This window comes from Pseudomonas azotoformans (assembly GCF_900103345.1).
In the GTDB taxonomy this organism is placed as follows: domain Bacteria; phylum Pseudomonadota; class Gammaproteobacteria; order Pseudomonadales; family Pseudomonadaceae; genus Aquipseudomonas; species Aquipseudomonas azotoformans.
Genome location: NZ_LT629702.1, coordinates 2,282,770 through 2,339,678, shown reverse-complemented (window position 1 = coordinate 2,339,678; position 56,909 = coordinate 2,282,770). Strand labels below are relative to the sequence as shown.

The following is a 56,909-nucleotide window of genomic DNA, read 5'->3' as shown; positions in this document are numbered from 1 at the left end:
TCAGCCTGCTGTCGTTGATCGGCGTGGCCGGCGCGTTGCATGCCGGTGTGCGCATCGAGCCGGTGGGCTGGGTGTTTATCGGCGCGAGCATCGTCGGCATGCTCGCCGGTCGGCGCCTGTGTTCGGTGATCCCCGCGCGTGCCCTGCAGGTCGGTTTTGCCAGTCTGTGTGTCGTGGTGGCGGCTGGAATGCTATTCAACGCCTTGCGTTGAGACGTGTGGCGTGGGAGCTAGCAGGCCACGTCGCCACGTGTGGTCGCCGGCAGCCCGGCTCTTCAGCGGTCGCGACCCTTCATCCCATCGAATCCCCCCACCCAGTACCCAAGTAGCATAGGTCCACGCGCAGGCCCTTCGTACACTGATGCTTCAGAGGGGGAGGCAACGATGCACAACAGTGAAGGCGTAGTCAGTGCCATGTCCCAGGCCACCGATGCTGGGCAGGCCGCCGAGGAATTGGCCCAGCAACTGCTGCACCCGTACCTGGGGTTTGTGCTGTTTTTCTGTTCCGCGTCCTACGACCTCCAGGCCCTTGGCCAGGCCCTGCAACAGTGCTTCGGCAAGGTGCGGGTGGTCGGCTGTACCAGCGCCGGCGAGATCACGCCCCAAGGCTACGGTCGCAACTGCATCACGGCGGTGGGCTTCAACCATGCGCACTTTTCCATCGCCACGGAGCTGATCGATCAGGTCGAGCACTTCAGCCTGATCGGTGCCCAGGACATGGTCGAGCGTCTGGTCGGCGGCTGTCGCAGCAACACCCTGGCGCCGATCAAGGGCAACACGTTTGCGCTGACCCTGCTTGACGGCCTGTCCAGCCGCGAAGAAATGGTCCTCGCCGCCCTTAGCGCGGCCCTTGGGGATATCCCGCACTTCGGCGGCTCGGCCGGTGACGACAACTTCCTCACCCACACCCACGTGTACTTCAACGGCGTGTTCCACAGCGGCGCGGCGGTGGTAGTGCTGGTCAACACCTGGCTGGATTTCGAGGTGTTCACCACCCACCACATCCTGCCGCGCACGGAAAAACTGGTGGTGACCGGCGCCGACAGCCCGTCACGCCGCGTGTTCGAGCTCAACGCCGAGCCTGCCGCCGAAGAGTACGCGCGGCATATCGGCGTGGCGGTGGCCGACCTCGACCACCGCACGTTCGCCGCCCATCCGCTGGCGGTGCGTATCCACGACCAGTACTACGTGCGCGCTATCCAGCAGGTGCATGAGGACCTCAGCCTGAGTTTCTACTGCGCGGTGGAAAACGGCATCGTGCTGACGGTCATGACGCCCGGCCCGCTCCTGCCGAACCTGCAAACCCTGTTCGACGGCCTGCATGCGCGCCTTGGCGACCTGCTGCTGACCATCGGCTGCGACTGCTTTTTGCGCCGCCTGGAGCTGGAAGACAACGGCACCCTCGAACAGCTCGGTGGTTACTTGCGGGACCAGCGGGTGATGGGTTTCAACACCTACGGAGAACAGTTCAATGGCATGCACATCAACCAGACGTTCACCGGGGTCGCCATTGCCCGAGGCCGGCGCTGACCTGCCCGCTCAACTGGCCCGGCTGCAACAGGACAACCACAAGCTGGCGCGGATCAATGCGGCGCTGATCGAGCGCATCGAGTCCGGCATGCCCCAGGGCAACAACCCCTACACCACCTTCCAGCATTCGGTGGTGCTCGCCGAGCAGGTGCGCGAGCGCACCGACGCGCTGAACCAGGCGATGGCCGAACTCAAGGCCAGCAACCACCTGCTGATCAACGCCCGGCTGCGCGCCGAAACACTGCGTGGCGAACAGGCGGCGGCGCAGAAAGCCCAGGAGAGCGAGCGCTGGATCCGCCTGATCACCGACAACGTGCCGGCGCTGATCGGCTACCTGAATGCCGACCTGGTCTACGAGTTCACCAACAAGGTCTATGAAGAATGGTACTGCTGGCCGCGCGGCATGATGCTTGGGCAGAGTCTGCGCGAAGTACACAGCGAGCAGCATTGCCAGCGCCTGGATGCCTACGTCGCCCGTGCCTTGGCGGGGGAGAGCGTGACCTTCGAGTTCGCCGAAACCAACATCAACCACCAGGAACGCTACATGCTGCGCTCCTATGTGCCGAACATGCTGGCCAGTGGCGAGGTGGTGGGAATCTTCGTGTTGATCCGCGATATCACCGAACGCCGCCGCACGGCCGAAGCCTTGCACCAGGCCTACCAGCATCTGGAACAGCGCGTGGCCCAGCGCACCTCGGAGCTTACGTCGCTCAATGACCAACTGCTCAAGGAAATTGACGAGCGCCGTCGCATGGAAACCCGCCTGCGCGAAGCCAAGCTCGAAGCCGAGCAGGCCAACCTGTCGAAAACCAAGTTTCTCGCCGCCGTCAGCCATGACCTGTTGCAACCGTTGAATGCGGCGCGGCTTTTCACCAGTGCCTTGCTGGAGCGCCCCAGCGAAGCCCTGGTGCGCAATGTGAGCAACTCACTGGAGGACGTGGAAAACCTGCTGGGGACCCTGGTGGATATTTCCAAGCTGGATGCCGGGGTGATCAAGGCCGATATCGCGCCGTTCGCCTTGAGTGAATTGCTCGACAACCTCGCCGCCGAGTACACCCAGCTGGCCCGCGCCGAAGGCTTGGCGCTGCACTTTGTCGGCTGCTCTGCGTTGGTGCGCAGCGACATCCAGTTGCTGGCGCGGATCCTGCGCAACCTGCTCAGCAATGCCATTCGCTACACCTACCAGGGGCGGGTGGTGCTGGGTTGCCGGCGTCAGCAGCAGCGCCTGTTGATCCAGGTGTGGGACAGCGGCATGGGGATTGCGCAAGAGCGCTTGGAGGAGATTTTCCAGGAGTTCAAGCGCGGCGACGTGCAGCGACCGGACCAGGACCGCGGCTTGGGCCTGGGCCTGGCCATCGTGGAAAAGATCGCCGGGATACTCGGCCATCGCATCAGCGTCAGATCCTGGCCGGGCAAAGGCTCGATGTTCTCGGTGGAGGTACCGTTAAGCGCCACGGCACCCAAGTCGCTGCCTGCGCCTTCCATGAGCGAGCCGTTGCTCGAACGCCTGCAAGGTGCGCGGGTGTGGGTGCTGGACAACGACGCGGCGATCTGCGCGGGTATGCGTACCTTGCTCGAAGGCTGGGGCTGCCGGGTGATCACGGCGCTGTCGGAACAGGACCTGGCGCGGCAGGTGGACAACTACCATGCCGAGGCGGACCTGTTGATTGCCGATTACCACCTGGACGACGACCAGAATGGCGTGGACGCCGTGGCCCGCATCAATGGACGACGCGGTCGCGCAATACCGGCGCTGATGATCACCGCCAACTACAGCAATGAATTGAAGCAGCAGATCCGTGAGTTGGGGCATACGTTGATGCACAAGCCGGTAAGGCCGATGAAGCTCAAGACCGCCATGAGCCACCTGCTCAGCCGACCCTGACAAAAATGCAGATCAAAATGTGGGAGGGGCGGTGCGACGACTCGACTTGCCCCCGATAGCGGTGGATCAGTCAATGCATGTGCTGACTGACACTCTGCCATCGGGGGCAAGCCCCCTCCCACAGTTGACTGGTGGTGTGTCAAAGGGGTCAGCGGCGCAAGTACGAGCCTAGAATTGAAGCTGCAGATACGTGAGCTAGGCATACGTTGATGCACAAGCCGGTGCGGCCGATGAAGCTCAAGACCGCCATGAGCCACCTGCTCAGCCGACCCTGACAAAATGCAGATCAAAATGTGGGAGGGGCGGTGCGACGACTCGACTTGCCCCCGATAGCGGTGGATCAGTCAATGCATGTGCTGACTGACACTCTGCCATCGGGGGCAAGCCCCCTCCCACAGTTGACTGGTGGTGTGTCAAAGGGGTCAGCGGCGCAAGTACGAGCCTAGAATTGAAGCTGCAGATACGTGAGCTAGGCATACGTTGATGCACAAGCCGGTAAGGCCGATGAAGCTCAAGACCGCCATGAGCCACCTGCTCAGCCGGCCCTGACAAAATGCAGATCAAAATGTGGGAGGGGCGGTGCGACGACTCGACTTGCCCCCGATAGCGGTGGATCAGTCAATGCATGTGCCGACTGACACTCTGCCATCGGGGGCAAGCCCCCTCCCACAGTTGACTGGTGGTGTGTCAGCGGCGCAGGTACGAGCCGAAATCGATATCCCCGGCACTGAGTATCGCCTGCACCCGGTTATGCACATTCAACTTGCGCAAAATCGCCGACACATGCGCCTTAACCGTGGTCTCGGCAATCTCCAGCGTATAGGCGATCTGCTTGTTCGACTCACCCTTGGTCATCCGCTCCAACACCAGCAGCTGCTTGCGTGTGAGCGCCTGCAACAGCTCGGGGGCAAAGCCTGGGCTGTCGTTCATGCGCCGCTGCCCGGTGTTTTTCTGGGTACGGATGATGTCCGGCGGCAGGTAGACGTTGCCGTTGAGGATCTGCTGGATCGCCTCGGTCATTTGCAGGCGCGGCGACGACTTGGTGATAAAGCCCACCGCGCCGTAGGTGATGGCTTGTAGCACGATCTGCTTGTCCTGTTCGGCCGAGACGATCACCACCGGAATGGTCGGCGACTCGTTGCGCAGGTTGATCAGGCCGTTGAGGCCGTGCATGCCGGGCATGTTCAGGTCCAGCAGGATCAGGTCGAGGTCGTCATGTTCCTGGGTCAGGGCGAGGGCGCTGTCCAGGTCGGCGGTTTCCATCACGTCGCTGCCGGGGAAACCGTCGCTGATGACGTTATGGATCGCCTCGCGAAACAGCGGGTGATCGTCGGCAATCAGAATTTTGTACATGGCCGTTCACCTTCTTGTTGTGGTTTTTTATTCAAAGGGTTCGGGTGTCGCAGCCATCACTGGCAGGTTTGCCGCTTCCCATGCGTCCAAGCCATCGCGGTACCAATACACAGTGGTATAGCCCAGGTTGGCGGCCCGTTTTACCGCGTTCCAACTCAGCCAGCAATCGGCGCGGCAGTAGAACACCAGCGGGCGGGCCAGGTTGCCGCCCGTGTACTTGTACAGGTGGCGCACAAAGTAACCTTGCCACTCGGGTGTGAGGTCGCCGTCGCCGGTATTGGCCAGCCAGTGACTGCCGGGCAGGTTGGCGTGGGGCTGGTCTTCGATGAAGCGGCCCTGTAGCCACGGGCGGCGGTACACGTCGATCAGCACCGGTGCGGGCGTCTGGGTCAACAGGGTTTGCAGGGCTGGGGTGTCGACGATGATCGCCCCGGGCAGGTGTTCGGGCGTGGGGCTGCGGTACAGGCTGATGCGGTAGCCATCGGCGGAAAACAGTGGAGTGTCGGCCTGTATGTGCGTGATGAACAGGCACAACAGTGCCGCAAGTGGCAGTCGAGCGGGCAGCATGGCGGGTCCGGTCCTTATCGTTATGCACCCATTACACGCCAGTCCCGCTGCCTTGGGAATGCGACGATAGACAGCAAAACCAGTACCAAAGTAGTAGGTCCCATTGGTCCCCGGGGTTCTAGCATGGCCAGAGGCACTGCCATTGGAGGCACTATGAATATCCTGCTGGTCGATGATCACGCCGTGGTTCGCCTGGGTTACGCCGGACTATTGCGCAGCGGGCTGCCCGGTGTGGTGGTGCGCGAAGCGGCGAGTGGCGAGGATGCCTTGGCGCGGGTGCACGAAGCGGTGCCTAACCTGGTGATCATCGGCTTCGGCCTGCCGGGTATCAGCGGCCTGGAAACCACCCGCCGCCTGCGCCAGCGCCTGCCGCAATTGCGCGTGCTGTTTTTCAGCCAGCACGCCGAGTTGCCCCTGGTGCGCCAGGCGTTGGAGGCCGGTGCGTCCGGCTACCTGACCAAAAGCGCGTTGCCGTCGGTGATGCTGGATGCGGTCGAGCGCATTCTTGACGGCCACACCTATATTGAACAGGACCTGGCCACCCAGCTGGCTTACCACCCCACCGACCGGCGCCTACAAAGCATGACCCAGCGTGAGCTGGAGATTTTCCTGATGCTCGCCAAGGGCACCCCGGCGCGGGCGATTGCCGCCCAGCTGAGTATCAGCAGCAAGACCGTGTCCAATCACCTGACCCTGCTCAAGAGTAAATTGCAGGTGAGTTCCCATGCCGAGTTGGTGCACTTGGGTATCGACATGGGGGTGGTGCGGGTGTCGGGCTAACGGTCCCAGGTGGTCGGGCAATCCTTGCAGCCTTCCATGTTCGCATCCTGGAAATTCGCATAGTGCTGACGGCTGCCGGTGAGGGTGGCTTTTTCCAGGTTGCTTTCGCCGAACTTGGCTTCTTGCAGGTTGGCGTCGCTGAGGTCGGCGCCTTGCAGGTCGGCCTTGCTCAGCCAGGTCATCTCCAGGTCGGCCGCCCGCAGGTTGGCCTGGTGCAGCTTCGCCCCCGACAACCGGGCAAATTGCAGGTAGGCGGCGCTCAGGTTGGCGTTTTCAAATTGTGCGCCCTGGGCAAACAGTCCCCAGCCTTGCACGGCCATCAGCGTGGCGCCGGTGAAGTCGGCCAGGCGCAGGTTGGCTTGTTGCAGGCTGGCGCGGGTCAGGTTGGCACCTTGCAGTTGGGCTTTTTCCAGGTTGGCCAGGTCGAGGTTGGCGTGGCGTAGATCCGCATCGCGCAGGTCGGCGCCGGCCAGGTTCATTTTGCTCAAGTCCTGATTGCTCAGGTTGGCGCCCTTGAGGTTGGCGCCGGGGCATTGGCTGTGTGCAGCCAGGGTGCAGCCGTTGATGACCAGCGGGGCGTCGTCGCCCTCGTCGGCGTAGGCCAGGGGCAGGGATAGCAGGATTAAAAACGGCAGATATTTCATCGCGAGACCTCTGTGGATCCTGGGGTGAGCGGGCTTGTTGTGGCGAGCGGGCTTGCTGTGGTGAGCGGCCTTGCTGTGGTGAGCGGGCTTGCCCCGCGCTGGGCTGCGCAGCAGCCCCCAAACCTGACGGCTCGTTGGTGCTGGAGAAAAGCCGGGAGCCGCTTCGCAGCCCAACGCGGGACAAGCCCGCTCACCACAAAGGATGACCCCGGCATATAGGGTGAAGTTACTTCTGCGCGGTTTTCAGGTCCCAGCTCGGGATCTTGAACACCCAGAACGATCCGCCCTGCGCCACCGGCTTGGTCAGCTCGGCCATGTCGCCGCCCCACAGCGGCACCGCGCCGCCATAACCGACGGTAACGCCGATGTACTGCTCGCCATCCTGTTCCCAGGTGATCGGCGGCGAGACGATGCCGCTGCCAGTCTGGAATTTCCACAGCTCCTTGCCGGTCTTCGCGTCGAAGGCCTTGAAGAAGCCATCGCCGGTGCCGGTGAACACCAGGTTGCCCTTGGTCGCCAGCACGCCGGCCCACAACGGCAGGTGTTCCTTGTGTTCCCACACCACCTTGCCGGTGGTCGGGTTCATCGCGCGCAGGGTGCCGACGTGGTCGTCATACATGCGCTTGATGCGAAAGCCCATGCCCAGGTACGCCGAGCCCTTCTTGTAGTTGACCTCTTCAGTCCAGTACTCCTCTTTCCACTGGTTGCCCGGGATGTAGAACAGCCCGGTGTCCTGGCTGTAGGCCATGGGGTTCCAGTTCTTGCCACCCAGGAACGGCGGCGAGACTTCCACCGGCTTGCCCTTGGTTTCGCCCGGCAATGGCTTGGCCGGACGCTGGCCTGCGTTTTCCACGGGGCGGCCGGTCTTCAGGTCGATGTGGCTGGCCCAGGTGATGTTGTCGACGAACGGGAAGGCGTTCTGCAGCTTGCCGTTGGTGCGGTCGACCACATAGAAGAAGCCGTTGCGGTCGGCGTGGCCGGTGGCCTTGATGACCTTGCCGTCCTTGTCCTTGTAGTCGAACAGCACCAGTTCGTTGTTGCCGGAGAAGTCCCAGGCATCGTTCGGCGTGTGCTGGTAGAACCACTTCACTTCGCCGGTGCTCGGGTCGACGCCGACCTGACCGGAGGTGTAGAGGCTGTCGAAGTCGTGGGGGTTGCCGTCCTTGGAGGTGCGCGCCCAGGTGTTCCACGGGCCGGGGTTGCCGGCGCCGACGATGATGGTGTTGGTCTCGGCATCGAAGCTCGCACTCTGCCAAGGCGCGCCGCCGCCGTGGCTCCAGGCCTCGACCTTGCCGGTTTCGGTGGTCGGGTCATCCGGCCAGGAAGGCGCCTTGACGTCGCCGGTCGGGGTGCTGTCCTTGCCGTTCAGGCGGCCCATGTGGCCTTCCACGAACGGGCGCATCCACACCTCTTCGCCGGTGTCCGGGTCGCGCGCATACAGCTGGCCGACCACGCCAAATTCATCGCCGGAACTGCCGTGGATCAGCAGTACCTTGCCGGTCACCTTGTCTTTGATCAGCACCGGCGCGCCGGTCATGGTGTAGCCAGCGGCGTGGTCGCCGAATTTCTTGTTCCACACCACTTTGCCGGTGTTCTTGTCGAGGGCGATCAGGCGCGCGTCGAGGGTGCCGAAATAGATCTTGTCGCCGAAGATCGCCGCGCCCCGGTTGACCACATCGCAGCACGGGCGAATGTTGTCGGGCAGGCGGTGGTTGTAGGTCCACAGGCGTTTGCCGGTCTTCGCATCAAGGGCGAACACGCGGGAATAGGAGCCGGTGACGTAGACCACGCCGTCGCTGACGATGGCCTGGGACTCCTGGCCGCGCTGCTTCTCATCGCCGAACGAATAGGACCAGGCCGGCGTGAGCTTGAACACGTTCTTGTCGTTGACCTGGGCCAGCGGGCTCCAGCGCTGGGCGTTGGTGCCCATGCCGTATTGCAGCACGTCCTTTGTGGTCAGGTGGTCGTTGGCGATGTCTTCCCAGGTGACGTTGCGGGTCTGTTTGGCAGGCTCGGCGGCGGCGAAGCTGGCCGCACTCAAGGACAGGCTGCCGACCAGCAGGAAGGCCTGCACGGCAAGGCTCAGCGGCGAGAGGGCGGGTAGCGATCTTATTGTCATGGTTGCAGTTCCCAGTGGAGGTTTTGGCCTGCACAGGGTGCGATGTGAACGCCGTGGCGAATACGGAAAAAGTCCCGGTGTTGCCGGGACAATTTCCCGAACCGCCTCTGATTTAGCAGTGCCCCACAAGGCCTGCTACCAACGGATGAGAGCCCGCCCACCAAAGCAGCATACGGGTCCTGCCGGGTGCTTCCTAAGATGGTTGCCATAGCCTCTGCCAAGAGGTTTTGCGTGCACTCCCGAGGGAAAAAATAATGACAACAAAACGCAACGCCTTGATCACCGCCTGCCTGCTCGCCAGTGCAATCAGTACCGGTGCCGCCTGGGCCCACGGCAACGTGACGCCCACCGCCGTGGAAACCAAAGGCCTTACCCCGATCAAGGATGCCGGCGTGCCGCTGGACGCCGATGGCTGGGCCGCCACCAACCCCTATCGCACCACGCCCGAGCATGACAAGGCGGTGGAGGTCGGCGCATCGGCCTACAACCAGAACTGCGCGGCGTGCCACGGCCTGGAAGCCAAGTCCGGTGGCATCGCCCCCGACCTGCGCATGCTCGATGCCGGCGACGCCGGAGATGAATGGTTCGTGGAGCGCGTGCGCCACGGCGCCGTGCGCGATGGCCGGGTGTACATGCCAAAAATGGCCGACTACCTCAGCCAGGAAGCCCTGTGGGCGGTGCGCACCTACCTCGACAGCGTGCACGTCGAGGAGTAAGCCATGGGCCTGCGTGGGTGGTGGCTGTGCTGTGTGCCGATGCTGGCCTGGGGCGCGCCCGTGGACCCGGTGCCCTCGGTGATGTGGGCCTACTATCACCAGCGCTTTCTCGACAATGCGGCGTTTGTGTTCGACGAGCGGGTGAAGCTCCTGGCGCCGCCGTTCGCCGAGGATGCGCGCCAGGTGCCGCTGGAGATCGACGCCCGCGTCTTCAAGGGTGACGTGGTGAAGATCCTTGCCTGGGCCGAGCTGAACCCGCTGCCGCAGATCGTCGATTTCCAGCCGCAGGGGCCGGTGCTGCCGTGGTTGTCGATGCGGATTCGCATCGAACAGGCCACGCCTTTGCGTGCAGCGGTGCTTACCCGGGATGGCATGTGGCATGTCGGCTCGACCTTGATCGATGCTGCCGGCGGCGGCTGCACCGCGCCCAGCGTGATGCGCACCCAACCCGGTTGGGAAGAGCACCTGGGCGAAGTGCTCGGCGGCCGTTACCCACGCGCCGAGTTCAGCCGCGTGAAACTGCAAGTCGCCCATCCGATGGACAACGGCATGGTCAGCGGCATCCCTGAATTCTTCATCAACCAGGCCGAGCTGCGCGGCGCAGATAACCAGCTGCTGGCCCGCCTGGAACTGTTCCCGGCGGTCAGCGAAAACCCCAGCCTGGCTTTCGACATCGAAGGCGGCGGGCCCACGCGCCTGATCCTGCGCGACACCAGCGGCAGCCAGTTCGAGGCAGCTATCCCATGAACCGGTGCTGGATTCTGCTGTGGCTGCTGCTGTTCAGCCTGCCGGTGCTGGCGGACCTGGATTACGCCCTCAAGCCCCGTTTGATCGCCGACAACACCTGGCTGCTGGAGGGCAGCACCGACAATTTCGCCAAGGACAACGGCGGCAATATCGTCAATGTCGGGTTCATCGTCACCGAGCCCGGCGTGGTGGTGATCGACACCGGACCGTCCAGGCGCTACGGCGAAGCCCTGCGCCAGGCCATCGCCCGTGTCACCGACAAACCGGTGATCCAGGTACTGCTGACGCACCACCATCCCGACCATGCGCTGGGTAACCAAGCCTTCAAGGATGTGCCGATTGGCGCCCTGGCCGGTACCCAGGATTTGCTGCATGAGCAGGGCGACAGCATGGCCGAGAACCTGTACCGCATGGTCGGCGATTGGATGCGCGGCACCGAAGTGGTACTGCCCGGCGAAACGCTGCAGCCCGGTGTGAAAACCTTCGGCAGCCACGACCTGCAACTGCTGCAACTGCGCGGGCACACCGGCGCCGACCTGGCGATCCTCGACCGCAAGACCGGCGTGCTGTTTGCCGGCGACCTGGTGTTCTACCAGCGTGCGCTCACCACGCCCCATTCACCGGGTCTGGCGATCTGGCTGGCGGACATCGCCACCCTGCAAGGTTTGCCCTGGACCCTGATCGTGCCCGGCCACGGCCCCATTGCGACCGATGCCAAACCGTTCGAGCAGATGCGCGACTACCTCACCTGGCTTGATCAACTGCTGCGCGACGCCGCAACACAGGGCAGCGACATGCCCGAGCTGATCCGCAGCCCGATCCCCGAGCGTTTCGCGAGCATCAACCTGAGCCGCTATGAACTGACCCGCAGCGTGACCCACCTGTACCCGCACTACGAACGCACCCAGATGCAGCCCATCAACACCCAACAATAAGCAGAGGCCTCACCATGATCTACGCCCAACCTGGCACCCCCGGCGCCATCGTCAGCTTCAAGCCGCGCTACGGCAATTACATCGGCGGTGAGTTCGTCGCGCCGATCAACGGTGAGTACTTCACCAATACCTCGCCGGTCACCGGTGACGTCATCGCCGAGTTCCCGCGTTCCAGCGCCGTCGATATCGACAAGGCCCTTGACGCCGCCCACGCCGCCGCCGATGCCTGGGGCAAGACCTCGGCCCAGGACCGCGCCCTGGTGCTGCTGAAAATCGCCGACCGTATTGAGCAGCACCTGGAAGTGCTGGCCGTGACCGAGACCTGGGACAACGGCAAGGCCGTGCGCGAAACCCTCAACGCCGATGTGCCCCTGGCCGCCGACCATTTCCGCTACTTCGCCGGGTGCATCCGCGCCCAGGAAGGCGGTGCCGCCGAGATCAACGAGCACACAGCGGCTTATCATTTTCACGAACCATTGGGCGTGGTCGGGCAGATCATCCCGTGGAACTTCCCATTGCTGATGGCCGCGTGGAAACTCGCGCCGGCACTGGCCGCCGGTAACTGTGTCGTGCTCAAGCCGGCCGAGCAGACGCCGCTGTCGATCATGGTGTTTGCCGAGCTGATCGGCGACCTGCTGCCGCCCGGCGTACTGAACATCGTGCAGGGTTTTGGCCGCGAAGCGGGGGAGGCCCTGGCCACCAGCAAGCGCATCGCCAAGATCGCCTTTACCGGTTCCACTCCGGTGGGCGCGCACATCATGCATGCGGCGGCCGAGAACATCATTCCGTCCACCGTGGAGCTGGGCGGCAAGTCGCCGAACATCTTCTTCGAAGACATCATGCAGGCCGAACCGCAGTTCATCGAGAAAGCCGCCGAAGGCCTGGTGCTGGCGTTCTTCAACCAGGGTGAAGTGTGCACCTGCCCGTCGCGGGCGCTGGTGCAGGAATCAATCTACGAGCCGTTCATGGCCGAAGTGATGAAGAAGATCGTCAAGATCAAGCGCGGCAACCCGCTGGACACCGAGACCATGGTCGGTGCCCAGGCCTCGGAGCAGCAATACGACAAGATCCTGTCCTACCTCAAGATCGCCCAGGAAGAGGGCGCGGTGCTGCTCACCGGCGGCGCGGCCGAGCGCCTGGAAGGCGACCTGTCCAGCGGCTATTACATCCAGCCGACCCTGCTCAAGGGCCATAACAAGATGCGTGTGTTCCAGGAGGAAATCTTCGGGCCGGTGGTGGGCGTGACCACCTTCAAGGACGAAGCCGAAGCGCTGGCGATTGCCAATGACAGCGAGTTCGGCCTGGGCGCCGGCCTGTGGACCCGCGACATCAACCGCGCCTACCGCATGGGCCGGGCGATCAAGGCCGGTCGTGTGTGGACCAACTGTTATCACCTGTACCCGGCGCATGCGGCGTTTGGCGGGTACAAAAAATCGGGCGTCGGGCGTGAGAACCACAAGATGATGCTGGATCATTACCAACAGACCAAGAACCTGCTGGTGAGCTACGACATCAACCCGCTGGGTTTCTTCTGACCCTCTGATTGCAATGCGGTCCCCTGTGGGAGGGGGCTTGCCCCCGATAGCGGTGTGTCATTGACATAAATGTTGACTGACGCGCTGCCATCGGGCGCAAGCCCCCTCCCACATTTTGATCGGCGTACATTCGCTACCAATGCAGGCGCCGCATCGTTCGAAAGTAGCATTCGCTGCCCCATCCCCCCGTGCATTAATGACCCCACCGGAATCTTCCGGCCCAACCAGAGGACTGCCCCCATGTGGACCAAACCTGCGTTTACCGACCTGCGTATCGGCTTCGAAGTGACCATGTACTTCGCCAGCCGTTGATCGCGGGCGCTGTCGGAAGGATGCCTCTTTGGTCTGATTGCATTCACAGACGGATCGGTTAGTGTGGAGCGCATTCTTCCAAAATAATAAAAACAGGCTTTCCAATGAGCCCAAATCTGAGCCTCCTGCGTAAATTCGTCTCGCCTGAAATCATCTTTGGAGCCGGTTGCCGGCACAACGTCGGTAACTACGCCAAGACCTTCGGCGCGCGCAAGGTGCTGGTGGTCAGCGACCCCGGCGTGATCGCCGCCGGTTGGGTGGCCGACGTGGAAGCCAGCCTGCAAGCCCTCGGCATTGACTATTGCCTGTACAGCGCCGTCTCGCCCAACCCGCGGGTCGAAGAAGTGATGACCGGCGCCGAGGTGTACCGCGAACACCACTGCGACGTGATCGTGGCCATCGGCGGCGGCAGCCCCATGGACTGCGGCAAGGCCATCGGCATCGTGGTGGCCCACGGGCGCAGCATCCTTGAGTTCGAAGGCGTCGACACCATTCGCGTGCCCAGCCCGCCGCTGATCCTGATCCCCACCACCGCCGGCACCTCGGCGGATGTCTCGCAGTTCGTGATCATTTCCAACCAGCAGGAACGCATGAAGTTTTCCATCGTCAGCAAGGCGGTGGTGCCGGATGTGTCGCTGATCGACCCGGAAACCACCGCCAGCATGGACCCGTTCCTGTCCGCCTGCACCGGCATCGACGCATTGGTGCATGCCATCGAGGCGTTCGTTTCCACCGGCCACGGCCCACTCACCGACCCCCATGCGCTGGAGGCAATGCGCCTGATCAACGGCAACCTGGTGCAGATGATCGCCAACCCCACGGACATCGCGCTGCGCGAGAAGATCATGCTTGGCAGCATGCAGGCCGGGCTGGCGTTTTCCAATGCGATCCTCGGCGCAGTGCACGCCATGTCCCATAGCCTCGGCGGCTTCCTCGACTTGCCTCATGGGCTGTGCAACGCGGTGCTGGTGGAGCATGTGGTGGCGTTCAACTACAGCTCGGCGCCGGAGCGTTTCAAGGTGATTGCCGAGACGTTTGGCATCGACTGTCGCGGCCTCAACCACCGGCAGATCTGCGGGCGGCTGGTGGAGCATTTGATAGCGCTCAAGCGGGCGATCGGCTTCCACGAAACCCTCGGCCTGCATGGCGTGCGCGTGGCGGATATTCCGTTCCTGTCCCAGCATGCGATGGGCGATCCATGCATCCTCACCAACCCGAGGGAGTCGAGCCAGCGTGACGTCGAGGTCGTCTATGGCGAAGCTCTCTGACGACCAGCAACGCGCACTCGCCGGGTTGTTGGGGCTGGGCGACCAGTCGGCGCGCAAGAGCCATTACCCGGAACTCACGGCGCGGCTGGATGAGCTGGAGGCTGAGCGCAAGCGCTATATCCGTCTCAATGACGAGTTGGAGCAGCGGGTCGCCGCACGCACCGATGAACTGCTGGAAGCCAACCACAACCTGCAACAGCAGATCGCCCAGCGCGAGCAGATCGAACAGGACCTGCGCGACGCCCGCGACGCCGCCCAGGCCGCCAACCGCAGCAAGGACAAATACCTCGCGGCCGCCAGCCACGACCTGTTGCAACCGTTGAACGCCGCACGCTTGCTGATCGCCACCTTGCGCGAGCGGCAGTTGCCCAGCGTCGAGCAGGTGCTGGTGGAGCGCACGCATCAGGCGCTGGAGGGCGCCGAGGACTTGCTCACCGACTTGCTGGACATCTCGCGGCTCGACCAGGCGGCGGTCAAGCCGGATGTGGCGCTGTACCGCCTCGACGAGCTATTCGCGCCGCTGGTCTCGGAGTTCCAGTCGGTGGCCCACGCGGCGGGGTTGAACCTGCGGGTGCACACCGGCTGCTATGCGATCAGCACCGACTTGCGCTTGCTGACGCGGATTTTGCGTAACTTCCTCAGCAATGCCTGCCGCTATACCGACGAAGGTTGCATCCTGTTGGGCGCGCGCAAGCGCGGCGATTGCCTGCGCCTGGAGGTCTGGGACACCGGGCGCGGGATTGCGCAGGACCGGCTGGAGGCGATCTTCCTCGAGTTCAACCAGCTCGATGTGGGGCGTGCGTCGGATCGCAAGGGCGTGGGGTTGGGCCTGGCGATTGTCGAGCGCATTGCCGAGATCCTCGGCTACCCGGTGGCGGTGCGGTCCTGGCCGGGGCGCGGGTCGATGTTCAGCATCGAAGTGCCCCTGAGTGCCGAGATGCCCCTGGCGATCAGTCAACTGCCGGTGCAACCGACCACGGGCAACCCGTTGCCGGGGCGGCGGTTGTTGGTGATCGACAATGAGGTGAGCATCCTGGAAAGCATGAGTGCGTTGCTTGGGCAGTGGGGGTGCGAGGTGGTCACGGCCACTGACCTGGCGGGGGCATTGGTGGCGTTGCAGGGCAGGGCGCCGGAGTTGATTCTGGCGGACTATCACTTGGACCATGGGGTGGTGGGGTGTGCGGTGGTGCGCGAGTTGCGGGAGCATTTTGGGTGCAAGATTGCGGCGGTGATTATTACGGCTGACCGCACTGATCAGTGCCGTCGGGTTTTGCGGCGGTTGGAGGCGCCGTTGTTGAATAAGCCGGTGAAGCCGGGGAAATTGCGGGCGGTGTTGAGTCAGTTGTTGGGGTAGGTAGGTAGGTAGGTAGGTAGGTAGGTAGGTTGAGTACATATCCGTTTTTTCGGTAACGGCGGCTTATGGTTCCGCTCTTACAGCGGCTCACTTTTGGAAAGGCCCAAAAGTAAGCAAAAGGCCTTCGCCCCAACACTCGGCACCTCGCTTAGGCTCGGTGTGCCCTCACTCCGGCTTGAATCCGTGGGCCGCCGCCACGCGCCATCCATGGCGCGGGGCGGCTAACCCGGCGTCCTGCCGGGTTACCCACGGATTCAAGCCTGCGTTCGGCCAGCGTGTTTGACGGGGCGCCCCAGATCAAAAGCAAGAGCGCGGCGGCCTTAGAGCCGACCGGATTGTATGGCCGGTACTCGGTCAAAGTGTGGGAGGGGGCTTGCCCCCGATGGCAGTGGGTCAGTCACTGATGAGTTGGCTGACACACCGCCATCGGGGGCAAGCCCCCTCCCACAGTTTGATCTTCATGTATCAGTTGAAGGGTGGTTTGCTCTGGCTCTGGCTCTGGCTCTGGCTCTGGCTCTGGCTCTGGCTCTGGCTCTGGCTTTTGATCTGCTTTTGATTTTGATCTTAGGCGCCCCGTCAAACACGCTGGCCGGAATTCGGCAGGGATTTGGGGGGTAAACCGGCAGGGATGCCGGTTTAGCCGCCCCGCGCCATGGATGGCGCGTGGCGGCGGCCCCCCAAATCACTGTCGGATTACGGGCACACCGAGCCTGGGCGAGGTGCCGAGTGTTGGGGCAAGAGCGTTTTGCTTACTTTTGCGCTTTTCAAAAGTGAGCCGCCGTAAGGGCGGAACCAATAGCCGCCGTTACCGCAGCAACGGATATACACCCAATCCAGCCCAATCCAGCGCAATCCAGCCCCAGCCAAACATGGCAAGATGAACTCCACTCAGGTTTACTACTCCCTGAGTAATGGTTTTACCGACCTCCCACGTCGGGTCATCAAGGTCACCGAATGAATAAATACACCCCCCACACCTGGGAGCCCCACGAGCGGCCGAGCCTGCCGGGCTCACCGTCGACGCCGTTGCACCCGACGCACAAGCGTTGGCTCTTCGCGATGGTCGGCGTGCTGGTGGCGATCACCGGCGGTCTGGGCAACGCGCTCGTCATCGCCAACCTGCAATACCTGCAAGGTGCACTGGGCGCGACCACCGCCGAAATGGCCTGGCTGCCCGCTGCCTATGTGATGACCAACGTGTGCATGAACCTGCTGCTGGTGAAGTTTCGCCAGCAGTTCGGACTGCGCGCGTTCACCGAGGTGTTCCTGGTGCTGTACGCGCTGGTGACCTTCGGGCATCTGTTCGTCAACGACCTCAGTTCGGCCATTGCGGTGCGGGCGGCCCATGGCATGGTGGGGGCGGCGCTGAGTTCGCTGGGTTTGTACTACATGATCCAGGCGTTCCCGGCCAAGTGGCGCTTGAAGTCCTTGGTGCTGGGGTTGGGCACGGCGCAGTTGGCCTTGCCACTGGCGCGACTGTTCTCCGAAGACCTGCTGCAAATCGCCGAATGGCGCGGGCTGTATCTGTTCGAGCTGGGCCTGGCGCTGATCTGCCTGGGCTGCGTGTTCCTGCTCAAGTTGCCGCCCGGCGACCGCTTCAAGACCTTTGAAAAACTCGACTTCGTCACCTTCGCCATCCTTGCCACCGGTGTCGCCTTGCTCTGCGCCGTGCTGTCCCTGGGTCGCATCGACTGGTGGCTGGAAGCGCCGTGGATCGGCATCGCGTCGGCCTGTTCACTGGTGCTGATCATGGCTGGGCTGGCCATCGAGCATAACCGCGCCAACCCGATGCTGATGACCCGCTGGCTGGGCAGCGGCGTGATGATCCGCCTGGCGCTGGCAGTGATTCTGATCCGCATGGTGCTGTCCGAGCAGTCCACCGGCGCCGTAGGCTTCATGCAGATGTTGAACATGAGCTACCAGCAGATGCACACGCTGTATGTGGTGATGCTGGCCGGGGCGATTGCCGGGCTGGCGGTGAGTGCGTTGACCATCAACCCGGCCCATTTGCTGATGCCCCTGGTGATTTCCCTGGCCCTGATGGCCACCGGGTCGGTGATGGACAGTTTTTCCAGCAACCTGACCCGGCCGCAGAACCTGTATATCAGCCAGTTCCTGCTAGGCTTCGGCGGTACGTTCTTCCTGGGACCGACCATGGTGTTGGGCACCAAGAACGTGCTGACCAACCCGCGCAACCTGGTGAGTTTCTCGGTGATGTTCGGTATCTGCCAGAACCTCGGCGGCCTGATTGGCGCGGCGTTGCTGGGCACGTTCCAGATCGTGCGCGAGAAATACCACTCCAGCATGATCGTCGAGCACCTGACTTTGCTCGACCCGCGTGTGGCCGCGCGGGTGCAAAGCGGCGGCTCGGCCTACGGTGGCATTGTCGCCGACCCCGAGTTGCGCAACCTCATGGGTATTCGCAGCCTGGCTACGGCGGCGACCCGTGAGGCGAACGTGATGGCCTACAACGATGTCTTCATGCTGATCGCGATCATCGCGATACTGACCATGATCTGGATTTTTATCCGCAGCCTGTGGCTGATGAGCACGACCAAAACAGCAGCCCCTCCCGTTCAACCCAGCGGCGCTTCTTCATGACCGAACCGACTTCCACCACCACGACCACCAACGCCATCGCCGCCACCCCGGAAGGCACCACGCCGCCCGGCGCCTCGGTCACCGAGCCACGTTCCCTGCGGGTGCGCATCGTCTCATCGCTGGGCTTTGCCGCGATTGCCATCGTCGGCGTGCTGATCGTGCTGTATGCCTGGCAATTGCCGCCGTTCAGCAGCGCCGTGGAAACCACCGAGAACGCCCTGGTGCGCGGGCAGGTCACGATCATCGGCCCGCAACTGAGCGGCTATGTGTTCGAAGTGCCGGTGCAGGACTTCCAACACGTCAAGGCCGGCGACCTGCTGGTGCGCCTTGACGACCGCATCTACAAACAGCGCCTGGACCAGGCGCTGGCGCAACTGGCGGTGCAGAAGGCCTCGCTGGCCAATGTGGTGCAGCAGCGCAACAGCGCCGAAGCCACCATCAAGTTGCGCCAGGCAGCCTTGGTGGACAGCCAGGCACAGGCGCGCAAAAGCACGGCCGATTTGCGCCGCAATGAAGAACTGATCAGCGACGGCTCGGTGTCCAGGCGCGAACTGGACGTGACCCGCGCCGCCAATGCGCAGACCATCGCCGCGGTGGCCCAGGCCCAGGCCAGCCTGGAAATCGCGCGGCAGGACCTGCAGACAGTGATCGTCAACCGTGGCTCCCTGGAAGCCGCCGTAGCGAGTGCCGAGGCAGCCGTGGAGCTGGCGCGTATCGACCTGTCCAACACCCGCATCACCGCGCCGCGTGATGGTCAGTTGGGGCAGATTGGCGTGCGCCTGGGGGCCTACGTCAACTCCGGCGCGCAACTGATGGCGCTGGTGCCGCCGCAGCTGTGGGTGATCGCCAACATGAAGGAAACCCAGATGGACAACGTGCAGGTCGGCCAGCCGGTGACCTTCACGGTAGATGCCCTGAACCACCGCAAATTCCACGGCACGGTGCAGCATATTTCCCCGGCCACCGGTTCGGAGTTCAGCCTGTTGCAGGCTGACAATGCCACCGGCAACTTTGTGAAGATCGCCCAGCGCGTTCCGGTGCGGATCACGGTGGACCCGGACCAGGCCGAGAGCGAGCGGTTGCGGCCGGGGTTGTCGGTGGTGGTCAGTATCGACACGGCCGGCCGCCTGAAAAACTCCCCACCCTGACACAACACAGATCAAAACTGTGGGAGGGGGCTTGCCCCCGATAGCGGTGTGTCAGCCACCCAATGGATTACTGATTCAACGCCATCGGGGGCAAGCCCCCTCCCACATGTTGGATGTATTTCAAGTTGAAATGGAGTTGCACCGACTGATTGTGTTCCAGCAGTTTCAGGCCCGGCCGCCCCGCCAGGTGATGGGCATTCACCGGATGGCTCACCGGTTCGATGCAAAAGAACCCCAGCCCCGGCGGGCAGTACAGCAGGAAGTAGTCGGCGCCGGTGGCCTGGCATTCCAGCATGTAGCCCAACTCTGGCTGCTCGATCAGGCAATGCCCGCCCCACTGGCAAAATCCATTGTCCACCAAGCCTTCTGGCAAGGTCTTCAACGTCCGGAAATCCCAGTCAGCGGGCACTGGTGCCAGCCCCGTGGGCAGTTTCGACGCATCACTCATCCACACCTGCGAGGCCTTGGCCTGCAACCGCGTTTGCGCTGTGCGCGGCAGGTAGGGATGCAATCCCACGCCGTGCCACGCGGGTTTATCCGCCAGATGGGTCACCCGCAACGTGATGCCCAGTTCACCGTCACGCAAGCAAAACCGCTGCTCGGCGCGATAGGCGAATGGCGTGTCGCACACCAGTTCCAGCACCACTTCATCCGCCGACTGGCTGACCACTTGCCACGCCTGTTGCCAGGCCGACCCGTGAATGGGCAGTGGGTCGGTCAGGCTGTTCGGCGTGAGGGCCAGCCAGCCGTCGGGGTTATCGAAACCGCCTTTGGCGATCCGGTTGGACCAGGGCGCCAGCGGATAGCAGCCGAGTTTGCCTGGCAGGCCCGTGTCCAGGGCCCGCTGGTCGCTGTGGCGCAACAATGGCTGGCCGCTGGCCCGTACGCGCCAATTGACGATGCTCCCGCCCACGGACGGGGCCAGGGTGAGGTGTGTCAGGTTGTCTTCCAATTCAATCAGCATCACAGCACCACGCTCGGCAGCCACAATGACAGCGCCGGAATGTAGGTCACCGCCATCAGGATCAGGAACAGCACCGCATAGAACGGCAGCAGTGCCTTCACGGTTTTTTCAATGCTCACCTTGCCCACCGCGGCGCCCACGAACAGCACCGCGCCCACGGGTGGGGTGATCAGGCCGATGCCGAGGTTGACCAGCATGATCATGCCGAAGTGCACCGGGTCGACACCCAGCCCGAGCACCACCGGCAGCAGGATCGGCGTGAGGATCAGGATCAGCGGCGCCATGTCCATCACCGTGCCGAGCAACAGCAGCATGACGTTGATGCACATCAGGATCACATAGCGGTTGTCCGACAGGGTCAGGAACGCCGTGGTGATCTTCGCCGGGATCTGCATCAGGGTCATGACGTAGCCGAAGCTGGCGGCGAAGGCGATCAGGATCATCACGATGGAAATGGTGCGCACCGTGCGGTGCATCAGCTTGGGCAGCTCGCGCCATTTGTAGTCGCGGTAGATGAACATGGTCACGAAGAACGCCCACAGCACGGCAATCGCGGCCGATTCGGTGGCGGTGAAGATGCCCGAGAGGATGCCGCCGAGGATGATCACCATGGCCATCAGGCCCCACAGGGCATCGGCGGCGATCTTCAGCGCCTGCTTCAGGGGGATGACTTCGCCCTTGGGGTAGTTGCGCTTTTTCGCGAAGATCAGGCACAGCACCATCAGGCAGGCGCTCATCAACAGGCCCGGCACCACGCCGGCCATGAACAGCGAGGCGATGGACACCGTGCCGCCGGCGGCCAGGGAGTACAGCACTGAGTTATGGCTGGGCGGCGTCAGCAACGCCTGCACTGAACCGCTGACGGTCACGGCAGTGGCAAATTCCCGTGGATACCCACGGCGTTCCATTTCCGGAATCAGCACCGAGCCGACCGAGGCGGTATCGGCCACCGAGGAGCCGGAGATGGCGCCAAAAAACGTCGAGGCCATGATGTTGACGAGGGACAAGCCGCCGCGCACAAAACCCACCAATACCCCGGCAAACGCCACCAGGCGACGTGACATGCCGCCCTCGGCCATGATCGCCCCGGCCAGCACAAAGAACGGAATCGCCATCAGCGAAAACTTGTTCACGCCCCCGGCCACCTGGATCATCAGGGCCTGGAACGGGATGTCGATCCACCACGCGCCGATCAGTGCCGACATCCCCAGGGCATAGGCCACCGGCATGCCCAGCAGGATCAAGGCGATAAAACTGCCCAACAGAATCAATGCATCCATGTCAGGCAGCCCCTTCGTTTTCTTCCACCAGGTCGAACCGCACCACGCGCCGCTGGCTCTGGTCGCCAAGCAGGAGTTTTTCCAGCACGAACACCAGGGTCAGCAGCCCGCCGATAGGAATCGGCATATAGGTGATGCCCACGCGCAGTGTGGGGATGGCGCTCATGAACTGGTTCCAGGTGGACAGGCACAACTTGGTGCCCCACACGGTCATGAACAGGCAGATGGTGGCCATCAGCAGTTGCGCGACGATACCGGCGATGTGGCGTTGGCGTTGCGGCAGGCGGTCGGTTACCACTGCCACCGACATATGCGCGCCGGCGCGGTAGCTGGCGGCGGCACCGATGAACGTGAAGATCAGCATCAGCAGGATGGCGGTGGGCTCCGGCCAACTGGCGCCGGTGCCGAGGACGTAGCGGGCGAAGATGCCCCAGGGGATGATCAGCGCAACCCCCAGTACCGAGAGGCCGGCGACCCAGATGCAGGTCATGTACAGGCGGTCGTTGATGCGCAGCAGTAAATTCTTCATGGCGTTCACCGTAACCGGGCGCGTCGATACCGACCGCGCCGGGCCTTGCTAGAGAAGGAGGGCGTTACTGAACGGCGTCGATACGCTTGATGATATCGGCGTAAGCCGCACCGTATTTGGCGCGAACCGGCGCGGTGGCGTCATAGAAGGGCTTTTTGTCGACGGTGATGAACTCCACGCCGGCGGCCTTGAGCTTGGTTTCGCTGCTGGCGGACTTGGCGTCCCACAGCACACGCTCGTCTGCCTGGGCGGCCTTGGCGGCTTTTTTCACCATGTCCTGCTGGGCGGGGGTGAGCTTGTTCCAGGTGATTTTCGACATCACGATGGGCTCGGGCAAGATCAGGTGTTCGGTGAGGGTGTAGTACTTGGCGTTCTGGAAGTGGTTGTGTTCGAGCAGGGTCGGCGGGTTGTTTTCCGCGCCGTCGATCACCCCGGTCTGCAGGGCGCTGAAGATCTCGCCGGTGTCCATGGCAATGCCGTTGGCCCCCATTTCATTGAAGGCCTCGATGAACAACGGGTTGCCTTGCACGCGGATCTTCATGCCCTTGAGGTCTTCGATCTTGCGCACCGGTTTCTTGGTGTAGAGGTTGCGCGTGCCGCCGTCCATCCAGGCCAGGGCCACCAGGCCGAATTCCGAATCGGTGATCTTGGCGAGGATCTCATCGCCGATCTCGCCGTCGATGACCTTGCGCATGTGCGCCTGGTCACGGAACACGAACGGCAGGTTGAACACATTCACGTCCGGCACCACCGGGCCGACGATGCCGAGGCTGACACGGGTCATCTGCACGGCGCCGACCTGGGCCTGTTCGACCACTTCTTTCTCGGAGCCCAGCACACCGCCGGGGAAGTACTTGAAGGTCAGTTCGCCGTTGCTTTCCTTGGTCAGGGCCTTGCCCATGTTTTCTTCAGCGACGACGGTGGGGTAGCCGGCGGGGTGGATGTCGGCGAACTTGATTTCCAGGGCGTGGGCGGCGCTGGCGAGGGAGAAGCATGCAGCGGCGAGCAAGGTGCGTTTGAAGTCCATGGGGGTTCATTCCTGTCTTGTTATTGTTGTATTCAAGGCACAGCGATGCAGCTAGAGGGTGAACGTGGGCTCCGGCAATCCGACAACGCCGGGGTTGAGGGCGAACACGCCGCCGGACAGCGACTGGGGGCTCTGGTCGTCACGGATCGAGGTGACGAACAGGGTGTCCAGGCGGCTGCCGCCGAAGGCGCACATGGTGGGTTTTTTCACCGGTACGGTGAGGGAACGGTCGAGGCGGCCGTCGGGGGTGAACCGGTGGATCAGCCCGGCGTCGTTGGCGCAGATCCAGTAGCAGCCGTCGGCGTCTACCGCCGCGCCGTCGGGGCGACCGAGGTAGTTGTGCATGTCCACGAAGACGCGGCGGTTGGAGGGCGTGCCGGTGTCGATGTCGTAGTCGAAGGCCCAGATCTGTTGCACCAAGGGGTGTGAGTCCGAGGCGTACATCGTACGGCCATCCGGGCTGAACGCCAGGCCGTTGAGGGTGATGAAGCCGTCCAGTTGTGCATGGGGCGCAGCGCCGGATGCGTAGCGATAGAGGATGCCCTCGGGCGCATTCAAGCCCATGTTCAGCACCATGCTGCCGGCCCAGAAGCGGCCCTGGCGATCACAGCGGCCGTCGTTCAGGCGCATGTCGGCGCGGGGGTGTTCGACTCCAGCCAAGGGCGTGGTGTCGAGGCTGCCGTCGTTGTACGGGGTAAGCTGGAAAAAGCCGCTCTCCATCCCGGCGACCCAGTTGCCTGCATCGGTGCGGGCGATACAGGCGAGCATCTGCGGCGCTTTCCAGGCGGCAAGATGGCCGGTAGTGGCGCTCCAGCGTTGCAGGCCGCCATTGGGGATATCTACCCAGTACAGCGCATTTTCCTCGGGCACCCACACCGGGCATTCACCCACGGCATTGCGCGCGTCGACAATCAGTTCGGCGTTCATGGGTCAATCACCGAAGGGGCCGGCCGCGCAGAACGCGCCGCCCTGGTAGACCTTGGCCGGGTCATCAGCAGCCACGGGCGGCTGGGTCTCGACCTGGGCGCGGAACACTTCGGAGCTGTCCTTGGGCGCAAAACCCAGGTGCGCGGCGTAGCGGTTGTCCCACCAGGTGTCGAGGTTATCCGACATGCCGTACACTACGGTGTGGCCGACGTTGGGCGTGTACAGCGCGCGTTCGAGCAGTTGGGTCAGGTCATCGAAACTCAGCCAGGTGTGCATCATGCGGCGGTTCTGCGGCTCCGGGAACGACGAGCCGATGCGGATGCTCACGGTCTCGATGCCATAGCGGTCGAAATAGAAACTGGCCATATCTTCGCCGTAGGACTTGGACAAGCCGTAGTAGCTGTCCGGGCGGCGTGGCGAGTGGGCGTCGAGTTGTTCGCCTTGCTTGTAGAAGCCGATCACGTGGTTGGAACTGGCGAAGATCACACGCTTTACGCCGTGGCGGCGGGCGGCTTCGTAGATATGGAAAATCCCGCAGATATTGGCGCCGAGCACTTCTTCGAACGAACGCTCAACCGATACGCCGCCGAAATGCAGGATGGCGTCGACGCCTTCCACCAGGTGGTGCACGGCTTGCTTGTCGGAGAGGTCGCAGGCCTGCACTTCTTCGGAAGCGTCGGCGGCCGGGGCCATGTTGGCGATGTCCGACAGGCGCAGCACCTGGGCGTAAGGACGCAGGCGTTCGCGCAGGACTTTGCCGAGGCCGCCGGCGGCACCGGTGAGCAGCAGGCGGTTGAATGGAACGGGCGGGGTGGTGAGGGTGGTCATGTAGGTTCCATTGTTGTTGTAGGTTGTCGTATGACTTTGCCGAAGTATCGTTATTGATTCCCCGGCTTGTCAACGCTAATACAGGCGATGGGGTTTCAAATGTGGGAGCGGGCTTGCTCGCGAATACGTCGTGTCAGGCGACTCATCCATGGCTGATACAGCGCATTCGCGAGCAAGCCCGCTCCCACAGGGGATATGCATTGATTCGACGTTTGCGCCCGGTCGGAAACCTACAGCAGTGAAATCGGGTAGCTGATGAACAGGCGGTTCTCGTCGAACTCGTTATTGCTGAAATCCCGACGCATGGTCGAGTTGCGCCAGCGCACGTTCAAATCCTTCAGCGCGCCACTCTGCACCGTGTAGGCCAACTCCGATTCGCGCCCCCATTCCTTGCCATCGGTGATCGCCCCGGTGTGCACGTTGCTGCCGCTGATGTAGCGGTTCATCAGGGTCAGCCCGGGAATGCCGAGCACCACGAAGTTGAAGTCATGACGCACCTGCCAGGATTTCTCCTTGGCGTTGTCGTAGCTGGCGTTGTAGCTGTCGTTGGCCAGGGTGCCGCCGCTGGTGCCGTTGACCCGCATCCACACGCTGTCGCCGGTGAGTTTCTGCAGGCCCACATAGAAGGTGTTGCCGTTGTACTTGGCCGAGAGCAGGGCGAAGGCGGTCTTGTTGTCGAGGTCGCCAGCCAGCGCGCTGCCGTCTTCCTTGCCGGTGAAAAAGCCAAGGTTGGCGCCCAGGGTCCAGTCGCCCACGGGTTGGCTGTGGGTCAGGTTGAAATACTGTTGCTGGTAGATGTCGGTGAGTTCGGCGTACCACACACCGACCTGGGTGCGTTTGTCGTTGAAGCTGTATTCGCCGCCACCGAAGTTGAAACGGTCGGAGGTGAACGCGGCTTTGCCGTTCATGAACATGTCTTCCATGCTCGCGTCGTTGCGCGGGCTGTTGCCGCGAAATTGCCCGCCGTAGAGGGTCAGGCCGGCGATCTCATTGGACGTGACTTGCCCTCCACGGAAGGTCTGGGGCAGGGAACGGCCATCGTCGGAGCGCAGGATCGGCAGTACCGGCATCCATTCGCCGACCTTCAGTTCCGTCTTCGACAGCTTGGTTTTCAGCGCCACACCCAGGCGGCCGAAATTGTCGGCCGGGCGGCCATCGCTGTGGATCGGCAGCAATTGCGTACCGCCGGTGCCTTTACCGCCATCTAGCTTTTGCGAATACAGGCCCAGCACATCAATGCCGAAGCCTACCGTGCCTGTGGTGTAGCCGGACTTGGCATCGAGAATGAAGTTCTGCGTCCACTCTTCGGCCTTGCCCTGAGGGTTGCTCGGGTTGGTGAAGTTGCGGTTGAAATAGGCGTTACGCAGGTTGAGCGTGGCTTTGGCGTCGTCGACGAAGCCTTCGGCATGGGCGTTGAGGGGAAGGGTGAAGGCCAGGCTGCCGAGACCGATAAAACCCAGGCGGACGGAGGAATTGCGGGCGAGTGAACTCACAGTGAAGCTCCCTTTCTTTTGTTGTTTTTATTATTTGTCATACGTTGTCGTACAACATTGGGTGCGATATTTGCGGGGTTTTAAGGCGTTGTCAAGCACAAGTTATACGATGACCTGCTGGGTGTGGAAGGTCAATGTGGGAGGGGGCTTGCCCCCGATGACGGTGAATCAGCAGCACATTTACCTGCTGGCACACTGCAATCGAGGGCAAGCCCCCTCCCACCTTTAATGGTGTGTTTCAGCCAACCATGAGCATCGGCGGCAAGGTTCCGAGCAGGGAGACGGCGGCGACGGCGGCAATCCCCAGCACCCACTCCAGCTTCACGCTGGCCTTCAGGCTGCCCAGGCGTTCTTCACAACGCTCGATACGCAGGCGGTTCAACAGCGCCAGGGCCAACATGCCCAGCACCAGCAGCACCTTGATCAACAGGATCAGGGCAAAGCCGTTGAACAACGGTGTGGGCCACAGTTGCCCGGTCAGTACGCGCACGTTGATCAAGCCAGTCACCAGCAAGCCGGCGACCAGGCCATAACCCACACCGCTGAAGCGTCGCAGGATCGGCTCCAGCGCAACAGGCGGGGATTGGCTCAGGATCAACACCAACAGCAGCAACCCGCCGAGCCAGGCGCCGACACACACCAGATGCACCACCTGATTGAGGATCAGCAATCTGCCGCTGAGCCCGTCCAGCATGGCGCCATGGCCGACCGGTGCCAGTGTCGCCAGCAGCAGCGCGATCACTGGCAGGCGCACCATCGGCCAGGGTTTGACCAGCACGATCACCAGCAGCAGGTTCAGTAACAGATGCCACACCCACACCTGGCCAAAGAAGGTCTTGCCCAGCACCAGCTGCACCGTGGCCGGCTGCAGCGCCGCGTCCCAACTGCCGGCCATGCTTGCCGTGATCAGTAACAGCCAGGCGACGCCGGACCCCAGCCCCAGCCAGGCCAGCCCACGGGTGATCCGCTCAAGTTGCCGGTCCAGTGCCGGTTGCGGTGCAGCGCCGAGCAGCCAGGGCCTGAATGCGCAGGCCCCGAACATCAACAACACGACGCTGAAATGCAGGAAACGGCACAGCACCAGCAGGGTCGCCATGGGTTACTGGCCGACCTTGAAGCTGTATTCGCCGTTGCTCTTGTGGGTGTCGACCGAGACGGCGTTCCACACCACTTTGTAGGTGCCGGCGGCCAACGGGGCGGCCGGCGTGACCACCAGCACTTTCTTGTCGGCGTCCGGTGTTTCCAGGCCCTTGATCGCGATTTCGGTGCCGTCCTTGCTCAGCGACACCTTGGTGAAGGTGGCTTCGACGCCTTCGCTGAAGGTCAGGCGCAGGTCCTTGGGCGCTGCGACGCTGCTGTCGGCCGCCGGCTCCGCACTCTTGAGGTGGGCATGGGCAAACGCCGCCGAGGCGCCCAGGAGGGAGGCGAGCAGGGCGAGGGTGGTGAGGCTTTTCTTGATCAACATTGTTCAATACCTTCGAAGTCAGGGAGTCGGTAGAGCCATGTGCAGCAAGGGAAAGGGCTTGCCTTCGCCATCCAGCGGCGAGCGCGCGACCTGGATAAAACCATAGTGCAGGTAGAACCCCACGGCTTGTGGGTTTTGTTCGTTTACGTCGACGGTGAGGGTCTCGTGACGGGCACGGGCGTGGTCCAGCAACTGGCGACCGATGCCCTGGCCACGACGCTCTGGGTCGATAAACAGCATCTCCACATTGTGCCCGCCGGTACCGATAAAACCGGCGATGCCTTGTTGATCTTCGTACACCCACACGTCCAGGGCGGGCATCGGCAGGTAGGTGTCGCGTACCAGGGGCAGCAAACGTTGAATGTCATCCTCGGGGAGGAAGTCATGGGTGGCGCGTACCGAGCGCTCCCACAGTGCTCCCAGCACGGTGTCGTCGGTGGCCACGCGAGGTCGAATAGTCATTGCAATGATCCTTCATGGGGACCGCGATCCTAACCAATCCGATTTCCGCGGGAAAGGTTAGCGTCAGAAGTTTCACCATGGCCTGTCGCCCCGATCTAGAGCCGATGGTAGTCTTTAAGCCAAGTTGTTGTCAGGGAGCCCTTATGGGCAATCACAAGATCGGAATTCGCCGGGTCAACGTCGAAAAAATCCTGCTGGCTGCGGAAAAAATCTTCGCCGAAAAAGGCTATGGCAGCACCGCCATGGCCGACATCGCTGAAGAAGTGCAACTGCCGCGCTCCAACCTGCATTACTACTTCACCACCAAGAGCGAGCTGTACAGCGCGGTGCTGTTCGACCTGCTGGAAGTGTGGAAGCAGGACGCCCTGAGCTTCGAGACCTTCGATGATCCCCGGGTGGTGCTGAGTAGCTACATCCGCGCCAAGATGCAGCGCTCGCGCACGCGGCCGTATGGTTCGAAAGTCTGGGCCAACGAAATCATCCACGGCGCGCCGACCCTGGGTGAGGCGCTGGATGAAAGCCTGTACGACTGGGCCAAGATGAAGGAAGCGAAGATTCGCCAGTGGGTGGAGGACAAGCGCATCCTGCCGGTGGAGCCGTCGAGCCTGCTGTACATGATCTGGGCCTCGACCCAGCACTATGCGGACTTTGATCACCAGGTGAAGATTTTGAATGATCACCAGCCGTTGTCGGATATGCAGTTCGAGAAGGCGATTCAGACGGTGACCGGTGTGATCTTGCGGGGGATTGGGTTGGAGCCTTGAGCCTGATCGTTCCCACGCTCTGCGTGGGAACGCCGCCCTGGACGCTCTGCGTCCGCTGTTGGGAGTGTGACGCGGAGCGTCACTGGAGGCATTCCCACGCGGAGCGTGGGAACGATCAGGGTTAGACAGCCTCCCGATAGGGGTTCCGCGGGTCCTGCGTCCAATTCAAAAACGGCTTGCCGGTATCCATCGGCACCATCTCGATGCAATCGGCCACCGGGCAGGTGATCTGGCACAGGTTGCAGCCCACGCACTCGTCATCGATCACCTCATATTTATGTGTGCCATCCGCCTGTTTCAAACTGGCGATGGCCTGGTGCGAGGTGTCTTCGCAAGCGATATGGCAACGCCCGCAGCCAATGCAGGCGGCCTGATCGATCTTGGCGATCACCTGGTAGTTGATATCCAGGTACTTCCAATCCGTCGTGTTGCCCACTGCCCGCCCGGAAAAAGCCTGCAAGTTCTGGTAGCCCTGACTGTCCATCCAGCGCGACAGCCCGTCTTTCATCTCTTCCACAATCCGAAACCCATGCAGCATCGCCGCCGTGCACACCTGCACCGCACCGCAGCCCAGGGCGACGAACTCCGCCGCATCGCGCCAGTTGCCGATGCCGCCAATACCGCAGATCGGCAGGCCCTGGGTCTGCGGGTCGCGGGCGATTTCGGCGACCATGTTCAGCGCAATCGGCTTCACCGCCGAACCGCAGTAGCCGCCGTGGGTGCTCTGGGTGCCGACTACCGGCAGGGCGACCATGCGCTCCAGGTCCACGCTGGTGATGGAGTTGATGGTGTTGATCAGCGACACCGCATCCGCACCGCCCCGATACGCCGCCCGCGCCGCCACGCGGATGTCGGTGATGTTCGGCGTGAGCTTGACGATCACCGGCAGCGAGCAGTAGGTCTTGCACCAGCGCGTCACCTGTTCCACATACTCCGGCACCTGGCCCACCGCCGCGCCCATGCCGCGTTCGGGCATGCCGTGGGGGCAGCCGAAGTTCAGCTCGATACCGTCGCAGCCGGTGGCTTCAACCAGCGGCAGGATGTTTTTCCAGGATTCCTCGACGCACGGCACCATCAGCGACACGATCAGCGCACGGTCGGGCCAGTCCTTTTTCACCTGGGTGATTTCCCGCAGGTTGATTTCCAGGGAGCGATCGGTGATCAACTCGATATTGTTGATGCCCAGTACTTCCCGGTTGGCGCCATAGTGCGCCGAGTAGCGGGATGACACGTTGACCGCCGCCGGGTCTTCGCCGAGGGTTTTCCACACCACGCCGCCCCAGCCGGCTTCGAAGGCGCGGACCACGTTGTAGGCCTTGTCGGTGGGCGGCGCGGAGGCCAGCCAGAACGGGTTGGGGGCTTTGATACCGGCGAACACAATCGAGAGATCGGCCATTACGCAGCCTCCACAGTCAGCATGAGTTGGGCGTGCATGGCTTCAGCGGCCAGCTTGCCGTGTTGCACCGCCTGCACGGTGAGGTCCTGGCCGAGGCTGACGCAATCGCCACCGGCGTACACCCCAGGAATACTGGTGCGCAGCTGTTCGTCGACGAAAATGCGCTCGCCGACCCGATGCAGTTGCTCGGCCAGCGGGTCGTGCAGCGCCTCGTTGTCGAAACCCTGGCCGATGGCCTTGAAGATTGCATCGGCGGCCAGCTCGAAGGTTTCACCGGTGGGGTGCAGGCGGCCATTTTCCATGCGCGTGCGCAGGAAGCGCATGCCGCGTACATGACCCAGGTCATCCAGCAACACGGCTTCGGGCTGGGCCCAGGTCAGCAGGCGCACCTGATTGGCCTTGGCGATAGCCTGTTCGTGGTGGGTGGCGCCCATGTCCGCCAGGCCGCGGCGGTATACGAGGTTCACATCGCGGGCGCCGAGGCGGGCCATTTGCACGGCCATGTCGATGGCGGTATTGCCCGCGCCGAGCACGATGCAGCGATCGGCCAGGGGCAGTTGGGTGAGGTCATCGGCCTGGCGCAGTTCGCGGATATAGTCGGTGGCGGCGAGCAGGCCAGGCGCGTCTTCATTGGCCAAACCGAGTTGTTTGCTGGCGGCAAGGCCGAGGCCGAGGAACACCGCATCGAATTGCTGGTGCAGTTCGCTCAACGTGAGGTTGTCCCCCAGGCGCTGGCCGTGGCGGATCTCGATACCGCCGATCTGCAAGAGGAAATCCAGCTCCTTCTGCGCAAAGTCGTCCACCAGTTTGTATTTGGCGATTCCGTATTCATTCAGGCCGCCGGCTTTTTCCCGGGCTTCGAAGATCACCACGTCATGGCCGTGTAACGCACTGCGATGGGCGCAGGCCAGTCCGGCAGGCCCGGCACCGACCACGGCGATGCGTTTGCCGGTGGGCGCGGCGCGCTGGAAGGGGTGTTCGCTGAAGTGGGCGTTGTCGATGGCGTAGCGTTGCAACAGGCCGATCAGCACCGGGGCGCATTCTTCGGCACTGTTACGCACGCAGGCCTGCTGGCACAGGATCTCGGTGGGGCACACTCGCGCGCAGCTGCCGCCGAGGATGTTGGCCGAGAGAATCTTCTGCGCCGCGCCTTGCACGTTTTCGGTGTGGATATTGCGGATGAACGACGGGATATCGATTTCGCTGGGGCACGCATTCACGCAAGGCGCGTCGTAGCAATACAGGCAGCGCGAGGCTTCCAGTTGGGCCTGGCGAGCGTTGAGCGGCGGCGCCAGGTCGGTGAAATGACTGGCGAGTGTCGGTCCATCCTCAACGGGATGGGGAAGGTGGGTCAGGGTCTGGATCACGGTGTTGGCCTCACGGTTATTGAGGTGCTGCCTCTGATGGGCAGTGGTTTTTTTGTTGCTTGCACTGGCCTCATCGGGAGCAAGCCCCCTCCCACACTTGACCGCGTTGATCCTGTTGGAATGGGGTCAATGTGGGAGGGGGCTTGCCCCCGATAGCGGTCTCAGCGCTTCACAGCTACTGGCCTGGAATGCTCAGCCCGCTTGCTCAACTGCTCGAACACCGGCGGATACGCCGGCCGCTCCACATAACGCCCGGCCCCGCGCTCGGCGCGCAGGTCGCCATCGGCCCAGACCAGCTTGCCCTGGCTGATGGTATGGCTGGGCACGCCGCGTACGGTCTTGCCTTCGAAGATGTTGAAGTCGACCTGCTGGTGATGGGTCTTGGCCGAAATGGTCCGCGTGCCCTGTGGGTCCCACAGCACCAGGTCGGCATCCGCACCCACGCGTATCGCGCCTTTGCGTGGGTAGAGGTTGAAGATTTTCGCGGTGTTGGTGGAGGTCAGCGCCACGAACTCCTGCATCGACAGGCGCCCGGTGTTGACGCCTTCGTCCCACAACAGCGCCATGCGGTCTTCGATACCGGCGGTGCCGTTGGGGATCTTGCTGAAGTCGTCACGCCCGGCAGCTTTTTGCTCGGCGCAGAAGCAGCAGTGGTCGGTGGCGGTGGTGTGCAGGTTGCCTGATTGCAGGCCGTGCCACAGTGCATCCTGGTGCCCGCGTGGGCGGAACGGCGGGCTCATCACGTAGCCGGCGGCGGTCTGCCAGTCGGGGTGCTGGTAGACGCTGTCGTCCAGCAACAGGTGACCGGCGAGGACTTCACCGTAGACCGGTTGGCCTTTGGCACGGGCGTAGGTGATCTCATCCAGCGCTTCTTTGGTGGAGACGTGCACCAGGTACAACGGCGTGCCGAGGGTCTCGGCGATGCGGATCGCGCGGCTGGCCGCTTCGCCTTCCACTTGCGACGGACGCGACAGCGGGTGCGCTTCCGGCCCGGTGATGCCCTGGGCCATCAGCTTGCGTTGCAGGTGATACACCAGCTCGCCGTTTTCCGCGTGCACGGTGGGCACCGCGCCCAATTCCAGGCAGCGCTCGAAGCTGGCGACCAGGGTGTCATCCGCCGCCATGATCGCGTTCTTGTAGGCCATGAAATGCTTGAAGCTGTTGATGCCGTGGTGGCTGACCAGCTCGGCCATTTCCTCGCGCACCTGCTCGCTCCACCAGGTGATCGCCACATGGAAGCCATAGTCAGAGGAGGACTTTTCCGCCCAGCCGCGCCACTGGTGAAACGCCTCCAGCAAGGATTGCTGCGGGTTGGGAATCACGAAATCGATGATCGACGTGGTGCCCCCCGCCAGGCCCGCCGCCGTACCACTGAAAAAGTCTTCACTGGCCACGGTGCCCATGAAGGGCAGTTGCATATGGGTATGGGGGTCGATGCCGCCGGGCATCAAGTATTGGCCGCTGCCATCGAGTAGTTCAGTGCCGGCGGGTATATCCAGGTTCGTACCAATAGCCCGGATTAGACCGTCTGCGCACAACACATCGGCGCGGTAACTTTCATCATGGGTAATAACGGTGGCGCCACGGATCAACAGCGACATGTCGAGTTCCTCACAGGCTTGACCGGCTTGTGCCAGTTCTAAGTGTTGTAGTGCTGCTTGCCGATGGTCGGTTAATTCCTGTCATCGGTGACAGGAATAGAAGCTAGCCCGAGTTTTTCGATTGGGCAAGAAGATTTTTTATAAGCTTATATTGTTTTCAGGCTATTGATTTATAAGGATAAAAATCAATAATCACCAAAATGTAGCGGCTTCTCACCATTTTGACGCACTTGACAGGTTCTTAAATTGAGCAACATTTCTTATTGCAAATCAGACGCTTGAGACATGCCTCTTGACGGGCAGGGGAAATAAAAATAATTGTGTTGCACCAGATTGAGTCCTGATGGTTCGGGCAACTTCCGCACTATTTAGCCTGAGTAAGGCGGCAAGTAACGAAGGCGCAATCGGAAAGCTGATTAACATCAGCCAGTTATATAAGCGGTGTGGGTTCGATGTTGGTTGTCGGCACGGTTATTGAGTGCAGAGGCGGCTGGCCGGACCCGTGATGTCATGTTGTTTACGAGGTACTCCGGCCGCCTGCAGTCAACTGCAGGCGCGCAACAATAATTCGAAAAAACTGTGGAGCGGCCATGCAACAGAACAGATCGCAAGTCATTGAACGCAACGGCCTGTACGAACTCGACGCCGGCCCCGACGTCCTCGACAGCCCTCGCTACAACCACGACATGGCGCCGACCAAGGTGCACGAACGCACCTGGAACAAGTGGCACATCACTGCGCTGTGGGTCGGTATGTCGATCTGCGTGCCGACCTACACGTTGGGCGGGGTGCTCACCGCGTATTTCGGGTTGTCGGTGGGCGAGGCGCTGATGGCGATCCTGCTCGCGAACATCGTGGTGCTGATCCCGCTGACCCTCAATGCGTTCCCTGGCACGAAGTACGGCATACCGTTTCCGGTGCTGTTGCGTTCGTCGTTTGGCATCCTCGGTTCGAACGTGCCGTGCCTGATTCGGGCACTGGTGGCGTGCGGGTGGTTTGGTATCCAGACGATGTTCGGCGGGCTGGCGATCCACCTGTTCTTGGGTTCGATTTTCGAGGGCTGGAAATCCCTCGGCGGCACGGGTGAAGTGATTGGCTTCATGATTTTCTGGTGCCTGAATTTGTGGGTGGTGCTGCGCGGTGCCGAATCGATCAAGCGCCTTGAAACCCTGTCGGCGCCGCTGCTGGTGGCGGTGGGGATCGGCCTGCTGGTGTGGGCGATGCCCAACGTGTCGATCAGCGAATTGATGGCGATCCCGCCCAAGCGTCCGGAGGGGGCGAGCCTGACCGGTTACTTCATGGCCGGGCTTACGGCGATGGTGGGGTTCTGGGCCACCTTGTCGCTGAACATTCCTGACTTCAGCCGCTACGCCAAAAGCCAGAAGGACCAGATCCTCGGGCAGATTTTCGGCCTGCCACTGACCATGTTCCTGTTCGCCGCCCTCGGCGTGATCATGACCGCCGCTTCGGTGAAACTGGTGGGCGTGAGCGTGTCCGACCCGGTGACCCTGATCGGGCACATCCAGAGCCCGGTGTGGGTGGCCGTGGCCATGGCGCTGATCATCGTCGCCACCTTGTCCACCAACACGGCGGCGAACATCGTCTCGCCCACCAATGACTTCCAGAACATCGCGCCCAAGCTAATCAACCGCACCACGGCGGTGATCCTCACTGGCCTGGTGGGGTTGGCGTTGATGGCCCATGAGCTGCTGAAAAAACTCGGCCTGATCGTTTCCGATGTGAGCCTGGAGACCGTCTACTCCAACTGGTTGCTCGGCTATTCCAGCCTGTTGGGGCCGATCGCCGGGATCATGGTGGTGGACTATTTCATCACGCGCAAACAGCAACTCGACCTGGCCGGCTTGTATCGCGATGACGTGTACCCGGCATGGAACTGGAGCGGTTTCATCGCGTTCGGCGTGCCGGTGGTGCTGACCTTGCTGTCGTTGGGCAGCGATGCGTTCAGCTGGTTCTACAGCTATGGCTGGTTTACCGGTTCGGCGCTGGGTGGGTTGTTGTATTACGGCCTGAATGCCAAGCGCGGGGCCAGCCCGGTCGCGGTGAAAACACCACTGTAGATAATTTGAAATGCAATCCACATGTGGGAGCGGGCTTGCTCGCGAATGCGGTCTTTCAGGCGACATTTGCAGCGACTGACACGGCCCCTTCGCGAGCAAGCCCGCTCCCACATGTATGAACGCATTCCATTGATGGAATTGAGTCAATCCATAAGAAATGTAGCCTGAGGAGATCCCCCATGAACGCTGCCCTCGACGTTCTGCAATCGACCCATCAGCACATCAACCGTGACCGCTTGTGGCAATCCTTGATGGACCTGGCCAGGCTTGGCGCCACGCCCAAGGGTGGCGTGTGTCGCCTGGCCCTTACCGACCTCGACCGCAAGGCCCGCGACCTGTTCGTGCAGTGGTGCGAAGACGCCGGCTGCTCCGTGACCATCGACGGTATCGGTAACATCTTCGCCCGCCGCCCCGGGCGCAACCCCAACCTGCCGCCGGTGATGACCGGCAGCCATATCGACACCCAGCCCACCGGCGGCAAATTCGATGGTTGCTTCGGCGTGCTGGCGGGGGTGGAAGTGCTGCGTACGCTCAATGACCTCAGGTTGGAAACCGAAGCACCGCTGGAAGTGGTGGTGTGGACCAACGAAGAAGGCTCGCGCTTTCCGCCATGCATGATGGGCTCAGGGGTGTTCGCCGAGAAGTTCACCTTGGCCGATACTTTGGCCAAGGTCGATGTGGACGGCGTCAGTGTGGGCGATGCGCTGAACGCGATTGGCTATGCGGGCTCGCGACCTGTGAGTGGGCATAAGGTAGGCGCGTATTTCGAAGCGCATATCGAACAAGGGCCGATTCTTGAGGATGAGAAGAAGATTATTGGTGTCGTGCTCGGCGCACTGGGGCAGAAGTGGTTCGACCTGAAACTGCGCGGCGTCGAAGCGCATGCGGGGCCGACGCCGATGCACCTGCGCAAGGATGCCCTGGTAGGCGCGGCAGCGGTGGTGGCGGCGGTGAATGCGGCGGCGTTGGGGCATCAACCGCACGCGTGTGGGACGGTGGGTTGCCTGCAGGCTTATCCGGGGTCGCGCAACGTTATCCCTGGCGAAGTGCGCATGACCCTGGACTTCCGTCACCTGGAGCCGGCACGCCTGGACTCGATGATTGGCGAGGTGCGCACGGTCATTGAAGACACCTGTGCCAAACATGGCCTCAGTTTTGAGATGGAGCCCACCGCTGACTTCCCGCCGCTGTATTTCGACAAAGGCTGCGTAGAAGCGGTGCGCAATGCGGCGAATGGCCTGGGCTTGTCGAACATGGACATTGTCAGTGGGGCAGGGCACGACGCGATCTTCGTCGCCGAACTGGGCCCGGCGGGGATGATCTTCGTGCCGTGTGAAGGTGGCATCAGCCACAACGAAATCGAGAATGCCGCACCGGATGACCTGGCTGCTGGGTGTGCGGTTCTATTACGCGCAATGGTGGCAGCTTCCGCCGCAATCGCCAGCGGCAAGTTAGCCGCCTGAAATACGGTAGAAAAAATGTGGGAGGGGGCTTGCCCCCGATAGCGGTGGGTCAGTCACCCTGTTATCGGGGGCAGCCCCCTCCCACATTTGAACAGTGTGTGATGTTAGATCCAGATGGCATCCCACAATGGGTAGTCGCCGATCTTTTTCACCAGGCCTGCTCTCAATGGATTGGCCACTACATACCTCGCCATCTTCACTAGATCATCCTCATTGCGCAGTGCGCGGTCATGAAAGCTTTCCTGCCAGAGTCTTCCCTTGCGTCCGCTTAGGCCGTTGACGGACCGCGTGCTCTTGGATTTCACCTGCCGCATCAGGTCCGCCAACGAGCCTTTTTTCAACTCAATAAGCCAATGAAAGTGGTCAGGCATGATCACCCACGCCAGGGAGTTTGCGAGCCCTCGGTACTGAGCCAGGCGAAACTGCCAGACCACCAGTCGACCGAGGTGGAAGTCGCTGAATATCGGTAGGCGTTCGTGGGTGTTGGTGGTGATCAGGTAAATGCGGTTGGGTTCGCTGAAGCGTCCGATGCGCAGCCGATGTGAAGCGGGTAAATCTGCCATTCCCTGGCCCTCTCAAGGTGTGTTCAGAGAGGCTAGATCGGGGTGTAAGAGGCTGACGGGCTGGCCTTTGGCAGGATGTGTCTGGAAGAACGCCATCGGGGGCAAGCCCCCTCACACATTGGTTCCGCGGTGTTCATACATTGTGTGTCTGGCACAGGAGCAGGGTGGGGGGCAAGCCCCCTCCCACATTGGTTCTGCGGCGTTCATACATTGTGTGTCTGGCACAGGACAAGTGTGGGAGGGGGCTTGCCCCCGATAGCAGTCGTTCAGTTGACAGTTATGTGACTGACCCACCGTATCAGGCACCCGGCTGCCAGCCACCACCCAGCGCAGTCACCAACCCCACACTCGCCTGCAACTGCCGCGTCTGCACCGCCTGCAACGTGCGCTGCGCCTGTAACGCTGCCGTCTGCGCCGTCACCACATCCAGATAACTCACGGCCCCCGCCTCGTAGCTGTTCATCGCCAGCGCCTGGGTGTGCTGCGCCGCATCCGCTGCTGCCTGCTCATCCAGGGCTTCCTGCTGCAGATCGCGCAATTGCCCCAGATTATCTTCCACCTCGCGCACGGCCTTCAGCACCTGGCTACGGTACTGCGCCGATGCCTCTTCAAACTCGGCCTTGGCCTGGCGCTCGTTGGCGCTCAGGCGGCCGCCGTCGAAGATCGGCAGGTTCACCAGCGGCCCCAGCGCCCAATAGCGATTGCCGGCGGACAGCAGGTTGCCGACGCCTTGCGTCTGCCCGCCAATCAACCCGGTCAGGCTGAAATCCGGGTACCACGCAGCCTTCGCTACACCTATGTTCGCATTGGCGGCAAACACCCGCCGTTCCGCCGCTGCAATGTCCGGTCGACGTTGCAGGAGATGGCTTGGCAGCTGCGATGGGATGCCCGGCAGTGCAATCAATTGCGGGCTCGGCGGCAGGGAGAAATCGCTGGCCGCCACGCCCACCAGTTCACCGATGGCATGCTCGGTCAGGTTGCGTTGCCCGCGGACTTCATCCAGTTGGGCCTTGGCTTCGGCGAGTTGGTTCTGTGCACGCGTCAGGTCCAGCTCCGAAGCAATCTGGCCCTCGTACCGGCTGCGGGTCAGTTGCAGCGCCTGGCTGAAATCATCCAGCGAACTGTTGAGGATCCGCGCCTGTGCATCCAGCCCATTGAGCTGCACATACAGGCTTGCCAACTGGTGCTGCAGGCTCAGGCGCGCCACCGCCAGGTCATCCCCCGACGCTTGCGCCTGGGCGTCACCCGCCGCCACCTGGTTGCGAATTTTGCCCCATAGGTCCAGGTCATAACTCAGCGAGAAACCCGCGGTGTTGCTGTTGTACACCGACGGCTGCGTGGTCCCCCGCAGTGGCCGCGAGTCCGATTGGCGCTGGCGCAACGGCTGCGCGCTGGCGGTTATCTGCGGGAACAGTCCGGCATGCAGTTGGCTGGCGTACGCCTGGGACCCATCGAAGTGCGCCAGCGCCGCCGCCAGGTCCGGGTTGGCGTTAAGCAGTTGTTGTTGCAGATCGCTCAGGCGGGAATCGTGGTAGAGCTTCCACCATTCGGGTGCCAGTTGGTCGGACGGTTGCGCGCTGTGCCAGGGACCGTCGCTGGTCTGCTCGCGGTAGTTCGCAGGCAGGTCAATCGGCGGCACCTTGTAGGTGGGCGCCATCGAGCAACCCTGTAGAGCCAGCAACATCAGGGCGCAGAGGGGCTTAAGCCTTGGGCGCATGCGCACCTCCAGCGGCGTCGGCCAGTTGCACCGGGTCGCCTTCGCGCAGGGCGTCGGGCGGGTTATCGACCACACGGTCGGCGGGTTTCAGGCCTTGGTCGATGACCAGGCGTTCACCGAGGTCGAGGCCGATATGGATGTCCTGCAAGTGCACATGATTCTGCGCATCCAGCACCGCCACTTGGGTGCCCTGGGCGCGGAAGATCAACGCGCTGGCCGGGATGCTCACGCCATGGGTGTCCGCCGGAATCGGTAGGGTCGCTTCGGCGTAGTCACCGGGTAGCAGCTCGCCGTTGGGGTTGTCGGCCACGAACTGCGCGAGCAGGGTGCCGGAACGACGGTCGATGGCGGTGGAGTCGCCGATCAGGCGCGCCTTGAAGTGCTCGCCGGGATGCTCGGGCACGGTCAGTTCGGCTTCCAGGCCGGGGTGGATGACCGCCGCGTAGTTCTGCGGCACCGGCACATACAGGCGCAGTTGGTGGGTGTCGGCGATGTTGAACAGCTCCGGGTCGCTGTCGGTGTCGGCCTTGATCAACTGGCCGATATCGGTGTTACGTGCAGTGATGGTGCCGGCGAACGGCGCGCGGATAGTCTTGTAGCTTTCCAGTGCGGTCAGCCTGGCGTAGTCGGCAGCGGCGGCCTCGGCGTTGGCTTTGGCGGCAGCGGCATTCGAGGTTTTTTCATCGGCCTCCTGGCGCGACACCGAGTGGCTCGCCAGCAGGTTCTGCCAGCGCGTGGCGGTGGTGGCGGCCAGGCGTGCGTTGGCCTGTTCCTGCACCAGGCGTGCGTGGGTCTGCGCCAGTTGTTGGTCGAGGTCGGGGCTGTCGATCTCGGCGAGGACTTGGCCGGCTTTGACCCGGGTGCCGATGTCGGCTTTCCAGTCCTTGAGGTAGCCGCTGACGCGGGCATGGATCGGCGCCTTGCTCCAGGCCTCCAGGTGAGCCGGCAGGCGCAGGGTATCGCCGGTCGCGTTCTGCTGCGGTTGGAACACCATCACCTGCGGGATGGCGGCGGTTTCGGTCCAGGCGGTGACCGATTGTTCGTGCAAGGTGCGGGCATGCAGGCCGTTGGCGACCAACAGGGCGGCCAGGGTCAGGCCGCCGACACCCATGAGCATCAGACGCTTGCGCGAGGGTTTGTGATCAGACGACATGAGGCGTTTCTCCAGCAGTTGCGCGAGTAGGGTGGCGCCCGTGGACCAGGCTGAAGACCACGGGAACAAACAACAGGGTGGCGGTGGTGGCGAGGATCAGGCCACCGATCACCGCACGGCCAAGCGGGGCGTTCTGTTCTTCGGACATCGCCAGGGGCAACATGCCGATGATCATCGCCAGGGCGGTCATGCACACCGGACGGAAGCGCGTGTAGCCGGCTTCCAGGGCGGCCTTGAGTGCGTCGCCATGTTCGGCCAGGCGTTCGCGGCAGAAGCTCACCACCAGGATCGAGTTGGCCGTAGCGACGCCCATGCACAGGATGGCGCCGGTCAGTGCCGGCACCGACAAGGACGTGCCGCTGAGGAACAGCATCCACACGATCCCCGCCAGCGCCGCCGGCAAAGCGGTGATGATCACGAACGGGTCGACCCACGACTGGAAGTTGACCACGATCAGCAGGTAGATCAGCACCACTGCACCGAGCAGGCCAAAGCTCAGGCCGCTGAACGCCTCATGCAACGCATCGATCTGCCCATGCAGGCTGATCACCGCGCCCTTGGGACGCATGGAGGCGGTGTCATCCAGCACTTTCTGCACGTCGCGGGCGACGCCGCCGAGGTCGCGCCCTTGTACGTTGGCGTACAGGTCGAGGGTCGGCTCGATGTTGTAGTGGGTGACCACCGCCGGGCTTTGCACGCGGGAGATGGTGGCTACGCCGCCGAGGATCTGCGACTGGCCGTCGGCACCGGTCACCGGCAGGGCTTCCAGCGAGGGCAGGCTGTCGAGGCGGTATTGCGGGGTAGCCGCGACGATGGAGTAGGACACGCCGTTGGCCGGGTTGAGCCAGAACGTCGGCGCCACCTGGGAACTGCCGGCGAGGGAGGCGACCATGCTGTTGGTCACGTCACGCTCGGTGATGCCCAGGCCATTGGCGCGCAGGCGGTCGACATTCACCTGCAGCGACGGGTAACCGGTGGACTGCTGGATACGCAGGTCGGCGATGCCGGGTACATGCTGCAGGCGGCGCTCCAGTTCTACCGCATAGGCGCGGTTCTCTTCGTCGTTGCGCCCGGAGATTTTCACGTCCAGCGGGGCCGGGGCGCCGAAGTTGAGGATCTGGCTGCTGATGTCCGCCGGCAGGAAGGCGAAGTGGCTGCCGGGAAAGCTTTCCGGCAAGGCTTCACGCAGTTTTTTCACGTAGTCGGCAGTGGGCGCGTGGACTTTTTTCAGGGTGACCTGGATATCGCCATCCTGCGGGCCGATGGTGCCGCTGCTGCTGTAGGCCATGTCGATGCCGCTGAGCGGAATGCCGATGTTGTCGACGATGGTGTCCAGTTCTTCGGCGGGGATGACCTCACGAATCCGCGCTTCGATACGGTCGAAGGCCGCGGCGCTTTCTTCGATACGCGTGCCCAGTGGCAGGCGTACGTGCAGGGCCAGGGCGCCGGCGTCGGTGGCCGGGAAGAAATCCTGGCCCAGGCTCGGCAGCAGCAGGAAGGACGTCAGCACACAGGCCAGGAAGCCGACGATAAAACGCTTGCGGTTGCCCAGCGCCAAGGTCAGCAGGCCGTGATAGGTGTCGCGGATATTCGAGAAATGACGCTCGAATCCCTGTTGGAAATTCAGCACCGATTGCAGCACGCGGTTGCGCGGTTTTTGGTGCTGCTCGCCCTCATGATGGTTGATGAACTCATCTTCCGGGTGATGCCCGGCGCCTGGCTCCGGCGTATGCGGCTTGAGCAGGAACATCGCCAGGGTCGGCACCAGCGTACGCGAGAGGATGAACGAACTGGCCATGGCAAAGATCACCGCCAGGGCCATCGGCCGGAACAGATAACCGGCGATGCCTTGCAGCAAAAACATCGGCACGAACACGATGCAGATACACAGCAGCGAGACGAACGCCGGGTCGACAATTTGCGCGGCGCCGTCGAGGATCGCGGTCTTCACCGCCTTGCCTTGTTCCAGGTGCCAGTTGATGTTCTCAATGGTCACCGTGGCATCGTCCACCAGGATCCCGACCGCCAGCGCCAGCCCACCCAGGGTCATCACGTTGAGGGTTTGCCCGCTGGCCGCCAGCAACGCGATGGCCGAGAGCACGGCCAGGGGAATCGACGCGGCGATGATCAGCGTCGAACGCCAGCTGCCGAGGAACAGCAGGATCATCGCACTGGTCAGCAGTGCGGCAATGATGCCTTCCTGGGCCACGCTGCCCACCGATTGCTTGACGAACACCGATGCGTCGCCCAGCAGCGAGGTCTTCAGTGACGGCGGCAGGGTTTCGTTGATGCGCGGCAGCATCTGGCGGATGCCATCGATGATCGACAGCGTGGAGATGTTGCCGTTTTTCAGCGCCGGCATCAGCACGGCGCGGTGGCCGTCGACGCGCACGATGTTGGTCTGCGGTGGCGAGCCGTCACGTACGTGCGCCACCTGACCGATGGTGATCAGCGCGCCGTCGACGGTCTTGATCGGCAGGTCGTTGAGTTCGTCGATGGCCTTGGGGCTGTTATTGAGCAGGATCGTGTATTCGTTGGGGCCGAGTTTGGCGGTGCCCACCGGGATGATCTGGTTTTGCAGGGCGAGTGCGTTGCCGACGTCCTGCGCCGACAGGCCTTTGGCAGCCAGCGCCTGCGGGTCGAGGTCGAGGGTGATCTGGCGTTGCTTGCCACCCATCGGCGTCGGCATGGCCAGGCCGGGCAGGGCGCTGAGGGGCAGGCGGATGTTGTTCTGCACCAGGTCGCGGATCCTGGCTTCCGAGAGGCTGGGGCTGGAGAACGCCATTTGCAGGATCGGCACCGTGGAGGCGCTGTAGTTGAGGATCAGCGGCGGCGTGATGCCGGGTGGCATTTGCTTGAGCACGGTTTGTGAAACCGCCGTCACCTGTGCGTTGGCGGTGCGGATATCCACGCCGGGCTGGAAGAAGATCTTGACGATGCCCATGCCGGGCAGCGATTGCGATTCGATGTGTTCGATGTCGTTGACGGTGGTGCTCAGGGAGCGTTCGTAGGTGTAGATCACCCGACCGGCCATGGCGTCCGGCGACAGGCCGTTGTACTGCCAGACCACGGCGACCACGGGGATGCCGATATCCGGGAAAACATCCGTGGGGGTACGCAGGGCCGCCATCGGCCCGATGATGCAGATGAAGATGGCCAACACGATAAAGGTGTATGGCTTTTGCAGTGCGGTCTTTACCAGCCCGAGCATGCGTGAACCTCCGAAAGGAGCAGGATTGCAAACCCCGGCAGTCTCACGCGACCCACCTAACACGCACCTTTCAGCCAGGTGAAGGAACATTTAGGTAAGGGCTGAAGATCGTTTCATATGTATTCATTTGTTCTACAAAGGGCAGCTCCTCAAGCTTGCAGCCCATCGGACACCTTGTCCTGTTTTGGAGCCCTGCCATGTCACTCAAACCTTTATTGTTGATTCCTGCCCTTGGTGCTGTGCTGTTGTTGTCAGCATGCGCGGGGCCCATCCCCAAGGCTGACCCGAGCGAAGCGTGGATTGGTCTTAAAGAAGAAGCGCCGAATGACTTGATGGCCGAGCGGGTAGACGGCAAGCGCGTGGATGACGGACGCTTTTTTGAGGTGACACCGGGGGATCATCGCCTGGATGTGACGCTGTTCGAGGAAGAGCCTGGCGACGACAACCAACAGGATTGCCAGGGGCGTGTCGAGTACAAGCACTTCAAGGCGGGTGAGCACTACACCCTGGTGGAATCGAGCCTGGGCACCACCGTGCGCGCCTCCTTGATGGACGGCCACGGCAAGGAAGTCGCTGCGACGCAGGACTTTAATTGCATGCCAGGCTAGGCGTGATGCACCGCGGCCTTGTGAGGCTTGGCGGGTACAGCGGATTTGACGTGGGGGTGATGGTGCCGGCGGGTAATGCGCAACACCCCCCACAACATGGCGCCGGCTACCGCCAGCCAACCGCAGATCAACAGAAAAATCGTCGTTACAAGGCTCATTCGGGCCTCCTTTCGCCCCTACGGGCACACACAGTCTTCTCAATGGACAGTCTAGCTACCGGGCGGTTGCCTGCTATTGACCAATGGTCGAGTCCAACCAACTTCTTTGCTCTATTGGCGCTCGCTGACTGGCCTGGTCGGCTATAGGCCCCGCCTTTCACTGTAGGAGCGAGCTTGCTCGCGAAAAATGTCAACGATGACGCGGACTCCCGGGTTTTAGCGGTGCATTCGGGTTTTTCGCGAGCAAGCTCGCTCCTGCAGGAAACATGAAGCGCGATTCGGCTATGATCAGGGCCCACACCGGCAGTTGAACAAGAGAGTAGAAAATTGCGGTTACGGTCAAACCTTCAAACATCTTTATTGTTCGCCTGTGCCCTGGGCCTCGCGGCCTGCTCCTCCACACCGTCGAGGCTGGCGGGCCTGCCGGAGCGAGTCGAGCTCAATGGCGTGCCGACCTTTCGTAGCGAGGCTTATCAGAGCGGTCCTACATCGTTAGCCAGCATGCTGTCGCAACAAGGCATTGTCATGACACCGGGGTTGCTGGATAAGCCGTTGCATTTGCCGGGTGGCGAAGCGGACCTTGAACGCAACATGCAGGTGCTGGCGCGTGAGTACGGGCTGATGGTGTACCCGCTCGATGCGAAGTTGACGGCGGTGCTGGCGCAGGTCGCGGCGGGTTATCCGGTGATGGCGCGGATTGGTGGCGGGCTGTGGTCCGACGCGCACTACGTGGTAGTGGTGGGGTTCAATCAGCAGAAAAGCACGGTGTTGCTGCGCTCAGGCATGGACCGGCGCCTGTTGATGAGCTTTGGCGACTTCGAGTCAAAATGGAAAAGTGCCGGAAACTGGGCAATCCTCACCCAGCGCCCGAGCCAGTTGCCAGCCAATGTCGACGCGCAGCGCTGGCGGGATGCGGCTAACGCGACGGCCCAGGCCGGTCAGGAACGGGCGGCGGCGCAGGCACTGAAGGTGTTGGCGGAGCGCAAATAAAAAACGGCGCTATCAAGCGCCGTTTTTTTATGGTCGGTTATCGACGCGCTTCTGCAGCGTTCGGCCGATTTTTCAGGTTCTTGTCGGCCTTGTAGCGCAACGCCACATCCGGCACCGACCCGCTCTTGCCAGTTTCAACCCAATTGCGGATACGGCTGGCATCGGCAAAGTGGGTGAATTTGCCGAAAGCGTCCAGGATCACCAATGACACCGGGCGGTTGCCCATGCTGGTCACCAGCACCAGGCAGTGGCCGGCCTGGTTGGTGAAGCCGGTCTTGGTCAGCTTGATGTCCCAGTTGGCGCGGTTGATCAGGTGGTCGGTGTTGGAGAAGCCCAGGGTGTAGTTGGGCTTGCGGAACGACACGGTCTTTTCCTTGGTGGTGCTCAACTGGCTGAGCAACGGGTAGTGACGCGCGGCGGCGAGCAATTTGCTCAGGTCCCGGGCGGTGGACACGTTGTGGATCGACAGGCCGGTGGGTTCCACATAGTGAGTACTGGTCATGCCCAGCGCCTTGGCCTTGGCGTTCATCGCGGCGATAAACGCCGGGTAGCCGCCTGGATAGTGGTGCGCCAGGCTGGCGGCGGCACGGTTTTCCGAGGACATCAGCGCGATCAGCAGCATTTCTTTACGCGGCATCTCGCTGCCGATTTTCACGCGGGAAAACACGCCTTTCATTTCCGGCGTGTCCTTGATGTTGATGTCGATGTACTCATCCATGTTCTGTTTGGCTTCCAGCACCACCAGGCCGGTCATCAGCTTGCTCACCGAGGCGATGGGCACCACCACGTCCGGGTTGCTGGAGTAGATGACTTTGTTGGTCTGCAGGTCTACCAGCATGGCGCTGCCGGAGGCGATTTGCAGTTTGGAGGTGTCACGCGGGGCCTGGGTGGTTTCGGCGGCGTGAGCGAAGGTGCCTGTAAACGCAAAAAATAGGCTGACAATAGAGAGACGAATTTTCACGCGGATGAACTCGCTAAAAAGTAAGGAAATACCGTTCGGAAACGGGTTTTGGATAAATGCCGTTACATTTTAGGAGTATGGATCAGAAACTGTCGAATGTTCTTCTAGAACCTGACGAAAGTGCTTAAAAACTAAGAAAAAACAGGATTTATTGCGGGCAATAAAAAGCCCCGCGATAAGGCAGGGCTTTTTCAGTACACCCGGTTATTAAGCGTGCAGGGTCTCTGCGGCGTACAGGGTGTTTTCCAGCAAGCAGGCGCGCGTCATCGGGCCGACACCGCCGGGCACCGGGGTGATCCAGCCGGCACGGGGCAGGGCGGTATCGTACACCACGTCGCCGACCAGCTTGCCGTCTTCCTGGCGGTTGATGCCCACGTCGATCACGATGGCGCCTTCCTTGATCCACTCACCCTTGACCAGGCCCGGCTTGCCGGCGGCGACCACCACCAGGTCGGCGCGGCCAACGTGACCGGCGAGGTCCTTGGTGAAGCGGTGGGTAACGGTCACGGTGCAGCCGGCCAGCAGCAGTTCCATGGCCATCGGGCGGCCGACGATGTTGGACGCGCCGACGACCACGGCGTCGAGGCCGTACAGGTCGACACCGGTGCTTTCCAGCAGGGTCATGATGCCTTTCGGCGTGCACGGGCGCAGCAGCGGGATACGTTGGGCCAGGCGGCCGACGTTATAAGGGTGGAAGCCGTCGACGTCTTTGTCCGGACGAATGCGCTCCAGCAATTTCGAGGCGTCCAGATGCTCGGGCAATGGCAGTTGCAGCAGGATGCCATCGATCTTAGGGTCGTCGTTGAGACCGTCGATCAGGTCGGTAAGGGCCTGCTGGGTGGTCTCGGAAGGCAAGTCGTAGGCCTTGGAGATAAAGCCGACCTCTTCACAGTCTTTACGCTTGTGCGAGACATAAACCTGAGAGGCAGGATCGCTGCCGACCAGGATCACCGCGAGGCCAGGCGTGCGCAGGCCTTGCTGGCTGCGCTCGGTGACTCGTTTGGCGATCTGCTGGCGCAGGCTGGCGGCGATTGATTTGCCGTCGATAAGTTGTGCAGTCATTACGCGTGATTAACCATCGAGAGGGGGAAGAAAAGTGCGCGCATTCTCGCATGCCAAGGCGTGAGGGCAAAGGCGCTTGGTCTGCAAATTGCCCTAACCCCTTAAATAAAATGAATTTTTTTCAAAAAAGATTTGACGGGTTTGGAGGGCGTCTATACTATTCGTCGCACTTGTCGGGCACAGCCTAGCACTGGTTAAGAAGGTCGAGCAGAATAGCGTGTTGTTCTGCAAGGCTGGAAGCACTTAGTTTGTAATCCTCCAAGAGTACAGATTAATAAGGCGCCCGTAGCTCAGCTGGATAGAGCATCCGCCTTCTAAGCGGATGGTCGCAGGTTCGAGTCCTGCCGGGTGCGCCATTAGGCAGCTTTGGCACAAGTAGCGTCAGATGGTGGGCGTAGCTCAGTTGGTAGAGCACGGGATTGTGACTCCCGTTGTCGAGGGTTCGATCCCCTTCGTCCACCCCATATTTTAAAAGGCGCCAGATTAATCGTCTGGCGCCTTTGCTTTAAGAGCTTCAAGCGCGGATGTGGTGGAATTGGTAGACACACTGGATTTAGGTTCCAGCGCCGCGAGGCGTAAGAGTTCGAGTCTCTTCATCCGCACCAATTAAAGCTTCGTTCATGCCTTCGGGCGGGGTGAGGTCAGGCAGGGAAGCAGTTTGAGTTCCTTGTTGATGCAATATGGTGGGCGTAGCTCAGTTGGTAGAGCACGGGATTGTGACTCCCGTTGTCGAGGGTTCGATCCCCTTCGTCCACCCCATATTCGAAAAAGCGCCAGATCATCGATCTGGCGCTTTTTTTTGCATCCGAAAAATGCCCTGTCTCGTATGTATTGGCGAGGACGGCCTTGGGTAGGTCTGAGGCCTCGCGGTTTTCGGGCGCTAACGTCGAGGGCGGTCTAATGTTGGTACGACAACAGGATGGAAGTCGGGAGGTCGCCATGGATGAGGCGCAATTAGTGGGCCGCCTGCTGCGGGGAGAGCAGTCAGCCTACCGTGATTTGGTCAACACTTACCAGGGGGCGATGCGTGCGGTGGCGTGTGCGATTGCAGGTCATCGGCATGTTGACGATGTGGTGCAGGAGGCGTGGCTCGCCATTGTTCGTGGGGTGGGTGGTTTTCAGGGGCGGTCAAGTCTCAAGACTTGGATGTTGACGGTTACTGCCAACAAGGCGAAATGCCGCTATGGGGTGACGCGGCGTGAGGCCCTGTTGGATGGCGGGTTGGGTGGCGAGCGCTTTTGCGCAGTTGGTGGCCAGTGGGTAGGTGGCCCGGTTGGGTGGCATGAAGATACGCCTGAGGCGTTGATCGGCGAAGATGAGTTGCGGCTTTGTATTGAGCAGGCTTTGCAGGAGCTTTCGGTATTGCAGAGTGGTGCGTTGATACTGCGCGAGCGTGTGGGGCTTGAGCTGGATGAAGTCGCCGAGCTTTTGGGGGTAAGTGTGCCCAATGCGCGCGTACTGTTGCATCGGGCACGCCTGCGGGTGTTTGCGGCCATAGAGCGATACGAGGCGTCCGGTAGTTATTGACGCCAAGAAAAAACAAGCATTCTCAATGCCTTGGCGTTAGAATCGCTGCCGGTTTTGAACGTGTAGAACTGATGCTCGGCTATACAGGGGTCAGTACAGCTATTAAATAGCAAATAACGGCGCAGTACCTGAAAAGGGCTGTGCCGTTTTCGTTCAGGCGTTTCGAGTTTCCAGGGCAGGGCGTTTCGTCGTATTTGTGTTTCTCGATGCTGCGAGCCTGCCTGCCGGCCTTGTTCGCAGGGCTGGCGGTCGGGGTCTGCTCGCCGACCCTTCTATATATAGAAGGGTCGTTGCAGAGCCCTGGCGTGACGAGCTGTATTTGCTAACGGGCTGAGGTGCATGAGTGCGCTTGAGCCCATAAATGGCCTGCTGTTTTTTTACCCATTTCCAGCAGGGTGACTTCTTGAGTTTGACCCTCTAGAATGCATGCCCTTGATTGGGGTCGGAAATGGCCGGCTAACGTCTGTGCAACGAGGAATATCCATGCAAGTTTCTGTTGAAAATACTACTGCTATCGAGCGTCGCCTGAGCATCACCGTGCCGGCTGAGCGTATCGAGACTGCGGTCAACAAGCGTCTGCAGCAGACTGCCCAGAAGGCCAAGATCGCTGGTTTCCGTCCGGGCAAAGTGCCGATGAGCGAAATCAAGCGCCGTTTTGGTGCCGACGCGCGCCAGGAAGCTGTAGGTGACGTGATCCAGGCTTCTTTCTACGAAGCGGTCGTTGAGCACAAGCTTAACCCGGCGGGTTCGCCGTCGATCGAGCCTAAGTCCCTGGAAGCAGGTAAAGACCTGGAATACGTTGCCGTATTCGAAGTGTTCCCTGAGTTCACCGTTGCCGGCTTCGATTCCATCGCCGTAGAGCGCCTGAGCGCAGAAGTGGCCGATGCCGACCTGGACAACATGCTGGAAATCCTGCGCAAGCAGAACACCCGTTTCGAAGTGGCTGATCGTGCTGCCCAGAACGAAGACCAACTGAACATCGATTTCGTTGGCAAGGTTGACGGCGAAGTCTTCGCTGGCGGCTCCGCCAAGGGTACTCAGCTGGTGCTGGGTTCCAACCGCATGATCCCAGGTTTTGAAGACGGCCTGGTTGGCGCCAAAGCCGGCGAAGAGCGCGTTCTGAACCTGACCTTCCCTGCTGACTACCAGAACCTGGACCTGGCTGGCAAAGCTGCCGAGTTCACCGTGACCGTCAACAGCGTTTCCGAGCCTAAGCTGCCAGAGCTGAACGAAGAGTTCTTCGCTCAATTCGGCATCAAGGAAACCGGTATCGAAGGCTTCCGTACCGAAGTTCGCAAGAACATGGAGCGCGAGCTGCGTCAGGCCATCAAGTCCAAGGTCAAGAATCAGGTCATGGACGGTCTGCTGGCCGCCAACCCGATCGAAGTGCCTAAGGCCCTGCTGTCCAACGAAGTGGATCGCCTGCGCGTTCAAGCTGTTCAGCAGTTTGGTGGCAACATCAAGCCTGACCAACTGCCGGCTGAGCTGTTCGAAGAGCAAGCCAGGCGCCGCGTCGTGCTGGGCCTGATCGTGGCTGAAGTGGTCAAGCAGTTCGACCTCAAGCCAGACGAAGACCGCGTTCGCGAAATGATCCAGGAAATGGCTTCGGCCTACCAGGAGCCTGAGCAGGTCGTGGCTTGGTACTACAAGAACGATCAGCAACTGAACGAAGTGCGTTCGGTTGTGCTGGAAGAACAAGTTGTGGATACTGTTCTGCAGAAGGCTAAGGTGACCGATAAAGCGGTCTCTTACGAAGAAGCAGTCAAACCGGCGGAAGCAGCACAAGCCGACTGATTGTCCAACTCGTTGGAAATTCAACCATAAGCCAGCCTCGCGCTGGCTTATGCGTTTTCAAGACATGACTATTTGGGAGTAACTGCAGAGCATGTTCCGTAATTCCTATATTCAGCAGAACTCTGATATCCAGGCCGCTGGCGGCCTGGTCCCGATGGTTGTCGAGCAGTCCGCTCGTGGCGAACGCGCCTACGACATCTACTCGCGCCTGCTCAAGGAGCGAGTGATCTTTCTGGTGGGCCCCGTAGAGGACTACATGGCCAACCTGATCTGTGCGCAGCTGCTGTTCCTTGAAGCGGAAAACCCGGACAAGGACATCCATCTCTACATCAACTCCCCAGGCGGTTCGGTAACAGCGGGCATGTCGATCTACGACACCATGCAGTTCATCAAGCCGAACGTGTCGACCACCTGCATCGGCCAGGCCTGCAGCATGGGCGCGTTCCTGCTGACTGCCGGTGCCGAGGGCAAGCGTTTCTGCCTGCCTAACTCGCGCGTGATGATTCACCAGCCACTGGGCGGTTTCCAGGGCCAGGCGTCGGATATCGAAATTCACGCCAAGGAAATCCTGTTTATCCGCGAGCGTCTCAACACGCTGATGGCCAAGCACAGTGGGCACACGCTGGAAGAAATCGAGCGTGATACCAACCGCGACAACTTCATGAGTGCAGAGGCCGCACGTGCGTACGGGCTGATCGACGCAGTGATCGAAAAGCGCCCCGCTTAATATAAGCCGCTCAAAATAGGGCTGGTCGGCATGTCCGACCACTGGCGGGCTTGAAAAAGCCCGCATAAGCCTTCATCTTGTGTTGCAAGCCTATCGGATTTGGATCGAACGAATGACTGACACCCGCAACGGCGAGGACAACGGCAAGCTGCTCTATTGCTCCTTCTGTGGCAAAAGCCAGCATGAAGTACGCAAATTGATTGCCGGCCCCTCGGTGTTTATCTGCGACGAATGCGTCGACCTGTGCAATGACATCATCCGTGAGGAGGTGCAGGAAGCCCAGGCCGAGAGCAGCGCGCATAAATTGCCTTCGCCTAAAGAAATCAGCGGCATCCTTGACCAGTATGTGATCGGTCAAGAGCGTGCAAAGAAGGTTCTGGCCGTAGCGGTGTACAACCACTACAAACGCTTGAACCAGCGTGACAAGAAAGGCGACGAAGTTGAACTCGGCAAGAGCAACATCTTGCTGATCGGTCCTACAGGCTCGGGTAAAACCCTGCTTGCAGAAACCCTCGCTCGCCTGCTGAACGTTCCGTTCACCATCGCCGACGCCACCACCCTCACCGAGGCTGGCTACGTGGGTGAGGATGTCGAGAACATCATTCAGAAACTGCTGCAGAAGTGCGACTACGACGTAGAGAAGGCCCAGATGGGTATTGTCTACATCGACGAAATCGACAAGATCTCGCGCAAGTCGGACAACCCGTCGATCACCCGGGACGTTTCCGGTGAAGGCGTGCAGCAGGCGTTGTTGAAACTGATCGAAGGCACGGTCGCTTCCGTACCGCCACAAGGCGGCCGCAAGCACCCGCAGCAGGAATTCCTTCAGGTTGATACACGCAACATTCTGTTCATCTGTGGCGGTGCGTTCTCCGGCCTGGAAAAAGTGATCCAGCAGCGTTCCACCCGTGGTGGCATTGGTTTCAGTGCCGAAGTGCGCAGCAAGGAAGAAGGCAAGAAAGTAGGCGAGTCCCTGCGTGAAGTCGAGCCTGACGATCTGGTCAAGTTCGGTCTGATCCCGGAATTCGTTGGCCGTCTGCCGGTCCTGGCCACGTTGGACGAGCTGGATGAGGCTGCTCTGATTCAGATCCTCACCGAGCCGAAGAACGCGCTGACCAAGCAATACGCCAAGTTGTTCGAGATGGAAGGTGTAGACCTCGAGTTCCGTACCGACGCGCTCAAATCAGTGGCTAAGCGGGCACTGGAGCGCAAGACCGGTGCACGTGGCCTGCGTTCGATTCTTGAAGGTGTGCTGCTTGATACCATGTACGAGATCCCCTCGCAGTCCGAGGTGAGTAAAGTGGTGATCGACGAAAGCGTTATAGAAGGCAAGTCCAAGCCACTGTATATCTATGAAAACAGTGAGCCGACTGCCAAGGCTGCGCCTGACGCGTAAGCGTGTCGCAGTGTCGGTATAAACAAAGGGGCCTCCAGAGGCCCCTTTGTTTTTACGGCGTTTTTTACGCCGGAGCGTTTAGTGCGTTTAACTGCTGGCAATAAGCTTGTTTTTTTTGCATGCAGCCCCCATCTTGGTTTCAAGCTTACTTTTCAACTGTCATAGAGGCGAAATCATGAAGACAACCATCGAATTGCCTCTCCTGCCGTTGCGTGATGTCGTCGTCTATCCGCACATGGTTATCCCGCTGTTCGTGGGGCGCGAGAAGTCTATCGAAGCCCTCGAGGCCGCGATGACGGGCGACAAGCAAATCCTGCTGTTGGCCCAGAGAAATCCTGCCGACGATGATCCGGGCGAAGATGCCCTGTATCGCGTCGGTACCATTGCTACCGTACTGCAACTGCTCAAACTGCCGGATGGCACCGTCAAGGTGCTGGTGGAAGGTGAGCAACGTGGTGCGGTGGAGCGCTTCATGGAGGTGGACGGCCACCTGCGTGCCGAAGTGGCGCTGATCGACGAAGTCGAGGCCCCTGAGCGCGAGTCCGAAGTGTTTGTACGCAGCCTACTCTCGCAATTCGAGCAGTATGTGCAGTTGGGCAAGAAGGTTCCGGCTGAAGTCCTGTCATCCCTCAACAGCATTGATGAGCCGAGCCGCCTGGTCGACACCATGGCCGCGCACATGGCGCTGAAGATCGAGCAGAAGCAGGACATCCTCGAAATCATCGACCTGCCGGCCCGTGTCGAGCATGTACTGGCCTTGCTGGATGCCGAGATCGACCTGTTGCAGGTCGAGAAGCGCATTCGTGGTCGCGTGAAGAAACAAATGGAGCGCAGTCAGCGCGAGTACTACTTGAATGAGCAGATGAAGGCCATTCAGAAAGAGCTCGGCGACAGCGAGGAAGGTCACAACGAAATCGAAGAGCTGAAAAAGCGCATCGATGCCGCCGGCCTGCCGAAAGACGCCCTGACCAAAGCGACCGCCGAGCTGAACAAGCTCAAGCAGATGTCGCCGATGTCGGCCGAAGCCACCGTGGTGCGGTCCTACATCGACTGGCTGGTGCAGGTGCCGTGGAAGGCCCAGACCAAGGTACGCCTGGACCTGGCTCGCGCCGAAGACATTCTCGACGCCGATCACTATGGCCTGGAAGAGGTCAAGGAGCGCATTCTCGAATACCTCGCCGTGCAAAAACGCGTGAAGAAAATTCGCGGCCCGGTGTTGTGCCTGGTCGGTCCACCGGGTGTGGGTAAAACCTCCCTCGCCGAGTCGATTGCCAACGCCACCAACCGTAAGTTCGTGCGCATGGCCCTTGGTGGTGTGCGTGATGAAGCGGAAATCCGTGGTCATCGCCGCACCTACATCGGTTCGATGCCAGGAAGATTGATTCAAAAGATGACAAAGGTGGGGGTGCGCAACCCGCTGTTCCTGCTCGATGAAATCGACAAAATGGGCAGCGACATGCGTGGCGATCCGGCATCGGCCTTGCTGGAAGTGCTCGACCCCGAGCAGAACCACAACTTCAACGACCATTACCTGGAAGTCGACTACGACCTGTCCGACGTAATGTTCCTGTGCACCTCCAACTCCATGAATATCCCCCCAGCGTTGCTGGACCGGATGGAGGTGATTCGTCTGCCGGGTTACACCGAAGACGAGAAGATCAACATTGCCGTCAAGTACCTCGCGCCCAAGCAGACGTCGGCCAATGGCCTGAAGAAAGGCGAGATCGAGTTCGAGGTCGAGGCGATCCGCGACATCGTGCGTTATTACACCCGCGAGGCCGGTGTACGGGGCCTGGAGCGCCAGATTGCGAAGATCTGCCGCAAGGCGGTCAAGGAACATGCACTGGAAAAACGCTTCGCGGTGAAGGTCACGGCCGATTCGCTGGAGCACTTCCTGGGCGTGCGCAAATTCCGCTACGGCCTGGCCGAGCAGCAGGATCAGGTCGGCCAGGTGACTGGCCTGGCATGGACCCAGGTGGGCGGCGAGTTGCTGACCATCGAAGCCGCGGTGATCCCGGGCAAAGGCCAATTGATCAAGACCGGTTCCCTCGGTGACGTGATGGTCGAGTCGATCACTGCCGCGCAGACCGTGGTGCGCAGCCGCGCCAGAAGCCTGGGGATCCCCCTGGACTTCCACGAGAAGCACGACACGCACATCCACATGCCGGAAGGGGCGACCCCCAAAGACGGCCCTAGCGCCGGCGTAGGCATGTGCACGGCCCTGGTGTCGGCATTGACCGGCATTCCAGTACGTGCCGATGTGGCCATGACAGGGGAAATCACCCTGCGTGGTCAGGTATTGGCTATCGGTGGTCTGAAAGAGAAATTGCTTGCTGCACACCGGGGTGGTATCAAGACCGTGATCATTCCTGAAGAGAATGTTCGCGACTTGAAGGAAATTCCGGACAATATCAAGCAGGATCTTCAGATTAAACCGGTTAAATGGATTGACGAGGTCCTGCAAATTGCGCTGCAATACGCGCCGGAGCCCTTGCCGGATGTGGCTCCGGAGATAGTTGCAAAGGACGAAAAACGCGAGTCTGATTCCAAGGAAAGAATTAGCACGCATTAATGTGTTAAAGCCTGGGGGCTTCCTTGACAGCTTTTTAGAGCCCTTGTTATAAAGCGGCTCTTAAGTGTCTGTAGGCCATTCAGCACTGGTTTTTGCTTTCACCAAAAAACTTAGAATCATACTCAACAGATATATAAGGGGACTTAGAGTGAACAAGTCGGAACTGATTGATGCTATCGCTGCATCCGCTGATATCCCGAAAGCTGCTGCTGGCCGTGCGCTGGATGCAGTAATCGAATCCGTCACTGGCGCTCTGAAGGCCGGCGACTCCGTAGTACTGGTAGGCTTCGGTACGTTCTCTGTGACTGACCGTCCAGCTCGCACTGGCCGTAACCCACAGACTGGCAAAGCACTGCAAATCGCTGCTGCCAAGAAACCAGGTTTCAAAGCCGGTAAAGCCCTGAAAGAAGCCGTTAACTAAGCTTCGACCAAGCCTTTACCTACCCGGGTCGGACGCAGGTTCGACCTGGCAGCGGAGCGGCAAGCAGACCCATGTATGCATCGGGTCGCCAAGCCGGGGGGAGAACGAAAACCCCCGTCCGCTCCGCCAGTTGCGAGAAGGCGCATCCTTGGATGCGCCTTTCTTATATCCGTACTCTACCCACGCTCCACGGTTGCCTATTCTTGAAGTTCAACCGTTTCTGGGGGACGCATGCTGCAAAATATCAGGGACAATTCACAAGGCTGGATTGCCAAGACCATTATCGGGATCATCGTCGCGTTGATGGCGTTCACCGGTATCGAGGCCATTTTCCAGGCTTCGGGTAACAACAAGCAGGACGTGGCCAAGGTCAACGGTGAAGAAATCACCCAGACCGAACTGAGCCAGGCCGTCGACATGCAGCGCCGCCAGCTGATGCAACAGCTGGGCAAGGATTTCGATGCTTCGCTGCTGGACGAAAAACTGCTGCGCGAAGCGGCCCTCAAAGGGCTGATCGATCGCAAGCTGCTGCTGCAAGGCGCTGCCGACGCCAAGTTTGGCTTCTCTGAAGCTGCGCTGGACCAGGTGATTCTGCAAACGCCGGAATTCCAGGTCGACGGCAAGTTCAGCCCTGAACGCTTTGACCAGGTGATCCGTCAGCTGGGCTACACCCGTATGCAGTTCCGTCAGATGCTGACCCAGGAAATGCTGATCGGCCAGATTCGCGCAGGTATCGCTGGCAGCGGCTTCGTGACCGACGCCGAAGTCCTGGCATTCGCCCGCCTGGAAAAGCAGACCCGCGATTTCGCCACCGTCAACATCAAGGCCAACCCCGCTGCGGTGAAGCTCACCGACGACGAGGTCAAGGCTTACTACGACCAGCACGCCAAAGAGTTCATGACCCCTGATCAA

The 56,909-nt window shown here is 61.4% G+C and carries 49 protein-coding genes, 4 tRNA genes and 1 pseudogene (2 of these 54 only partly in view); 30 read left to right on the top strand and 24 right to left on the bottom strand.

The window, feature by feature from the left end; translation table 11 throughout:
- The 4 genes and pseudogenes from BLR69_RS10165 to BLR69_RS31500 form a co-directional block, all read left to right on the top strand.
- A protein-coding gene (locus tag BLR69_RS10165; protein ID WP_071495863.1) for a sulfite exporter TauE/SafE family protein crosses the window boundary here: on the top strand, positions 1-212 show its end. 595 nt of this gene lie to the left of the window's left edge; 212 of the gene's 807 nt are visible here — the last part of the coding sequence; its start codon lies beyond the left edge, outside the window; the stop codon is at positions 210-212.
- A 171-nt stretch (positions 213-383) separates the two neighbouring features.
- Entirely contained in the window at positions 384-1,529 is a 1,146-nt protein-coding gene (gene nosP / locus BLR69_RS10160; RefSeq protein WP_071495862.1) for a nitric oxide-sensing protein NosP, read from the top strand.
- Positions 1,471-3,414, top strand: a complete 1,944-nt coding sequence (locus BLR69_RS10155; RefSeq protein ID WP_058426753.1) for a PAS domain-containing hybrid sensor histidine kinase/response regulator — start codon at positions 1,471-1,473, stop codon at positions 3,412-3,414. Before nosP ends, BLR69_RS10155 begins: the two co-directional genes overlap by 59 nt.
- Positions 3,415-3,844: 430 nt before the next feature.
- Positions 3,845-3,963 (top strand): annotated as a pseudogene (locus tag BLR69_RS31500) (hypothetical protein); the annotation flags it as partial.
- Between the two features lie 138 nt (positions 3,964-4,101).
- Here BLR69_RS31500 and BLR69_RS10150 read toward each other — a convergent pair.
- Positions 4,102-4,767 (bottom strand): response regulator transcription factor, encoded by a 666-nt coding sequence (locus BLR69_RS10150; protein WP_058427587.1) that lies wholly within the window; start codon positions 4,765-4,767, stop codon positions 4,102-4,104.
- Positions 4,768-4,794: 27 nt separating this feature from the next.
- Positions 4,795-5,334, bottom strand: coding sequence for a PQQ-dependent catabolism-associated CXXCW motif protein (locus BLR69_RS10145; protein ID WP_071495861.1), 540 nt, complete (start codon positions 5,332-5,334; stop codon positions 4,795-4,797).
- A gap of 153 nt (positions 5,335-5,487) precedes the next feature.
- Between BLR69_RS10145 and BLR69_RS10140 the strand changes: the two genes are divergently transcribed.
- Positions 5,488-6,114, top strand: coding sequence for a response regulator (locus BLR69_RS10140; RefSeq protein WP_071495860.1), 627 nt, complete (start codon positions 5,488-5,490; stop codon positions 6,112-6,114).
- Here BLR69_RS10140 and BLR69_RS10135 read toward each other — a convergent pair.
- Positions 6,111-6,758, bottom strand: a complete 648-nt coding sequence (locus tag BLR69_RS10135; RefSeq protein ID WP_071495859.1) for a pentapeptide repeat-containing protein — start codon at positions 6,756-6,758, stop codon at positions 6,111-6,113. The two genes, BLR69_RS10140 and BLR69_RS10135, sit on opposite strands and share 4 nt — an antisense overlap.
- A 226-nt stretch (positions 6,759-6,984) precedes the next feature.
- Complete coding sequence (exaA, locus tag BLR69_RS10130) at positions 6,985-8,877, bottom strand: quinoprotein ethanol dehydrogenase (protein WP_076955308.1); 1,893 nt, start codon at positions 8,875-8,877, stop codon at positions 6,985-6,987.
- Between the two features lie 254 nt (positions 8,878-9,131).
- On the opposite strand from exaA, the gene pedF reads away from it, so the two are divergent.
- The 9 genes from pedF (at position 9,132) to BLR69_RS10080 (ending at position 19,493) form a co-directional block, all read left to right on the top strand.
- On the top strand, positions 9,132-9,593 hold the full coding sequence (pedF, locus tag BLR69_RS10125; RefSeq protein ID WP_071495857.1) for a cytochrome c-550 PedF: 462 nt from the start codon (positions 9,132-9,134) through the stop codon (positions 9,591-9,593).
- 3 nt (positions 9,594-9,596) lie between these two features.
- A complete protein-coding gene (locus BLR69_RS10120) occupies positions 9,597-10,340 on the top strand; it encodes a quinoprotein dehydrogenase-associated SoxYZ-like carrier (protein ID WP_071495856.1) in 744 nt (247 codons plus the stop codon).
- The gene (locus BLR69_RS10115; protein WP_071495855.1) at positions 10,337-11,275 is read left to right on the top strand and encodes a quinoprotein relay system zinc metallohydrolase 1; all 939 of its coding nucleotides are present in this window, start codon (positions 10,337-10,339) and stop codon (positions 11,273-11,275) included. Before BLR69_RS10120 ends, BLR69_RS10115 begins: the two co-directional genes overlap by 4 nt.
- 14 nt (positions 11,276-11,289) lie before the next feature.
- Complete coding sequence (gene exaC, locus BLR69_RS10110; protein WP_071495854.1) at positions 11,290-12,810, top strand: acetaldehyde dehydrogenase ExaC; 1,521 nt, start codon at positions 11,290-11,292, stop codon at positions 12,808-12,810.
- 240 nt (positions 12,811-13,050) lie between these two features.
- Positions 13,051-13,122 (top strand): pyrroloquinoline quinone precursor peptide PqqA, encoded by a 72-nt coding sequence (gene pqqA / locus BLR69_RS10105; RefSeq protein WP_010209364.1) that lies wholly within the window; start codon positions 13,051-13,053, stop codon positions 13,120-13,122.
- A gap of 104 nt (positions 13,123-13,226) precedes the next feature.
- On the top strand, positions 13,227-14,390 hold the full coding sequence (ercA, locus tag BLR69_RS10100; RefSeq protein ID WP_071495853.1) for an alcohol dehydrogenase-like regulatory protein ErcA: 1,164 nt from the start codon (positions 13,227-13,229) through the stop codon (positions 14,388-14,390).
- Positions 14,374-15,744 (top strand): ATP-binding response regulator, encoded by a 1,371-nt coding sequence (locus BLR69_RS10095; RefSeq protein ID WP_071495852.1) that lies wholly within the window; start codon positions 14,374-14,376, stop codon positions 15,742-15,744. The genes ercA and BLR69_RS10095 overlap by 17 nt, the downstream gene beginning before the upstream one ends.
- 954 nt (positions 15,745-16,698) lie before the next feature.
- Complete coding sequence (locus BLR69_RS10085; protein WP_071493523.1) at positions 16,699-18,345, top strand: MFS transporter; 1,647 nt, start codon at positions 16,699-16,701, stop codon at positions 18,343-18,345.
- The gene (locus BLR69_RS10080) at positions 18,342-19,493 is read left to right on the top strand and encodes an HlyD family secretion protein (RefSeq protein WP_071493522.1); all 1,152 of its coding nucleotides are present in this window, start codon (positions 18,342-18,344) and stop codon (positions 19,491-19,493) included. The genes BLR69_RS10085 and BLR69_RS10080 overlap by 4 nt, the downstream gene beginning before the upstream one ends.
- Positions 19,494-19,560: 67 nt before the next feature.
- Here the strand turns inward: BLR69_RS10080 and BLR69_RS10075 are convergent, their stop codons facing one another.
- The 10 genes from BLR69_RS10075 to BLR69_RS10030 form a co-directional block, all read right to left on the bottom strand.
- A complete protein-coding gene (locus tag BLR69_RS10075) occupies positions 19,561-20,457 on the bottom strand; it encodes an aldose 1-epimerase (protein WP_071493521.1) in 897 nt (298 codons plus the stop codon).
- Positions 20,457-21,737 (bottom strand): TRAP transporter large permease, encoded by a 1,281-nt coding sequence (locus BLR69_RS10070; protein WP_071493520.1) that lies wholly within the window; start codon positions 21,735-21,737, stop codon positions 20,457-20,459. The genes BLR69_RS10075 and BLR69_RS10070 overlap by 1 nt, the downstream gene beginning before the upstream one ends.
- 1 nt (position 21,738) lies before the next feature.
- Positions 21,739-22,266, bottom strand: a complete 528-nt coding sequence (locus BLR69_RS10065) for a TRAP transporter small permease (protein ID WP_071493519.1) — start codon at positions 22,264-22,266, stop codon at positions 21,739-21,741.
- Between the two features lie 64 nt (positions 22,267-22,330).
- Positions 22,331-23,293, bottom strand: a complete 963-nt coding sequence (locus BLR69_RS10060; protein ID WP_071493518.1) for a TRAP transporter substrate-binding protein — start codon at positions 23,291-23,293, stop codon at positions 22,331-22,333.
- A gap of 51 nt (positions 23,294-23,344) precedes the next feature.
- A complete protein-coding gene (locus tag BLR69_RS10055; RefSeq protein WP_071493517.1) occupies positions 23,345-24,220 on the bottom strand; it encodes an SMP-30/gluconolactonase/LRE family protein in 876 nt (291 codons plus the stop codon).
- A gap of 3 nt (positions 24,221-24,223) precedes the next feature.
- Positions 24,224-25,048: an NAD-dependent epimerase/dehydratase family protein gene (locus tag BLR69_RS10050; RefSeq protein ID WP_071493516.1), complete on the bottom strand. Its 825-nt coding sequence runs from the start codon at positions 25,046-25,048 to the stop codon at positions 24,224-24,226.
- 230 nt (positions 25,049-25,278) lie between these two features.
- Positions 25,279-26,541 carry an OprD family porin gene (locus tag BLR69_RS10045; protein WP_071493515.1) on the bottom strand — a complete coding sequence of 421 codons (1,263 nt, stop codon included), beginning with the start codon at positions 26,539-26,541 and terminating at the stop codon, positions 25,279-25,281.
- Between the two features lie 238 nt (positions 26,542-26,779).
- On the bottom strand, positions 26,780-27,637 hold the full coding sequence (gene copD, locus BLR69_RS10040; protein ID WP_071493514.1) for a copper homeostasis membrane protein CopD: 858 nt from the start codon (positions 27,635-27,637) through the stop codon (positions 26,780-26,782).
- Positions 27,638-27,640: 3 nt separating this feature from the next.
- Entirely contained in the window at positions 27,641-28,006 is a 366-nt protein-coding gene (copC, locus tag BLR69_RS10035; RefSeq protein ID WP_071493513.1) for a copper homeostasis periplasmic binding protein CopC, read from the bottom strand.
- An 18-nt stretch (positions 28,007-28,024) separates the two neighbouring features.
- A complete protein-coding gene (locus tag BLR69_RS10030; protein ID WP_071493512.1) occupies positions 28,025-28,468 on the bottom strand; it encodes a GNAT family N-acetyltransferase in 444 nt (147 codons plus the stop codon).
- Positions 28,469-28,611: 143 nt separating this feature from the next.
- Between BLR69_RS10030 and BLR69_RS10025 the strand changes: the two genes are divergently transcribed.
- Positions 28,612-29,232 carry a TetR/AcrR family transcriptional regulator gene (locus tag BLR69_RS10025; RefSeq protein WP_049709047.1) on the top strand — a complete coding sequence of 207 codons (621 nt, stop codon included), beginning with the start codon at positions 28,612-28,614 and terminating at the stop codon, positions 29,230-29,232.
- A gap of 121 nt (positions 29,233-29,353) precedes the next feature.
- Here the strand turns inward: BLR69_RS10025 and preA are convergent, their stop codons facing one another.
- The 3 genes from preA to hydA all read right to left on the bottom strand — a co-directional run bounded on the left by preA (position 29,354) and on the right by hydA (position 33,596).
- Positions 29,354-30,628, bottom strand: a complete 1,275-nt coding sequence (preA, locus tag BLR69_RS10020; protein ID WP_071493511.1) for an NAD-dependent dihydropyrimidine dehydrogenase subunit PreA — start codon at positions 30,626-30,628, stop codon at positions 29,354-29,356.
- Positions 30,628-31,995: an NAD(P)-dependent oxidoreductase gene (locus BLR69_RS10015; RefSeq protein WP_071493510.1), complete on the bottom strand. Its 1,368-nt coding sequence runs from the start codon at positions 31,993-31,995 to the stop codon at positions 30,628-30,630. The genes preA and BLR69_RS10015 overlap by 1 nt, the downstream gene beginning before the upstream one ends.
- A 161-nt stretch (positions 31,996-32,156) precedes the next feature.
- On the bottom strand, positions 32,157-33,596 hold the full coding sequence (gene hydA, locus BLR69_RS10010; protein WP_071493509.1) for a dihydropyrimidinase: 1,440 nt from the start codon (positions 33,594-33,596) through the stop codon (positions 32,157-32,159).
- A gap of 590 nt (positions 33,597-34,186) precedes the next feature.
- Here hydA and BLR69_RS10005 point away from each other — a divergent pair.
- Together BLR69_RS10005 and BLR69_RS10000 are read left to right on the top strand one after the other, a co-directional pair.
- Complete coding sequence (locus BLR69_RS10005; protein ID WP_071493508.1) at positions 34,187-35,674, top strand: NCS1 family nucleobase:cation symporter-1; 1,488 nt, start codon at positions 34,187-34,189, stop codon at positions 35,672-35,674.
- A 179-nt stretch (positions 35,675-35,853) separates the two neighbouring features.
- Positions 35,854-37,137: a Zn-dependent hydrolase gene (locus BLR69_RS10000; protein WP_071493507.1), complete on the top strand. Its 1,284-nt coding sequence runs from the start codon at positions 35,854-35,856 to the stop codon at positions 37,135-37,137.
- Between the two features lie 104 nt (positions 37,138-37,241).
- On the opposite strand, the gene BLR69_RS09995 is transcribed toward BLR69_RS10000, so the two are convergent.
- From BLR69_RS09995 to BLR69_RS09980, 4 genes are all read right to left on the bottom strand, one after another.
- Positions 37,242-37,700, bottom strand: coding sequence for an REP-associated tyrosine transposase (locus BLR69_RS09995; RefSeq protein WP_071493506.1), 459 nt, complete (start codon positions 37,698-37,700; stop codon positions 37,242-37,244).
- Positions 37,701-37,998: 298 nt separating this feature from the next.
- Positions 37,999-39,417, bottom strand: a complete 1,419-nt coding sequence (locus BLR69_RS09990) for an efflux transporter outer membrane subunit (protein ID WP_071493505.1) — start codon at positions 39,415-39,417, stop codon at positions 37,999-38,001.
- Positions 39,401-40,570 carry an efflux RND transporter periplasmic adaptor subunit gene (locus tag BLR69_RS09985; RefSeq protein WP_071493504.1) on the bottom strand — a complete coding sequence of 390 codons (1,170 nt, stop codon included), beginning with the start codon at positions 40,568-40,570 and terminating at the stop codon, positions 39,401-39,403. Before BLR69_RS09985 ends, BLR69_RS09990 begins: the two co-directional genes overlap by 17 nt.
- On the bottom strand, positions 40,560-43,781 hold the full coding sequence (locus tag BLR69_RS09980; RefSeq protein WP_071493503.1) for an efflux RND transporter permease subunit: 3,222 nt from the start codon (positions 43,779-43,781) through the stop codon (positions 40,560-40,562). Before BLR69_RS09980 ends, BLR69_RS09985 begins: the two co-directional genes overlap by 11 nt.
- A 197-nt stretch (positions 43,782-43,978) precedes the next feature.
- Between BLR69_RS09980 and BLR69_RS09975 the strand changes: the two genes are divergently transcribed.
- On the top strand, positions 43,979-44,389 hold the full coding sequence (locus BLR69_RS09975; RefSeq protein WP_071493502.1) for a PA0061/PA0062 family lipoprotein: 411 nt from the start codon (positions 43,979-43,981) through the stop codon (positions 44,387-44,389).
- On the opposite strand, the gene BLR69_RS30935 is transcribed toward BLR69_RS09975, so the two are convergent.
- A complete protein-coding gene (locus BLR69_RS30935) occupies positions 44,386-44,547 on the bottom strand; it encodes a hypothetical protein (protein WP_166794332.1) in 162 nt (53 codons plus the stop codon). The two genes, BLR69_RS09975 and BLR69_RS30935, sit on opposite strands and share 4 nt — an antisense overlap.
- A gap of 327 nt (positions 44,548-44,874) precedes the next feature.
- Between BLR69_RS30935 and BLR69_RS09970 the strand changes: the two genes are divergently transcribed.
- Complete coding sequence (locus BLR69_RS09970; RefSeq protein WP_071493501.1) at positions 44,875-45,537, top strand: C39 family peptidase; 663 nt, start codon at positions 44,875-44,877, stop codon at positions 45,535-45,537.
- Between the two features lie 37 nt (positions 45,538-45,574).
- Here the strand turns inward: BLR69_RS09970 and pbpG are convergent, their stop codons facing one another.
- Positions 45,575-46,498, bottom strand: coding sequence for a D-alanyl-D-alanine endopeptidase (gene pbpG, locus BLR69_RS09965; protein WP_071492048.1), 924 nt, complete (start codon positions 46,496-46,498; stop codon positions 45,575-45,577).
- Between the two features lie 207 nt (positions 46,499-46,705).
- Positions 46,706-47,560, bottom strand: coding sequence for a bifunctional methylenetetrahydrofolate dehydrogenase/methenyltetrahydrofolate cyclohydrolase FolD (gene folD / locus BLR69_RS09960; RefSeq protein ID WP_058426811.1), 855 nt, complete (start codon positions 47,558-47,560; stop codon positions 46,706-46,708).
- 279 nt (positions 47,561-47,839) lie between these two features.
- Between folD and BLR69_RS09955 the strand changes: the two genes are divergently transcribed.
- From BLR69_RS09955 to BLR69_RS09905, 11 genes are all read left to right on the top strand, one after another.
- Positions 47,840-47,916 (top strand) — tRNA-Arg (locus tag BLR69_RS09955).
- A gap of 32 nt (positions 47,917-47,948) precedes the next feature.
- Positions 47,949-48,024, top strand: a tRNA-His gene (locus BLR69_RS09950).
- Positions 48,025-48,080: 56 nt separating this feature from the next.
- Positions 48,081-48,165: transfer RNA gene (locus BLR69_RS09945), tRNA-Leu, on the top strand.
- A gap of 78 nt (positions 48,166-48,243) precedes the next feature.
- Positions 48,244-48,319: transfer RNA gene (locus BLR69_RS09940), tRNA-His, on the top strand.
- Positions 48,320-48,499: 180 nt separating this feature from the next.
- Entirely contained in the window at positions 48,500-49,087 is a 588-nt protein-coding gene (locus tag BLR69_RS09935; protein WP_232000970.1) for an RNA polymerase sigma factor, read from the top strand.
- 483 nt (positions 49,088-49,570) lie between these two features.
- Entirely contained in the window at positions 49,571-50,881 is a 1,311-nt protein-coding gene (gene tig / locus BLR69_RS09930) for a trigger factor (RefSeq protein WP_071493499.1), read from the top strand.
- Between the two features lie 91 nt (positions 50,882-50,972).
- Positions 50,973-51,608, top strand: coding sequence for an ATP-dependent Clp endopeptidase proteolytic subunit ClpP (gene clpP, locus BLR69_RS09925; RefSeq protein ID WP_003238276.1), 636 nt, complete (start codon positions 50,973-50,975; stop codon positions 51,606-51,608).
- 112 nt (positions 51,609-51,720) lie between these two features.
- Positions 51,721-53,004, top strand: coding sequence for an ATP-dependent Clp protease ATP-binding subunit ClpX (clpX, locus tag BLR69_RS09920; protein ID WP_003238279.1), 1,284 nt, complete (start codon positions 51,721-51,723; stop codon positions 53,002-53,004).
- Between the two features lie 175 nt (positions 53,005-53,179).
- The gene (gene lon, locus BLR69_RS09915; protein ID WP_071493498.1) at positions 53,180-55,576 is read left to right on the top strand and encodes an endopeptidase La; all 2,397 of its coding nucleotides are present in this window, start codon (positions 53,180-53,182) and stop codon (positions 55,574-55,576) included.
- A 148-nt stretch (positions 55,577-55,724) separates the two neighbouring features.
- A complete protein-coding gene (locus BLR69_RS09910) occupies positions 55,725-55,997 on the top strand; it encodes an HU family DNA-binding protein (protein WP_003174819.1) in 273 nt (90 codons plus the stop codon).
- Positions 55,998-56,228: 231 nt separating this feature from the next.
- Positions 56,229-56,909, top strand: partial view of a SurA N-terminal domain-containing protein gene (locus BLR69_RS09905; RefSeq protein ID WP_071493497.1) — the start only. 1,194 nt of this gene lie beyond the right edge of the window; only the first 681 of its 1,875 coding nucleotides appear in the window; it begins with the start codon at positions 56,229-56,231; its stop codon lies off the right edge, out of view.

What these genes read in the sequence shown, in the direction of transcription:
- BLR69_RS10030 (WP_071493512.1), bottom strand. Translation starts at nt 28,468, where the DNA reads ATGACTATTCGACCTCGCGTGGCCACCGACGACACCGTGCTGGGAGCA.
- clpP (WP_003238276.1), top strand. Translation starts at nt 50,973, where the DNA reads ATGTTCCGTAATTCCTATATTCAGCAGAACTCTGATATCCAGGCCGCT.
- ercA (WP_071495853.1), top strand. Translation starts at nt 13,227, where the DNA reads ATGAGCCCAAATCTGAGCCTCCTGCGTAAATTCGTCTCGCCTGAAATC.
- BLR69_RS09985 (WP_071493504.1), bottom strand. Translation starts at nt 40,570, where the DNA reads ATGTCGTCTGATCACAAACCCTCGCGCAAGCGTCTGATGCTCATGGGT.
- BLR69_RS10120 (WP_071495856.1), top strand. Translation starts at nt 9,597, where the DNA reads ATGGGCCTGCGTGGGTGGTGGCTGTGCTGTGTGCCGATGCTGGCCTGG.
- exaC (WP_071495854.1), top strand. Translation starts at nt 11,290, where the DNA reads ATGATCTACGCCCAACCTGGCACCCCCGGCGCCATCGTCAGCTTCAAG.
- pedF (WP_071495857.1), top strand. Translation starts at nt 9,132, where the DNA reads ATGACAACAAAACGCAACGCCTTGATCACCGCCTGCCTGCTCGCCAGT.
- BLR69_RS10050 (WP_071493516.1), bottom strand. Translation starts at nt 25,048, where the DNA reads ATGACCACCCTCACCACCCCGCCCGTTCCATTCAACCGCCTGCTGCTC.
- BLR69_RS30935 (WP_166794332.1), bottom strand. Translation starts at nt 44,547, where the DNA reads ATGAGCCTTGTAACGACGATTTTTCTGTTGATCTGCGGTTGGCTGGCG.
- preA (WP_071493511.1), bottom strand. Translation starts at nt 30,628, where the DNA reads ATGGCCGATCTCTCGATTGTGTTCGCCGGTATCAAAGCCCCCAACCCG.
- BLR69_RS10080 (WP_071493522.1), top strand. Translation starts at nt 18,342, where the DNA reads ATGACCGAACCGACTTCCACCACCACGACCACCAACGCCATCGCCGCC.
- BLR69_RS09995 (WP_071493506.1), bottom strand. Translation starts at nt 37,700, where the DNA reads ATGGCAGATTTACCCGCTTCACATCGGCTGCGCATCGGACGCTTCAGC.
- BLR69_RS09975 (WP_071493502.1), top strand. Translation starts at nt 43,979, where the DNA reads ATGTCACTCAAACCTTTATTGTTGATTCCTGCCCTTGGTGCTGTGCTG.
- BLR69_RS10135 (WP_071495859.1), bottom strand. Translation starts at nt 6,758, where the DNA reads ATGAAATATCTGCCGTTTTTAATCCTGCTATCCCTGCCCCTGGCCTAC.
- BLR69_RS10140 (WP_071495860.1), top strand. Translation starts at nt 5,488, where the DNA reads ATGAATATCCTGCTGGTCGATGATCACGCCGTGGTTCGCCTGGGTTAC.
- exaA (WP_076955308.1), bottom strand. Translation starts at nt 8,877, where the DNA reads ATGACAATAAGATCGCTACCCGCCCTCTCGCCGCTGAGCCTTGCCGTG.
- BLR69_RS10155 (WP_058426753.1), top strand. Translation starts at nt 1,471, where the DNA reads ATGGCATGCACATCAACCAGACGTTCACCGGGGTCGCCATTGCCCGAG.
- BLR69_RS09980 (WP_071493503.1), bottom strand. Translation starts at nt 43,781, where the DNA reads ATGCTCGGGCTGGTAAAGACCGCACTGCAAAAGCCATACACCTTTATC.
- BLR69_RS10025 (WP_049709047.1), top strand. Translation starts at nt 28,612, where the DNA reads ATGGGCAATCACAAGATCGGAATTCGCCGGGTCAACGTCGAAAAAATC.
- BLR69_RS10150 (WP_058427587.1), bottom strand. Translation starts at nt 4,767, where the DNA reads ATGTACAAAATTCTGATTGCCGACGATCACCCGCTGTTTCGCGAGGCG.
- hydA (WP_071493509.1), bottom strand. Translation starts at nt 33,596, where the DNA reads ATGTCGCTGTTGATCCGTGGCGCCACCGTTATTACCCATGATGAAAGT.
- BLR69_RS10060 (WP_071493518.1), bottom strand. Translation starts at nt 23,293, where the DNA reads ATGGACTTCAAACGCACCTTGCTCGCCGCTGCATGCTTCTCCCTCGCC.
- BLR69_RS10095 (WP_071495852.1), top strand. Translation starts at nt 14,374, where the DNA reads ATGGCGAAGCTCTCTGACGACCAGCAACGCGCACTCGCCGGGTTGTTG.
- lon (WP_071493498.1), top strand. Translation starts at nt 53,180, where the DNA reads ATGAAGACAACCATCGAATTGCCTCTCCTGCCGTTGCGTGATGTCGTC.
- BLR69_RS09935 (WP_232000970.1), top strand. Translation starts at nt 48,500, where the DNA reads ATGGATGAGGCGCAATTAGTGGGCCGCCTGCTGCGGGGAGAGCAGTCA.
- nosP (WP_071495862.1), top strand. Translation starts at nt 384, where the DNA reads ATGCACAACAGTGAAGGCGTAGTCAGTGCCATGTCCCAGGCCACCGAT.
- tig (WP_071493499.1), top strand. Translation starts at nt 49,571, where the DNA reads ATGCAAGTTTCTGTTGAAAATACTACTGCTATCGAGCGTCGCCTGAGC.
- BLR69_RS10075 (WP_071493521.1), bottom strand. Translation starts at nt 20,457, where the DNA reads ATGCTGATTGAATTGGAAGACAACCTGACACACCTCACCCTGGCCCCG.
- copD (WP_071493514.1), bottom strand. Translation starts at nt 27,637, where the DNA reads ATGGCGACCCTGCTGGTGCTGTGCCGTTTCCTGCATTTCAGCGTCGTG.
- BLR69_RS10005 (WP_071493508.1), top strand. Translation starts at nt 34,187, where the DNA reads ATGCAACAGAACAGATCGCAAGTCATTGAACGCAACGGCCTGTACGAA.
- BLR69_RS10070 (WP_071493520.1), bottom strand. Translation starts at nt 21,737, where the DNA reads ATGGATGCATTGATTCTGTTGGGCAGTTTTATCGCCTTGATCCTGCTG.
- BLR69_RS09990 (WP_071493505.1), bottom strand. Translation starts at nt 39,417, where the DNA reads ATGCGCCCAAGGCTTAAGCCCCTCTGCGCCCTGATGTTGCTGGCTCTA.
- BLR69_RS10055 (WP_071493517.1), bottom strand. Translation starts at nt 24,220, where the DNA reads ATGAACGCCGAACTGATTGTCGACGCGCGCAATGCCGTGGGTGAATGC.
- BLR69_RS10085 (WP_071493523.1), top strand. Translation starts at nt 16,699, where the DNA reads ATGAATAAATACACCCCCCACACCTGGGAGCCCCACGAGCGGCCGAGC.
- BLR69_RS10000 (WP_071493507.1), top strand. Translation starts at nt 35,854, where the DNA reads ATGAACGCTGCCCTCGACGTTCTGCAATCGACCCATCAGCACATCAAC.
- clpX (WP_003238279.1), top strand. Translation starts at nt 51,721, where the DNA reads ATGACTGACACCCGCAACGGCGAGGACAACGGCAAGCTGCTCTATTGC.
- folD (WP_058426811.1), bottom strand. Translation starts at nt 47,560, where the DNA reads ATGACTGCACAACTTATCGACGGCAAATCAATCGCCGCCAGCCTGCGC.
- BLR69_RS10115 (WP_071495855.1), top strand. Translation starts at nt 10,337, where the DNA reads ATGAACCGGTGCTGGATTCTGCTGTGGCTGCTGCTGTTCAGCCTGCCG.
- BLR69_RS10145 (WP_071495861.1), bottom strand. Translation starts at nt 5,334, where the DNA reads ATGCTGCCCGCTCGACTGCCACTTGCGGCACTGTTGTGCCTGTTCATC.
- copC (WP_071493513.1), bottom strand. Translation starts at nt 28,006, where the DNA reads ATGTTGATCAAGAAAAGCCTCACCACCCTCGCCCTGCTCGCCTCCCTC.
- BLR69_RS10065 (WP_071493519.1), bottom strand. Translation starts at nt 22,266, where the DNA reads ATGAAGAATTTACTGCTGCGCATCAACGACCGCCTGTACATGACCTGC.